The following is a 57,090-nucleotide window of genomic DNA, read 5'->3' as shown; positions in this document are numbered from 1 at the left end:
ACAGCCGGGTGGTCTGCTCTTCGCTCAAGAACGGGGCCGGCGCTTCTTCAACCAGCTTCTGGTTGCGGCGCTGCAGCGAGCAGTCGCGGGTGGAGACGACAACCACGTTGCCGTGGATATCGGCCAAGCACTGGGTCTCCACGTGGCGCGGTGCATCCAGGAAGCGTTCGATGAAGCATTCGCCGCGGCCGAAAGCCGCGACAGCTTCACGCACTGCCGAGTCGTACATCTCGCCGATTTCTTCGCGGTTGCGGACCACCTTGATGCCGCGCCCGCCGCCACCGTAGGCAGCCTTGATGGCCAGTGGAAGTCCGTGCTCGTCGGCGAAGGCGTATACCTCGTCGGCCGAGGCCACCGGATCCTTGGTGCCGGGAACCAGCGGAGCGCCCACCTTTTCAGCAATGTGGCGGGCCTTGACCTTGTCGCCGAGCTGGTCGATGGACTCTGGCGATGGGCCAATCCAGGTCAAGCCCGCGTCAATAACAGCCTGGGCGAACTCGGCGTTCTCCGAGAGGAAGCCGTAGCCCGGGTGGATCGCGTCGGCGCCGGAGCGTTCAGCTGCGTCCAGGATCTTCTCAATGCGAAGGTACGATTCAGCGGCGGTGGTACCGCCCAGCGCGTAGGCTTCATCAGCCAGACGCACATGCAGGGCATCGCGATCCGAGTCGGCATAGACCGCAACGGACTCGATTCCTTCATCGCGTGCGGCACGGATAATACGCACTGCAATCTCGCCGCGGTTGGCGATAAGCACCTTCGTCAATGGATTCATCATGAACCTTGTCTTTTAAAAATAGGGTTTCTCAGCTATGAGCCTATCGTTTTTGTGGGAACTATATGTAGTTATCGCCTAGAACGAGGGTGTTAGGGTGAATTTTTTGGAGGAATCCTACAAAGGACCTTGGCGCTGGCTCAACGTGGAACCTGCCCCGCGAGGCCTGCGGACCCTGTCGCCGGCGAGGCCTGAAAGGGGCGCGGCTCTCCGCTGGTGCGCTGGCAGCGCTGGCATCTGCCCTAGTCTTCGCGCACCCGGCGAACTAGGCTATCGCCAAGATGGAAAACAAGGAGGCAGTCGTGGGAAATCAAGGCAAGGCGCTCTGTGCGCTGCTGGCTGCTGGAACGCTCGCCCTGGCCGGTTGCTCCAGTGGGAGCGGCATCCCGGCGCTTGACCGCGATCCGGCTGGAACCGACCAGTGGCCGGGGGATAGGAGCCAGTTGGAGAACCTTGGCATGCAATCCGTGCGTTTTCTGGTCACGCACGGCAACGCCGACTACTTCGCCACCGCATCGGCAGATGCGCAAACGGCTTGCCTGTTCAAATTCGCCCAAGGAGAGGCTTCGGCAGCTGGCGGATGCGGCGGGGCCGGGGACGCGGATGCCATCGTCGAAGTGAGCGCCCCTGGAACGAGGATGATGCTGGTCCGGGCCGGAGCCGACTTCCCGGACTTGGAAGAGGCGGGCTGGACCAGGATCCACGAGAACATTCTAGTGTTCTAGCTGGCCGGGAGCCAAGGGATTCCTGAAGGGCCGCTTGACGCCTGCAGGATTGGGCTATCCAAGGTTGGCGCCCATGGTGTACACCACAGGTCCCTCTGCTATCGCGGTGCGATGCAATACCTCGAAACCGTGCCGCTCGTATAGGCGGACGTTTCTCTCGTTGGATGTTTCCAGCGACACCTCGGGATAGTCCGACGCGGCAATATGGTTCAGGCACCGGCTGATGAGTGCCGAACCAAGACCCCGTCCAACGCTGGATCCAGCAACCCCAAGCGTGGCAAAGTCCCACGCGTTCTCAGGCCGCTGTGGCAGGTCGGCTCCGTAGGCGATCTCCAAGCGATCGCCCATCAGCTGCGAGATCTCTTCCTGCATGCCCAAGCCAGGCTCTGGACAACTTGGTGGCAGGAGCGCAGCGACACCGTCGAGGTCCTCGCTGACCAGGACGACTCCATGCTCCAGAGCGTGGGAAAGGTAGACGGCTTGAAGGCGTTCCAAGCGCTCCAGGTAGCGATCGGCTGGAATGCTCCACCGTGTCCAGGGGTAGAACGCAAACGCCTCGGCCAAAGTAGAGGACGCACTGGGAATATCCGCGCGGCGCGCGGAACGGATAGCTGAAGTCATATCCATATCCTAGCCAAGCCAGCCCGGCCTCCCGCCGTGCGCCGCCACGCCATGGTTCCGGCCTGGCATGAATCAGCCCCGGCAGCTACGCCTGCCGTTCGCGGTGCCGCCTGACGGCCGCGCGATTGGCGCAACGCACCGAGCAGAAACGCTGGCGCCCGTTGCGTGTCACGTCCACAACCACGTGGCCGCACGGTGCGGCCTCGCAGCGCCGCAGCCGGTGCATGCCCCTGGTGGTCAGGTGCAATGCCGTGCCCACGCAGAAGACCGAGCGCAGCACCTGGGGCATGCTCTGGCCGTCATCGCGATAGTGCAGGTGCCAACCCTCCCCATCGTGGTCCACCAGGCGCGGATAGGCCGAAGCGCGAGCCGCCTGCAAATTCAGCAGCAGCGCCCGCTCGGGATCGGACGGCGCGTCAACGATGTCCAGCCAGTCATCCACCACCGCGCGCGTTTGCGCATAGTCAGAGGCGAGCTGCGGAAAGGGCATGGTCATGCCGCTCTGCCGGGTGCGTTGTTCGATGCCGTCGCGGTCCGATGGCCAGTCATTGGCCAGCGACGCAGCGAGGAGCACTGCATATTCTCCGTAAGGGTTGAGTTGCATAAGAGCATTACATCATGCTGGAGCCATGACTATTGCACAGCACAGCCAAGCCGTTGATTCTCGGCAGGAAACCGTTGTCCATGAGCACTGCTGGGAGATCGGATCCAGCCATCGGACTTCCGCCGGGATTGTTGAATACTTCCATTGCCGCCGTTGCCGGCGCCACATCATGCTCCAGCGCGGGTTCGGGCACGAACAGATGCTGCTGAGCAGGGAACTGCAGGCATGAAAATGGTGCCTTCCGCTGTGGGGCGGAAGGCACCATTTGCCGGACGGAACCGGATTATTTCCAGAGATCCACGATGCTGATCCCGGCTTGGGCCAGCAGGCCGCGCAGCACGAAGACATCCAATCCGACGACGTTCTGGAAGTTGCCTTCGATGGACTCGATGAAGGCTGCAGCCAGCCCGTCAATGGTGAACGCCCCGGCGCAGGGCAGCGGTTCCCCGCTGGCGACGTAGGCCTCGATCTCGGCATCATCCACGGTGGAGAAATGCACCACGGTGGAAGATACCTGGCCGCGAGCCTGTTCCGGATTGGCGGGATCAATCAGCCAATGGCCTGAGTGCAGGATTCCGGTAGAACCGCTCAGCTGCAGCCATCGTTCGCGGGCTACCTCTTTGGTGTGCGGCTTGCCGTAGGCCACGCCATCAAGTTCGAAGACCGAATCGCAGCCCAGCACCACGGTGCCTGCCGGATGATCTGCCTGGGCCACGTTCTCGGCCTTGGCACGAGCCAGCAGCAATGCGGTCTGCGCTGGACTCTGCTCGCCGTTGCGGGCCACGGCAGCTGCCAGCACCGCATCTTCATCCACCTCGGAAACCTGGGTGGTGAATTTGATGCCCGCATCGGCCAGGACCTTCTTGCGTCCCCACGAAGCCGAAGCCAGCAGCAACCGGGGTCCTGTCTTCATCTGTTCGCTCATACGGCGGCGTTCTCCTTGGCCTGGTCCTGGCTGGAATTATCAGCGGAAGTGCTTTCCCCGGAATCCAGCATATCGTTGAGTTTCGATCCTTCGACATCAACATCCGGCAGGATCTTGTCAAGCCATTTAGGCAGGTACCAGGCCTTGTCGCCCAGCAGGTGCATCACTGCCGGAATGAAGGTCATGCGGATGATGAACGCATCGAAGAGCACACCGAAAGCCAGCGCGAAACCGAGCGGGCGGATCATTGCCAGGTGCGAGAACACGAAGCCGGCGAAGACCGAGATCATGATCAGCGCAGCGGCGGTGACGACCGGTGCTGCCATCGAGAAGCCGGAACGGACCGCGTCCTTGGCCGGCTCGCCGTGAGCGTAGCGTTCACGCATCGCCGAGACCAGGAAGACCTGGTAGTCCATGGCCAGCCCGAACAGGATGCCGGTGAGCAGGATCGGCAGGAAGCTGAGCAGCGGACCGGGAACGTTGACATCGAAGAGACCGGAGAACCAGCCGAACTGGTAAACCATGACGCTGGCGCCGAAGGCCGCGGCCAGCGAGAGCAGGAAGCCGCCGGTGGCCAGCAATGGAACCACGACCGAACGGAAGACCAGCAGCAGCAGGATCAGCGACAGGCCAACCACGATGCTCAGGTACGGTACCAGGGCGGCGGTGACCTTTTCGGAGACGTCAATCTGCGCGGCAACCTGGCCGGTCACGGCAATGTCAGCACCCGTGGCCTCGGAGAACTCCGAGTAGTCCGCACGTAGCTGGTGCACCAGCGCTTCGGTGGCTTCCGAGGAAGGGCCATCGGTAGGGATCACCTGAATGGCTGCCAAGGTACGGTCTTCGGTCATGGTGACTGGAATTGCGGCCACCACGCCGTTGTATTCGCGCAGTTTCTCGGCCACATCGAGGCTAGTTTCCTCAGCTTCGCGCTCGCTGAGCCCGGCAGGCAGATCAGCTAAGACCAGCAGCGGGCCGTTGTAGCCGGAACCGAACTTGTCGCTGGTTTGCTCGTAGGCCTGGAAGGCCTGCGAATCGGCAGGTTCTGCACTGCCATCAGGCAAAGCGGTTCGCATCTGCGTGGCCGGCAGGGCGATGGCACCCAGGACGACTATCACCAGCAGGGTCACCGGAACAGCGATCTTGGTGACCATGCGCACCCAGCGAATGGAGAATGATTCCTTGATCTGGGGATTCTCGGCATCCGCAGCTGCCTTCTTGCGGGCCCGCTTGGAAACCAGTTTGGTGCCGGCCAGGGACAGCAGTGCTGGCAGCAAAGTGATGTTCAGCAGCACCGAGCAGAACACGGTGAACGCTGCCGACAGGCCCAAGACGGTCAGGAACGGAAGTCCTGGAACAGCCAGTGCGGCCAGTGCGATGATCACGGTCAGACCAGCGAAGACTACAGCGTTGCCGCTGGTTCCGACGGCGCGTGCAATCGACTCTCCGACCTCCATGCCGGACAGCAGCTGCGAACGGTGGCGGTGGATGATGAACAGCGCATAGTCGATGCCCACCGCAAGGCCCAGCATGAGAGCCAGGGCAGGGGTAATCGAGGCCATGTCAATCAGCGAGGAGAACGCCATCGTGGTGCCCACGCCAGCGCCCACACCGAGGATCGCCAGCAACAGCGGCAGGCCGGCGGCGACCAAGGTGCCGAGCATGGCAATCAGGACAATGGCAGCGATGACCACACCAATGATTTCCGAGGCTCCGAAGACCTGGGACATGTCCTGCATGATCTCCTTGGAGAACAGCACCTCCACGCCGTTAGCCTGTGGACCTGCAGCGATAGCCTTGATCTGCTCGCGGTCATCGGGAGTCAAAGCGTCGGTCTGGACCTTGAAGGTCACCTGCGAAACTGCAGTACTGCCGTCTTCGGAAACGAAACGCATATCGGAGCTTGCGCCCACCTGGCGCGAAGCGAATTCCAGTTCAGCGCGGCCGGATTCCAGATCCTTCAGGCCTTGCTCTATGTCCTTCTCGCCCTGCTCAAGCTCGGCGGTCTTTTCCTTGATAGTTTTTTCGCCGTCTTCAAGCTGGTTCTTGGCTTCTGCCAGCTCGGCCTTGCCTGCAAGGAACTGGGCCTTCTTGGCATCGAATTCACGTTGCCCGGCCTCCAGCTTGGCCCTGCCGGCATCGAGCTCGGCCTGGCCTTCGCTCAGCTTCACCTTGTTGCTGGCGATCTCAGTTTTCGCTGCATCCAGCTGCGCCTTGGCGTCGTCCAGCTGGGTTTTGGCGGCGCTAAGCTGGCTGCGGTTCGCGTCCAGTTCCTGATGGCCGGCCTTGGCCTGGGCCTGTCCAGCGTCGAGTTCCTTGCGGGCAGCGTCAAGCTGCTGCAAGCCGGCTTCGGCCTTGGCGATCTGCTCCAGTGCCTCGGTGGCCTGCTGCTTGCCGGCGGTCGCTTGGGCGATAGCTTTCTCGGCTTCGGGTTTCGCGGCTTTCGCCGCAACCAAGGCGCCTTCGCTGTCCGCTAGTTGCTTAGTGTACGCATCAATGTCGTCTTGGTTTCCGGCCGCCTCTGCCTCCGCCAAGAGCTGCTTGGTACTCTCGATCTGGGCCGGTAGTTCCTCGATGCCCTTTTCAGCCTCGGCCAGTCCTGCCTGTGCGGCGGCCAGGCCATCTTCAGCTGACTTCAGACCCGTGGTGGCTTCTTCCTTGCCGGCCGACAGAGTTGCGTCGAATTCTTCGCGGGAAGAGTCGCCCAGCAGCTGGTCCATGCCAGCCTGGTACTCCTTCTCGCCCGCGGCGAGCTTGGCGTCAGCGGCATCGAGCTTCTGCTCGCCAGCGTCGAACTTTGCGCGGCCAGCGTTGTATTCGGCCGTTCCGTCCTTGTACTGGGCTAATCCGGCGTTGTACTTCGCTTCGCCAGCTTCCAGCTGGGCACGACCCGAAGTCAGCTCGCGCTGGCCGGCTTCCAGCTGCGCGCGGCTATCGGCGAGCTGCTTTTCGGCGGCGGCAATTTGCGGCTCGGCAGCCTGGATTTCCTTCTGGCCGTCAAAGTACTGTGCCCAGCCATCGGTGAGTTCCTCGCGGCCTTCCTTGAGCTGCACCTTGCCATCGGCAATCTGCACCTTGGCATCGTCAAGCTTTTCCTGGCCGTCAACGAGTTCCTGCTGCGCTTTCTCCAGCTCTGGCTGCGCCTTATCGAGCTGTTCCTGCAGTTCGAAGGGGCTCATGGCTTCGACTACCTGGGACTGCATGGCCAGCTGTTCCAGGGACTCGGCGACGGCCTGCTTCTGGGTTTCGTTCAGCGGCCGGTTCGAGCTTTCACGGAACACAATCGAGCCAGAGCCGCCGGCGAGATCCGGGAGCTCTTCCTTCATCCGGTCGAGGGTGCGCTGGGTTTCAGTTCCGGGCAGGGTGAAGGTATTCGATAGCTGGCCCATGAACAAGCTGGCGCACAGGCCGATGAAGATGAAGGCCGCCAGCCACATTGAAATGACGCGGTAGCGGTGCAGGTGTGCCCATCGAGCGAGGCGGTAGAGGAGGGAAGCCATGAGCTTAGATGTCCTTCAAGGTGCTAGTGCTGGTCAGCGGCAAGGCGGTAAAACCCTGGTCAAGGGTTTTCATGGCCTGGGTAATCAAGGAATGGAAGACGGAGATGAGCTCGGGGGAAATATCCAGACCGTGAGTTTCGGTAGCTGGCAGACGCTCGATCCACTCATCAAATGCTGCTTGGCCTGCGCCGAGCAGAGCATGGGTAAAGACTCTGATGGAAAAACTGTCGGCCTGCGGATAACGGCGGGCGACTTTTTCGATGACTTCCGTGGTGGCTGTCCGCCATTCGTTCATCGTGGCGGGGAAGCCGCAGTTGGCTTCTTCCGTTCGCAAGAATGCACCAAACTGGGCCACTTGCCCGAGCATCTGCGACACGTCATCAGACTTGAGCGATTCGATGATCGCTTCGACCAGAGGCATGGAGTCGGTCAGGTCGCTAATGGAATCCACCATGGTTCCCAGAACCTGGTGCAGGGGATAGGAGAAGACCGCATCTACTGATGGAAAATAGTTGAAGAGTGTACGGCGCGAAACACCGGCCGCTTCAGCGATCTGCGTAGCGGTAAGCGCCGTGGCAGAGCCTTTGCGAAGCAGGTCCGCGACGGCTTCAACGATGGCTTGTTTCGTTGCTCGTTTGTTTAGTTCGCGGCGGGTGCCGGTACTCGGGGAAGTCACATAACTTACACTACGTGCAAAGTTGCACCCTGTGCAAAGTGAATCCGTGTGACCTTTAACCGGAAATCGGCGCACGAGCAATAGTGCTCGTGCGCCGATTTCCTTCAGCAATGCCTACTTGGTTGCAGCTGCCTCAGCATCTGCCGCTGAGATGCTTTCATCAGCGAAGGGGTTGCCATTGCGTGGTGCGTTGTACATGTCAATGTCCAAGATGCCCTCGCGCTTGGCGACAATGGTTGGAATCAGTGCTTGGCCGGCGACATTTACCGCGGTGCGGCCCATATCAATGATCGGGTCAACGGCCATCAGCAGGCCAACGCCTGCCAGCGGCAGGCCCAGGGTGGAAAGGGTCAGCGTCAGCATGACGATGGCGCCGGTAGTGCCTGCGGTTGCTGCCGAGCCCAATACGGAAACCAGCGCAATCAAGAAGTAATCGGTGAGGGACAGCTCAATACCGAAGAACTGGGCAACGAAGATTGCTGCGATCGCCGGATAGATGGCAGCGCAGCCGTCCATCTTGGTAGTCGCGCCCAGCGGCACTGCGAAGGAAGCGTAGCCCGAAGGCACCCCGAGGTTGCGTTCGGTCACGCGCTGGGTCAATGGCAGGGTGCCAATCGAAGAGCGTGAAACGAAGGCCAGCTGCACTGCAGGCCATACACCCGAGAAGTACTGCTTGATTGACAGGCCATGTGCGCGGACCAGTACCGGGTAGAGCGCGAATAGCACCAGTGCCAAGCCGACGTAGATTGCAACGGTGAACTTGCCCAGTGCGCCAATAGTGTCCCAGCCATAGGTGGCAACAGCGTTGCCGATCAGGCCAACCGTGCCGATCGGCGCGATGCGGATGATCCACCAGAGGACCTTCTGGATGATCGCCAGGATAGAGGCCGAGAACGCGAGGAATGGTTCGGCCGCCTTGCCAACCTTGAGGGCAGCGACGCCCACGGCGATGGCAATGACCAGTATCTGCAGGACGTTGAAGCTGATCGAGGTGGAAGCGGTTGCTTCATCAACCAGCTTGGTGCTCGCGCCCAGACCCAGGAAGTTGGCTGGGACCAGGCCAGTGAGGAAGCCGAGCCAGTCGCCGGTCTTGCCATCGTATTCATCTGGCATGCCCTGGCCGGTATTCGCTCCGGGGCGGAAAACGGTGCCAAGAACCATGCCGATGATTACCGAGATCAAGGCAGTGATGGCAAACCAGAGCAGGGTCTGCCACGCAAGGCGTGCCGCATTGGTGACCTTGGCCAAATTGGCAATTGAGGCGACAACCGCAAAGAAGATCAGTGGGATCACTGCAGTGCGCAACAACGCAACGTAGCTGGAACCAATGATCGACAGGGCTTCACCCAGCCCGTTGGGTTCCTCGGCGGTGCTGCCGGTGTACTTGGCTAGGAGACCCAGTAGAAGACCAACAATCAGCGCCGCAATGATCTGCGGGCCGAAATTGGTCATCCAGCGTGGAAGCTTAGATGAAGGCGCGGTAGTAGACATGCGTTCAAGATTAGGGCGCTTTTCTTCGCCGGCGGCAGTTTATGTTACGCAACATGACGGTATTTCGCCGTTTGTGCTTTATTGCACTGAAAAGCGGTGTCTAGGGTCACTGGACCGGCGAAATGGCGCATGATTTGTGCGAAGACTTCGGTGCGGGGACACAGATCTTCACATGGGAATTTTTGGCTCCGTGCCATTGTTGCTGGACTAATCGCCGTGACTGTGCTTGAAGAAGCATTGCTCACTTCACGCAGTTTGCTTTCGTATCCTGGACGCGAGCATGCCGCGCAGGGCGACCAGCAAGCAAGTGGCAGTTCCTCCCAGTGCCGCCCCGCCGGCAACGGCAAGGACGACACCGGGACCGCCAGCGCCGATAAACCCCAAGAGGTGAATTCCGAGTCCCAGGACCAGCAGGGTTGCTGCAGCGGCGGCGCAACTGGCGATGCTGAACCAGTGCAGTGAGCTGACTTGGTAGAAGGTTCGGCGCCGAAGCTTCGATATGAGGATCCAAAAACAAATGAGGACAATCTGCAGGCAAGCAAGCCCGGCCGTCACTGCGCACCGGTACGGGGTCGCCAGATGGGCCACTTCGGGATGAATGTAGATGGTCTCCTCGATGAACATCGGCAAAATCAGCACTTGGCCAAGGAGCGCCCCGAGGAAGATTGCGATGAGTGCGATTCGGGCGGGTAAAATAGCGAGACTGGTCATCTAATGATTGTCGGCTATTATCTATCGTTAATCAATAGCTTGTTATCGTTTTTCCCTGGAATATGAAGCTGGGCTCTTCAGTGCTGCTTCCGTGATCTTGACCTGTCGGAACCATATGGAAAGGTAGAAGCCAGCAAGGCGTGGGGAATCCGTGGTTGCTGCATGGGCCGGAACTGAAAGAAGGAAATAATGCGGGTTTATATCACTAGTGTGTGCGTGGATGATCAGGCGAAAGCTAAAGCGTTCTATACCGAGGTGCTGGGCTTCAAGGTCAAGCACGATATACCTGTGGGCGAATACAGCTGGCTGACCCTTGTTGCAGCGGACCAGGAGCAAGGTCCTGAAGTGCTTCTGGAGCCTTCAGCACACCCTGCCGTTGGGCCGTACCGTTCAGCACTGAAAGCAGACGGCATCCCGGCAACGTCCTTTGCCGTTGATGATGTCCAGGTGGAATTCGAGCGTCTTAGCTCACTGGGCGTGAAGTTCACGCAAGAACCGACGGATGCCGGACCCGTCGTGGTTGCGACCTTTGATGACACGTGTGGCAATCTGATCCAGATTTCCAGCTACAAGGGATAAAACGAATGGCGGTCCTGCCAATAAGCAGGACCGCCAAGCCGATTTCCTGGAGGCTACTTCACTAGGGCGCGCTTCAAGGTATCCAGGCCAACTGAACCGAGCTTCAATGCCGCGGTATGGAATTCCTTGAGCGAGAAGTCCTCGCCCTCGGCGGCCGCGAGATCGTCGCGGATCTGCTCCCAGAGCCGTTGGCCGATCTTGTAGGACGGAGCCTGGCCTGGCCATCCCAAATAGCGGTTGTACTCGAAGTCCAGCTGACCCGTGGACATGTCCAGATTCTTCTCCAGGAACTCATAGCCGTTTTCGGCGTTCCAGGTGCCGGTGCCCCACTGTGCAGGAACTTCCAAGCCCAGGTGAACTCCTATATCAAAGACCACTCGCGCGGCTCGAATGCGTTGCGCATCGAGCATGCCCATGTAATCGCCCGGGTCATCGAGGTAGCCCAGTTGGTGCATGAGGCGTTCGGAGTACAGCGCCCAGCCTTCGCCCTGGCCGGAAACCCAGCACATCAATCTGCGCCAGCTGTTGAGCGTGGAAGCCTGCATTTGGGCTGTGCCGATCTGCAGGTGATGGCCGGGAACGCCCTCGTGATAGACGGTGGTGAGCTCGGCCCACGTGGTGAATTCATCTTCTCCAGGCGGAACCGACCACCACATCCGTCCCGGGCGGCTGAAGTCTTCTGATGGGCCGGTGTAGTACACGCCGCCATCCTGGGTCGGAGCGATCATGCATTCGATGCGGTCCATTGGCGCCGGGATGTCAAAGTGCTTGCCCGACAAGTCCGCCATGGCCTGGTCAGCCTTGCCCTGCATCCACTCCCGCAAGGCGTCGGTGCCTGAGAGCTTGCGCGCCGGATCCTCGTTGAGGATCTTCTTGGCTTCCTCGATCGTGGAGCCCGGCTTGATCTGCTGGGCGACGCGCCGCTGCTCGGCGATGATGGCATCGAGTTCGCCGACGCCCCAGGCATAGGTCTCTTCCAAATCCACTGCGGCGCCCAGGAAACGGCGGGACATCAGCGAGTAGTACTCTCGGCCCACCGCGTCTTCGGCCGGTGCCTGCGCCAGGAGTTCATCTTGCAAGTACGCGGTGAGTTTGCGGTAGGCCTTCTTCGCGGCTTCGGCTCCGGCTTCCAGCTGTGCTTGCAAAGCGGTATCCACTGCGGTGCCGGAGGTGGCCAACTGGTCGAAGAATCCGCCATCCTTGGCGTAATCGGTGGTTTGCGTGATCACTATGGACACTTGGCGCTGCGCCGCAACCAGATCATTTGAAGCGGAATCACGCAAAGATGCGATGTAGCCGTCAATCGCAGCCGGAATGTTGGACATTCGCTGGGCGATGAAAGCGTAGTCCTCGGAGGACTCCTGCGGCATCAAATCGATGATTGAGCGGATTTCCTGTGCCGCGCTGGCGATATTATTCAGCTCGGTGCGCCCGGTGAACAGGATTTCCAGTTCGAGGCTCAATCGCTCGGTCATCGCGTCAAGCGAGACTTCGTCAATTGCGTCGACCGCAGTGGCGTTGGCCAATGCGCCCAAAGTCTCCCGCAGCAAGCTGATCTGCTGGGTGGTGCCAGCAGGGGAGTAGTCGCCATAGGTGGTCTCGTAGCCTGGCAAGCCAAGGGAAACTCCCCATTCCGGGGTCAGTTCAAGGGACTTGGCGAAGAAGGCTTCGGCGATCTGGTCGATTGCCGAAGGCTCGCGGTGCGGTGCAGAGGATGTCATGTAACTAACAGTAGTTGATATGAAAGATTTGTTGAAGACTTTTGCGCAGGTTCGTTCTGAACTGCTTCCGCGGTCGTCTAGCAGGTGCTTCCAGGCGCGGGTTATGCCGCTGGACCTGCCGAAAAGGAATCAAAGGGCATCTGCGGTCGCATAGGCGGTTCCCGCTGATGAAGATGAAGCACGCGAATTGTATTGCGTTGATGAATCGCCCAGTCAGTGCCCATGGGGAGAACTCTCCATGGCGGAGGTTTTGTCAGTTCGTTAGAATTGGAGGGCATTGAGTCTGGCTATGGGGAATAAGGCCTGATTCTGGCGCACACTCGTACCAGCAAACCAAGGACTGACCTCTAGATGGCCAAAGCCGCTTCGACCGGATGGACTGGACTGCTCAAAAGCACCGGGTTCAAGGTGACTGCGATCCCAGTCGTGGCGGCCCTTGCCGTCACCGGCGCCATTATCTATCCGGGCTTTGAAACAGCTGACGTGGAACTAAACGACGGTGGTGTCTGGGTAGTCAATCAGTCCGAAGGCAAGATCGGGCATGTCAACTACCAGTCGCGCACCATCGACGGTGGCGTTGCCACCCCGCTGGCCAACTATGACCTGGTGCAGCATGAAGAAAGCGTGCTGGTACGCAACCTGGAACAGGCCTCGCTGACCACTATTGACCCCGCGATGGTGCAATTTGCTGGCGATAACAACCTGCCAGCCAACTCATCCTTCTCCTTCGGTGCGTCCGTTGTCGCCGTCACCGACGCGGAACACGGAACTGTCCAGGCCAGCAACCTCGAACAGATTGCCGATTTCAAGGGCGAAGGCGCCGAACCGCTGATCGAGTCCAAGGGCGAAGTCGCCGCCGTGGTTGGCGCCGACGACACCATCTGGGCCGCAGACCTCGGCGCAGGAACCCTTTCCAGCTTCACCCTGGACGACGATGGGAAAGCCGAACTCGCCCAGGAATTCGAAATTCCGGAACTGGCCGAAATGAAGGAGCCGCAGCTTTCGTCCGTCGGCAAGATCGGCGTGGTCTTCGATGAAGCCACCGGCGAACTGGTCACCTCGGAGGGCAACTCCGCAATTCTCGAGAATCCTGCCAACGCCCGGATCCAGTCTCCGGGCCCGGCAGCCGAGAACATTGCTGTGGCCCTGGACCAGTCGCTGGCAACGGTGAGCCTGTCCGGCAAGGACACCAACTATGAGCAGTTGGAAACCGCTGGCACCCCTATCCAGCCGGTGCGCGTGGGAACGTGCACCTACGCGGCCTGGCAGACCAGCGGCGAGTATCTGCGCTTCTGCGATGACCCGGCACATAACCAGAGCACCGCAATTCCGGAAATGCCAGAAGGCGCTGAACTGGCGTTCCGCGTCAACCGGGACGTGGTCGTGCTCAACGACGTGCATTCGGGGCAAGTCTGGTTGGCCAATGAAGGCATGGAAATCGTCAGCAACTGGAGTGATCTGGAACCGCCTGCTGGCAAGGGCGAAGCCAAGGAAGAAGAAACCAAGGAAATCACCGACGCCATCGAGCTGCCCAACCGCACCGAGGAAAACAAGAAGCCGATCGCCGAGGACGACAGCTATTCGGTACGCCCCGGCCGCACCACCTTGCTGCCGGTGCTCTATAACGACGTGGATCCGGACGGCGATTTGCTGACCGCGAACCTGGAAGGCGCTGCGCCCTCGGTAGGTGCCGTGCAGCCGGTCCATGACGGCACCGGATTCCAGATTGTGGTCCCCGAAGATGCCAGGGGCGGCGCGAGTTTTTCCTACACCACCAAAGACGGCCGCGGGGGACAGGACACCGCGACCGTCAAGCTGAACGTGGTGGACGATGAAACCAACGAGGCTCCGGAACAAAAGCGCACCACCGTGCTGCGCGTGCAGCAGGGCGAGTCAGTCAGCCACAACGTGCTCGCTGACTGGACCGACGCGGAAGGCGATGACCTCCGCTTGCTCGGTGGAACCTCCGATGGCGATGACGTGATCCGCGTCCAACCCGATGGCACCTTGACCTTCCAGGATGACGGAAAGAAGCTGGGGCAAAAGGAATTGGCCATCCAGGTTTCCGACGGGCAGGAGGGCACCAAGGGCCGGGTACTGATCGAGGTCTTGGCCGACGCCACCGTGAAACCGGTGACCGCGACCGATCATGTGGTGGCCAATATCAATGAATCCGCCAGTTTCTCCCCGCTGGACAATGACACTGATCCCAGCGGAGACGGACTGCGGCTGGCCGGGGTGGATGATGTTCCCGGGTTGGAAATCAAAACCAACGCACAGACCGGAACCGTGACCGCGCGCGCCGAACGCGCCGGAACCTACTACGTTGAATACATGGCCACCAACGGCCCGGCCAGCGCCCCGGGCCTGGCCCGCATCGATATCAAGAAGCCGGAAGAAAATGCCGAGGATCCGATCGCGGTACGCGATGTCGCCTTGCTGCCTGCCGGCCAGGATGTACTGGTCAACGTGCTGGGCAACGACACCGACCCGGCCGGTGGCGTACTGGTGGTAACCGGCGTGCAGACCGCCAGCGACAAGCCGTTCTCCACCTCCGTAGAACGCAATACCTTTGTCCGCATCACCGACGTGCGCGGCCTCACCGACCCGACCACCATTAGCTACACCGTGTCCAATGGCTCTCGTGAAGCGACCGGTTCCATCCGCGTGATTCCGATTCCGGCACCACCACGCATGGATCCGCCGCAGGCCAACCCGGACACCGTCACCGTCCGCGAGAACGACGTGGCCACCGTCAAGGTTCTGGAAAACGACATCCACCCGAACGGCGGAGAGCTGCTCTTGCGTCCCGAGCTGGAAGAAGCTGATGATCTGGGAGAAGGGTCCCTGATCTCGGTTGCCGACGAAACGATTCGATTCCGCGCCGGCGACTTTGGCGGCAAGGCCAAGCAGGTTTCCGCGGTCTACACCGTGGCAGGACCTGATGGCCAGGAAACCAGCGCCAGCGTCACCTTCAACGTCCTGCCCGAGGCAGAAGCCAATGACCTGGAAAAGAACACCCCGCCGAACCCGGAACCAGTCACCGGGCGGGTCTTCGCCGGCTCCAGCACCAACGTGCTGATCCCGATTGACGCTATCGACCCCGATGGCGACTCGGTCTCCCTCGTGCAATTCGGCGATTCCCCGCGCATGGGCACCGCGAAGATCCGCGGGGCCTCCATCGACTACACGGCCAACCCCGATGCCTCGGGCACCGATGAATTCAGCTACGTGGTGGAAGACCGTTTGGGTGCCCGCGCCACCGGCACGATCAAGATCGGCGTGGCACCGCTTGCCGAATCGAATAATTCCCCGGTTGCCGTCAACGACTTCTTGACCGTGCGCCCCAACCGCCCGGTGGCGGTGGACGTGATGGACAACGACACCGACCCGGATGGCGACCCGATCGCCTTGATGAGCGAAGTCTCCACCGAAGCCAGCACGGAGGTGGAAGTCATTGACGGCCGCGTCACCCTGACCTCGCCCCCGGAAGACGGCAACGTTTCGGTGCGCTACATGATTTCCGACGGCCGCGGCGGTACCGCGGCGGGCACGCTGAGCATCAAGTCCGATCCAGAGGCCCAGCTGCTGGCGCCCATTGCCCGCGATGACCGGGTTTCCTTGGAAGAAGTCATCGGCGATGAACAAGTGACCGTAGATATCTTGCGCAATGACGAGGACCCGGATGGCAGCTCCAGCGAATTGGAGATCAGCTTGCCGGATAACCCGTCTACTGCCCAAGTCACCGAAGATGGCCTGGTCGTCACCGCCACCGAGGACGCGCAGATCATTGCCTACACCCTGACCGACCCCGACGAACTGGCTTCTACTGCCTTCGTCCATGTGCCAGGCACCGCCGGAGCACGGCCAATCCTGCGCAGCGGGCTGAATCTGCAGGTCGAGGCGGGACAGGTCCTGCCACTGAACCTGGATGACCTGGTCCTCGTCCGCGAGGGACGCACCCCGCGCTTGACCACCGAAGAGTCGGTGGCCTCGATGCCGCAAAACGACGGCGAGCTGGTCAAGTCCGCCACCGAGCTTTCCTTCCGTGCACCGGTCGATTTCGACGGCTCGGCTACCGTCAGCTTCGAAGTCACCGACGGCACCGGCCCCGACGATGAAATGGGCCTGAAGTCCAAGCTGACCCTGCCAATCAATGTCACCCCGGCTCCGCGCCAGAACGATTCCGAGGAACGCCAGAACCAGAACGAGGAAGGCCAACCGGAGGAGGAAGAGCCAGAGGAAGAGGAAGAAGAGCAGCCGCAGGAAGAGAACTTCGCTCCGACCCTGCAGGCCAATGCCTTGGCCGTGGGCCAGGGCGAGGAGCCAGCCTTCCTGGACCTGCGCATGGCCGCCAACGATGCCAATGAAGACGACGTTCCGAAGTTGAAGTTCGCCATCTCTTCGGTGGATATCCAAGGTGTCCAGGCCGAACTGGTCGAAGAGCATAACCTGAAGGTCAGCGCCGGAGCTTCGACCCCGAAGGGCACCACCGGTACCGTCACCGTCACGGTCAGCGACGGTGTGAACCCGCCGGTTCCGGCCGCCATGAACATCACCGTGACCGGCTCGGTCCGCGAGCTGCCGGTAGCTGTGGCCGATAACGTGGCCGATGCGGCCCAGGGCAAGACCGAAGTGGTCGATGTGCTGGCCAACGACCACAACCCGTACGCGGATGAAGGCCCGCTGCGCCTGATCAACGCCCGCGCCCTGGAAGACACCGGGGAAGTGGAAACGAGCGGCGACAAGGTATCCATCACCCCGAAGGACAACTTCGTGGGCACCATGCGGGTGGAATACACCATTGGCGATGTCACCGAAGACGTGGCACGCAACGTCATCGGTACCGTGACGCTGAACGTCAAGGGCGCCCCGGAAGCCCCGGGCCTGCCACGCGTCCAGTCCACCGGGGATGAGAAGGCTGTGCTGCAGTGGGATCCACCGGCCAACAACGGCTCGCAGATCACCCACTACACCGTGACCGGCGGCGGGCACACCCAGCGGTGCGCCACCACCACCTGCACCATCACCCCGCTGGCCAACGACACCGTATACAACTTCACGGTGACCGCCGCCAACGAGATCGGCCAGTCCCCGGCCTCGGCGCCGTCAGCCGATGCCCGACCGGACGTGGAACCCGAACAGCCTGCCGCCCCGACCGGCACCGACGGCGACCAGCAGGCGGCCTTCAAGTGGACTGCCCCCGCCAGCCGGGGTTCGGCCATCCAGAGCTACACCTTGGAGATCTCCCCGGCACCGGCCAACGGCGTCACCCAGGTCACCGGCATTACCGGCACTTCCTATACCTGGAAGGGCCTGAAGAACGGCACCGATTACCAGGTCCGCGTGCGTGCGGTGAACAAGGCGTCGAAGCCATCGGCCTTCAGCGCCTACTCGGCAGCCGTGACCCCGGCTGGCAAGCCGTTCAAGCCGTCCGCCCCCACCGCGGCCCGCAAGGAATCCGCGGTGGATGGCGGCGTGGTCAACGTCGCCTGGAACGCACCGGGCACCAATGGCGCACCGATCACCGGCTATGCCCTGCGCGTCTACAAGTCCGGAACCCTGGAGAAGACCATTGGCTCCATTGCGGCCAACCAGACCAGCCAGTCGGTCACCGGCCTGAGCACCTCGGGTTCCTACACCTTCACCATCGCGGCAACCAACCGCAAGGGCAGCTCGGAACAGAGCTCGAATTCGGTGGCGGTGACCCCGTACGGGCGTCCAAAGGCCGTGTCCAGCGTGAGCGCCAAGGCCACCGGCGCCAATCGCATGGTGCAACTGGGCTTCCAGGCTCCTGCGGCCAACGGCTCGAAGATCACCGGATACCAGTACTCCGCCGATGGCGGAGGGTGGCAGTCCTTCGGCGGCCCCGGCTCGGTGATCGACACCGGTTCCAACGGCACCGCGCATACCTGGCGCGTGCGTGCCTTGAATGCTGCCGGCCCGGGAGACCCCAGCCCGGCCAGCAACCAGACCAGCGCCTACGGTCCGCTGCGCGATAACGCGAAGATTTCCTCGTCGCATGGCGATAACTGGATTTCCTTCAGCTGGAATACAGCCGCCGGCGAATCCAACGGACGCAAGGTCACCCAGACGGTAGCCATTGGCGGGTCTAACACGGCTAACGACGGTACGGAGAAGGTCAGCAACCTGGGCTACTCCACCAGCCGCACCCTTAAGATCGTGGCAACGGATACCGAAGGCCAGAGCAAGTCCTGGTCCAAAACGGATCAGACCAATCCTAAGCCGGCCCGTTCGGTGAAGCTGTCCGAAGGACCGTTGTACAACGGCTACGCGAACTCCACCTGCCCGCCGAACTGCTACAAGTACCACGTGGAGCTCTACGACTTCGACCCGGGCACCCACACCTACCTGGCGCAGTGCTACCACTCCAAGGGAATGTTCTCGGATAATTACGTGACCTTCAACGTCGACGGCAATGGCCGGGCCTCCAAGGACTTGCCATGCGTGATCGAATCGGGATATGCCCAGCCGTACTTCGCGAAAATCGACGGCACGGAATCCGACCGGGTTAATTTCAGATAAGCGCGGCATCGGCCGAGCATCAAGACGTACAGAAAGAACAAACACTGCCATGACCATGAGCATCGAGCAGGCCAACTGGTTCTGCGATACCTTCGCCAAATTGGTGTCCAATGTCGGACTGTCCGTGCTGGGCAAGGACCAGGCCATCAAGCTGGTGCTAACTGCCATGCTCACCGAAGGGCACGTGCTGCTCGAAGACGCACCGGGCACCGGCAAGACCATGCTGGCCCGCTCGCTGGCCGCCACGGTGCGGGGCAGCAACTCTCGCATCCAATTCACCCCGGACCTGTTGCCCTCGGACGTCACCGGCATCACCATCTACGACCAGCGCAGCGGGCAGTTCGACTTCCACCATGGACCGATCTTCGCCAACCTCGTGCTGGCCGATGAGATCAACCGCGCGTCTCCAAAGACCCAGTCGGCGTTGCTGGAAGTCATGGAAGAAGGGCGGGTCACCGTCGATGGCACCACCTACCCGCAGGCTCGCCCGTTCATGGTGATTGCCACCCAGAACCCGATCGAGCAGGCCGGTACCTACCGGCTGCCCGAAGCCCAGCTGGACCGTTTCCTGATCAAGACCTCCATCGGGTATCCGGACCGGGAAGCCACCGTGGCGCTGCTTTCGGGCAGCACCCAGCGTGACCGCTCGACCGCGCTGAGCGCCATCATCACTACCGAAGCAGTGGTGGAAATGGCCGAGCTGGCAACCACCGTGCATGTGGACACCGCCGTGCTGGAGTACGTCGCGGCGCTGTGCGAAGCGACCCGCGAAGTTCCGGAAACCCGTTTGGGAGTTTCGGTCCGCGGAGCCCTGGCGATGGTGCGCGCGGCCAAGGTGTGGGCTGCCAGCCAGGGACGGAAGTACGTGCTGCCGGATGACATCAAGGAATTGGCGCCCTATATCTTCACCCATCGCCTGGTGCTGGACCCGGAAGCGGAATTCACCGGCACCACCTCCGCCCAGGTCATCACCTCGGTGCTGCGCAAGGTCCCGGCCCCAACCCGCCGTGGCAATGAAGACTCCGCTCCGGCCGCCGGCAAGGACCAGGACGAGCATTAATGAGCAGACGAGCTAAGCGTTCTGCACGGAGCACCAGGCTGAATCGCAGGGCCGAAATGTCGCTGACCATGGCCAGCGAAGCAATGCAGGTGCTGCGCGAATACCTGCGCCCTGCAACAGCGCGGGTCAAGGAATTCAGCACCCGTTTCCTCGCACCGGTCACCACGGTCATTTCGCCGCTGGGCTTCGTGCTGCTGGGTACAGCGATTCTCCTGTGGATCCTGGGCGCCAGTTTCGGCTGGCAGGAGGCCCTGCTCGGCGCCTTCATGGCCACCTTGCTGCTGCTGGCTTCCGTGGGATTCATCCTGGGCCGCAATGATTTCAGCGTGGACCTGGACCTGCACCGCACCCGTGTCGCTGTGGGGGACCGCGCCGTTGGCGCCCTGCAGGTGGCCAACCAGGCCTCGCGCAGCGCAGCGCCGGTGATGATGGAACTTCCGGTAGGCCATGGTGCCGCCCAGTTCCGGATCCCGCGCCTGGAGCCGCAAGGAACGCACGAAGACCTGTTCACCATCCCGACCCAGCGCCGCCAGGTGCTGGAGGTGGGGCCGGTCCGCTCGGTCCGCCAGGACCCCTTCGCCATTCTGCGCCGGCAGGTGAAATGGACCGACCGCTACGAGCTGTTCATCCATCCGCGCACCACCGCGCTCGATGGCTCCTCTGCTGGTTTCATCCGCGACCTCGAAGGCATGCCCACTTCGGATCTCTCGAACTCCGATGTGTCCTTCCACGCCCTGCGCGAATACCAGGCAGGAGACGACCGCCGCCATATCCACTGGAAGTCAACGGCGCGTACCGGTGAATTGATGGTCCGACAGTTCGAAGAGACCCGGCGTTCGCACCTGGCACTGAGCCTGAGCACCAATCTGGACGAATACTGCGAGGCGCACGCAGAGGAAGATTTCGAACTGGCTATTTCGGTCGCTGCCTCCATCGGGCAGCAGGCAGTGGCGGAACAGCGCAAGCTGGCCATCGTGACCCAGCAAGGTCCGGTGCGCACCGACAGCGGCCGCATGATGATGGACTCGCTGACCCGCATCGAAGCAGCCGCTGGCCAGCGCGAGAACCTGGTGCAGGTGGTTCGCCACACCGCCGATACCGTGCCCGGAGCGTCGGTGCTTTTCTTCCTCACCGGCACCAGAACCAGCGCCAAGTCGCTGCGCGAAGCCTGGATGCATGTGCCTGCCGGAGTGCGCGCCATCGCTATCAGGTGCGAGACCGGCATGGAGCCGACGCGCTCGAACATTGGCGAGCTGACGGTACTGAGCCTGGGCAAGCTGGAAGAACTCGGCTTGATGCTGCGAAAGGCCGTGGCATGAAACAGTCTTTGCCCCTCTGGCGCTTCGGCGTTGACGCGATCTGTCTGGGATTGGCCCTGGTCCTTGGTGCCCTGGGTCTCCTGGACGCCTACGGCGCGAGCTTGAACTTCATCCTGGCTGCCGTGGGCGGAATTGTTGCCGGTCTTGCTTTGGCCTGGGCCAATGTGCACTTCAAGCTGGGCACGTGGCGGACCATGGCCCTGTTCGCACTGCTGTACCTCGTGCTGGGCACGCCGTTGGCGACTCCACGCGAGGCTGCCTTCGGAATCTTGCCCACCGGGCAATCCCTGCGCACCTTGCTGACCGGCCTGGTCTTCAGCTGGAAAGACATGCTCACCGTGGCGCCACCGGTAGGCTCCTACGGCGGCGTACTGATCGTGGCCTTCCTTTCCGCGCTGCTCACCGCACTGCTGGCCGGATTGGCGGCCTGGCATTTGCGCTCGCCGTATTGGACCTTGCTGCCGTTGCTGGCGATGTTCGTGCTGGGTATTGTTTTCGGCACCCGCGACGTGCCGATGCCGATCGCCCGTGGCGTCGCCTTGATTGCGGTATTGGTCGGTTGGCTTGCCTGGCGGCGCTTCATGGACACGCGCATTTCCGGCGGATTCAGCTCGGTGAACCACGAGCAGCTTGACTCCCATGGCGGCCAGCAGATGTTGCTGCGCCGCATCATCGCCGGAGCCCTGGTGCTGGCCGGAGCCGGCGTAGCGACCGCCGCGGCCACTCCGCTGCTGGCCCCCGAAACCCCGCGCCAGGTGTTGCGCGATGCGTTGGAACCACCGGTGGATCTCTACGATTATCCAAGCCCGCTGACGAGTTTCCGCAAATATGTGAAGACAATGGCTGACGACACCCTGCTGACCGTCAAGGGCTTGCCAAAGGACGAGCGCATCCGCTTGGCCGCATTGGATTCCTACAACGGCATGGTCATCAACGTGGATCCTTCCGCTGGTGGCAGTTTTGCCCCCGTGGGTGATGCCAGCGATATTCGTTCTGCCCAGACGCTGGAAGGCCGCGAAGCGGCTGAACTTGAAATCTCGATCCAGGACTATGAAGGGGTGTGGGTTCCTTCCGGAGGCAAGCTCATGGGCTTGGATCTGGCCGGCGGTCGTGAAGATGAACTGGCCCGTTCCCTGTTCTACAGCGATACCTCTGAAAGCGCGCTGAGCTCCATTGGCCTGGAGAAGGGCGATGCCTACACGGCTAAGGTGCTCTTCCCCGCCAAGCCGAGCGATGACCAGCTCAATGAACTGGATTTGGCGCAGTTCCGCATGCCAGAGCTGGCCAATGTGCCAGCCACGGCGGGAGCCAAGGCCGCCGAATTCACCGGTACGGCACGCGGCGACCTGCAGCGCGTGCGGAGCATTGAAGCCATGCTTTCCGGAACCGGATTCTTCTCCAACGGCACCGAGGGCCAGGTTCCCTCGCTCTCCGGGCACGGAGCGGGACGTATCACCAGCCTGCTCGATGCCGAGCAGATGATCGGCGATGACGAGCAGTATGCTGTCGCGATGGCGCTGATGGCCCGCGAGCAAGGGATCCCTGCGCGCGTAGTCATGGGTTTCTACCCGGAGGAATACGCGCCGGGGAAGGCCGTTGAAATCAAGGGGTCCGATGTTCATGCCTGGGTGGAGATCGCTTTCGAGGAAATAGGCTGGGTTGCTTTCAACCCGACGCCGAATGAAGACGAGCAGCCCACTCCTCCGGAACAGGAACCCAAGGCTGTGCCGCAGCCGCAGGTGCTGCAACCGCCACCACCGGCGCAGGAAGAAGCGGATTTGCCTCCGCAAACTGCACCGGAGCCGCAGGAAGTCGAAGAGGAACCGAAAACCTTCTGGGAACGCTGGGGCCAGGTCATCATTGTCGCCGGCATTTCGCTGGGTTCGGTGCTGCTTGTGCTCTCGCCGCTGCTGCTGGTTGCCTTGCTGAAGCTGCGCCGCAGGCAGAAGCGTTCTCAAACCGGCAGCGCCGGTGACCGCGTGAGCGGTGGCTGGCAGGAATTGCTCAGCCATGCCACTGACCACCGAATCGCGACTGCCAGCGGTGCGACCCGGCGGGAAAGTGCCGGCGTGCTGGCCGACGGTTTCCCGGCGCTGTCCAGCCCGGTGCAGTCGCTGGCGCAGCGTGCGGATGCGGCGAACTTCGCGCATGAAGAACCGACCGAAGAGCAAGTGCGGAAGTACTGGGAGGATGTCATTGCGCAGACCCAGAAGATGCAAGAGCCGCTGGGCTTCTTCGGCAAGATGCGGGTGAAATACTCTCCACGCTCTCTGATACACGAGTTGGCGGCTAAAACGGTCACCACGGCACGAACATTGCAACGGAAAAACAGGAGCAAGCCATGGCGGTAAAAATGGACCTGGTAGATGCCCGAACTGCGCAGCGGCTGCTTTCGTGGCTCGTCGACTTCCTGCCAGTACTGGTCCTCTCGGCTATTTTCCTGCCGATGATCGGATCCAGGATGGTGAACTCGCTGGATGCGCCGCAGATCATGGGCGAGATCGCCGGAACGTACATCCTGTACGGCGTCCTGGCTCTGGCCTACACGGTGTTCTTGTGGTGGTGGGAAGCTGCTGCAGGCAAGAGTCTTGGCAATGTGCTCCTCGGGTTACGCACCGCTACTGTGTCAGGCGAGTGCCCGGGCTGGGGTAAAACCATTATTCGCCGTTTGCTGATAGCCGTCGCGGGTATCGTTCCGATCCTGGGACCGGTGCTGATGGTGATCTCCAACCAATTCGACGCGAACGGCAAGAAGCAGGGATGGCACGATAAGGCGGCCGGGACGCTGGTACTGGATATCAAGGCTGGACGGGATCCGCTGACTACCGGTGGTACCGGGGGACCGGGGTCTTTCGCGCCTGGGCAGCAGTATGCTCCGGGCCGTCGCTTCGTGGGCGAACCAGAAGAAGAGCCCGGCAAGTCCTCGGGAGTCATCGATTCGGTGCCAGGCGCCGTGCGCGCCAATGCGCCTGAGGCGCAGAAAGCAGCTCGTCCCCGTCCTGCCTCGCAGCCTAAGCCGGAGGCGAAGATCGTTGAAGTCCCTTCGTCCAAGTCCGGTGGTGACCCGGATGCAGATCTCGGTCACACGCAGATTCGTTCGCAATCGCCTGATGCCTTGCATCTGCTCTTTGACGATAGCCGGTGCCTTGACCTTGCTGGCAGCATCTTGATCGGACGCAACCCTTCCTACGCAGAGGGCGATGCAGGTGTTCACCTGGCCGCGGTGGATGATCCGGAACGCACCGTCTCCAAAACGCATCTGCTGATCGAGCCGGGAGTAGGCAGTGTCTGGGTTACGGACCGGGATTCGGGCAACGGCTCATCCATTGTCGATGAAGATGGAAACGTGCGCGAACTTGTCCCGGGCAAGCCGGAACAGGCAATGATTGGCCATACGGTGTACTTCGGTGACCGCTACTTCCAGGTGGAACGTCCATGACAGATACTAGCCCGGCAGCCAGCCTCAGATTCAGCCACGGCCAGGCAACTGACCGTGGACTGCGCCGCGCCCTGAACGAGGACAGCTTGCTGGCCTCGGAACGGTTGCTGGCCATTGCCGATGGCATGGGCGGGCATGAGGCAGGTGAAATAGCTAGCGCCCTGTGCCTCAAGATCCTGGGTGCAGGATTCCAAGACGCCGGCACCAATCTCGATCCGGAAACCCTGGACGCGCTGCTGCTTGAAGCTGACCGCAGCATTGTGGAGGCAGGCTCCGGCCGAGCCGGAACCACACTCACTGGGGCCGTGCTGATTGATGCAAGGACCTCCAGCGGGCAGGAAGAACAACCCGAACTGCTGGTGTTCAATGTGGGCGACTCGCGCACCTACCTGTGGGCCCAAGGATTGCTGCAACAGGTCAGCATCGATCACTCCGAAGTGCAGGAGCTGATGGATATCGGCCAGCTGGACGCCGCGCAAGCGGCCACCCATCCGCGCCGGCACGTCATCACCCGCGCATTGGGGATCAACGCCAACAGCCAACCCGATTACTGGCTGGTGCCACTAGCAGGGCACGAACGCATTCTGGTCTGCTCAGATGGGCTGAGCAGCGAAGTCGGCGACGCCGCAATCCAGGAGATCCTCACGCGTTTCCCGGATCCGCAGCAGGCGTCCGAGGAACTGGTCCAAGCGGCCATCGACGCCGGAGGACGCGATAATATCAGCGTGATCGTCGCCGACGTGCAGTATGGGCACCCCGATGATGTTGGCATTACAATCCCACGCATATCGACCACGAGCCACCAAGAGGAGAAATCATGAACGGCCTGAGTTACATTCCCGGAGACTGGTACGCCCTGGTGAATAACCAGCACATCGTCCTGCTTCCTGCCAGCGCCAGCGCCGAACAGGTCAACGTTTTGTGGTCCAACCTCGTTGGGAAGACGACGGTGGAAGCACTGCTCTCAGAGCTGTTGCCGCTTTACCAGATGAACATTGCCGAGCTGCCGAACTTCGCTTTGGTTTCCCGGGACAGGGCACCGCATCTGGTCTTGCGGGGAGCCCCAGAATTTACCGCACGGACAGCTGCCGGTGACGAGCTGGTCAGCGGTGCCGGCATTGCGACCTGGACCGAACGCAAACTTGGCGAGTCGAAGTCATGGACTTTGAGCACCGGTTCGGCGAATCCTGAAGCTGCGTTCGCGCTGCCAATTAGCGAAGGCATTGTTCGAGTATCAAGCCTTGAGTGGGGCACCGAAGGGGACGCCGCTGCTGGTGCGCCCGCCGGTGCCGCATCCAAATCACCTGCCACCCCTTCTGCTCCGGCCAAAGCAGCTCCAAGCGTGATGGCGCCTGCCGCCGCTGCGGCCAAGCCTGCTGCGGCTCCGGCAAAGGCGCCAGCGCCAACTGCGGCTAAGCCTGCTGCTGCGCCCGCGCAGGCAAAGGCCCCCGCAGCAACGGCGGCTAAGCCTGCGGCGGCCCCCGCTGTTGCCAAGCCGGCGGCTGCTCCGGCAAAAGCTCCAGCGGCAGCGAAAGAGCCAGCGCCAGCTGCGGCTAAGCCTGCGGCGGCCCCCGCTGTTGCCAAGCCGGCGGCTGCTCCGGCAAAAGCTCCAGCGGCAGCGAAAGAACCAGTGCCAGCTGCGGCTAAGCCTGCGGCGGCGCCCGCGCAGGCAAAGACCCCCGCAGCAACCGCGGCCAAGCCTGCGGCGGTGCCCGCGCAGGCAAAGGCCCCAGCGGCAGCGAAAGAACCAGTGCCAGCTGCGGCTAAGCCTGCGGCGGCGCCCGCGCAGGCAAAGACCCCCGCAGCAACCGCGGCCAAGCCTGCGGCGGTGCCCGCGCAGGCAAAGGCCCCAGCGGCAGCGAAAGAACCAGCGCCAACTGCCGCCAAGCCGGCATCCGACCCGGGCGCCGCCGCGCCGTCCAAAGAAGCAGGAGATCCCAAGGGCCCCGCAGCTGTGTTGGCACGAGCAGCCAAGGCAGCCGACGCGGCCAAGGTATCTGCACAGGGTGCCGGGGATGAGCAGACAGATGGCACGGCAACGAGTTATGCGCTGCCGCCGACCGAAGTCTCGGAAGAAACTCAGGATCCAGCACAATACGAGCAGGAAGCCTACTCGGAGGAACTATCGCTGGGCGGACAGCTGCTGGGCGCCAGAGGTGCAGCAGAGACCGTCTACGATACCGGCCAGGGCGATGATCTGGACACGATTATCAAACCGCGCCCGGGAAGTCCTGCCTCTTCGGCGCGGCCGGTTGAACCAGCCGACGACGAGCACACGATCATCCGCGGCTCCAGTGTTCCGAAATCCAGCGCCGCTTCAGGTTTGGACGCCAAGGACGGCACCGAAAATTCGGTGTCGCTGAATGAATTCATCTTGGCCCGCTCTTGCTCCAAGCGGCATCCCAACCCTCCAACTGCCTCGACCTGCCGGGAATGCGGCGAGCGCCTCACCGGCCAAGCGCAGCAAGTTCGCAAACCGGCCATGGGGCGCATGATTGTCAGCGATCACGGTGGCGCCCGCGAATACGCCCATGAACTGAACCGCTCGGTGATCCTGGGGCGCCAGCCAAGCGCAGCAGCCATCAAATCCGACACCGAACCCCGCCTGCTGAAGGTGGAAAGCCCAAGCGGTGACATCTCCCGCTCGCACCTGCATGTGCGAGTGGAAGGATGGCATGTGCAGCTGGTTGACCTGGGTGCGACTAATGGCACCGTGCTCCTGCGCGAAGGGCAGCGGCCCCGGCGCCTGTCCCGGCACCAGGAGATCATGCTGATCAACGGCGATGTTGCTGATCTGGGCGATGGCGTGAGCATACGCTTCGAGGATCTGCCGTGAGCCTGCGGCGCGCGCCAGCTCCGGCACCGCAGATCCCGGGATTCACCTACGTCAAGCCGCTGGGCACGGGCGGATTTTCCGATGTCTACCTGTACGAGCAGCACCGGCCCAACCGCAAGGTGGCGGTGAAGGTGCTGCTGGCGGATGTCAGCGATGAGGAAGCCCGCCAGCGATTCGAGGCGGAAGCCAACTTGATGGCCCAGCTGTCCACCCATCCGTATATTGTCACGATCTACCAAGCGGAGATCACCGAAGACGGACGTTCCTATTTGGCCATGGAGTATTGTTCCCGGCCTTCTTTGGACGTCCGATACCGTCGTGGCGTCCTGAGCATTGATGAAACGCTGTCCCTGGCGATCCAGTTGTGTTCAGCGGTGCATACTGCGCATCTTGCTGGCATTGTGCATCGCGATATCAAGCCGGGAAACGTGCTGACCACCGACTACAACAGGCCGGCGCTGACCGACTTCGGCATCTCGGGAACTATCGGTTCACACACCGCTGGGCTTTCGGTGCCATGGTCCGCACCGGAAGCCTTCGGCGATGGCATGCCTCCGGGTGTGCGCATGGATGTGTACTCGCTCGGTGCCACGATCTATACGATCTTGGCCGGGCATTCGCCATTCGTCCGTCCTGGACAGGATAATTCGCAGGCAGTACTCATTGAGCGGATTTGCAATACGCCGTTGGTGCCGTTGGAACGGCTTGATGTTCCTGAATCATTGAGCCAGGCGCTGGCGGTAGCCATGGCGAAGAACCCGGCGTCGCGATTCGGCTCGGCTGCCGAACTGGCCCGCTCGATGCAACGAATCCAGATCGAGCTGGGCTTCTCGGTCACGCCCTTTGAAGTACTTGAAGAACCTGCAGAAGCGGTTGACGAAGATCACGGCGAGAGCACTCGCGTTCGCAATGTTACTTCGATTAGCGATGCGCAGCGTCCGCTGCCTACCCCACCGATGATTTCCTCCGTTCCCGGGCAACGGCTGCGGCAGGCAGGACCGTCAGTTCCAATACCGCGGCTGGAAATGCCGAAGGATTCCATTTCGGCTCCGGGCCAGCAGAGCGCAGCTCGAGGCGAATCAGGAACGCCGGTGGACGCGCCGGCAGAACCGAAGCCGCGCCAGGGCCTGCCGAAGGTCTTCATCGCAGTGGGCCTTGTGCTATTTCTCCTGGTTGGCGGCGCTGTCATTGCCAACATGTACTTGCCGGACCAAAATGCTGCACAGCGTTCTGGCCCGCCTATTACAGCGACGGACGGGCCCAAGGATGCATTGGTTGGCGGCACTGTGCCGAAGGTGGATAATTTTGCGTACTCCACGGTCGGAGAAACTGTAACTTTCCGTTGGTCCAACCCAGAACCGAATAAGGCAGACCATTACCGGTGGGCTCCAATTACCGCCACGGAAACGGGAGAATACAAGCAGACGATGTCCCCAAGCGCCACTACCGAGATCGGGAAAGGCGGACAAACCTGTATCGAGGTCAAGCTCGTGCGCGATGATGGACGTATCTCGGATGGAGCACGGTTCTGCACCGCCGCAGGTTCAGGAAAGTAGGCAAGAGAGATGAGTGAAGTAACTATCGAGTACTGCGGACAGTATTATCCTGTCCAAGACGCCAAGCCCTTCACCATCGGCCGAGAAGGCGATCTGGCCATCGACGACAATCCCTACTTGCACCGGCACTTCTTGACGATTACCAAGCAAAGCGGGCTGTGGTGGCTTAATAACGTCGGTAGCCGGCTGACCGCGACGATTGCTGACCGTACCGGCGGACTGCAGGCCTGGCTCTCGCCGGAATCGAGCCTGCCCCTGGTGCTGAACCGGGTGGGCGTGGTTTTCACCGCCGGTCCCACCACCTACGAGCTATCGATTCATGTTGCGCAGCCGGCATTCCGGCAGGCCTACATGGACTACGACGCTTCGGGCGAGACCACCATTGGCCCGGTGCTGCTGACCAGTGCCCAGCGGGCCTTGGTCGTTGTCCTGGCTGAGCCGATGCTGCGCCGTGAAGGCACTGGCTTGAGTTCAATTCCCACAAGTGCCGTTGCCGCCGCCCGGCTGGGGTGGGGAATTACGAAGTTCAATCGCAAACTCGATAACGTCTGCGACAAATTGGACAAGGCCGGCGTGGCCGGACTGCGCGGGGGGCCTGGAAAATTGGCCACCAACCGCAGGGCGCGACTGGTGGAACACGCTGTGAGTTCGCATCTGGTGACTCGTGCAGACCTAGCCATCTTGGACTTCGAAGTTCCCGACGAAGACTAGGTTGCCAGCGGCGCTGCACAGAGCAATGGCCCGGAAAATTCCGCTAGGGAACGTTCCGGGCCATCGCTTTCAGCAGGCCTTAGCGCCGGCCAATAGTCCAGCCCAAACGCGGGGCCAGCGCCCGGCGCCTGCGGATCCGGGCTACACGCTTTTTGGGCTCTGCGGCTTCTGGTGCAGGAGCCGGAGTATTGCCCATGGCAGCGAGCAGCGCGGTAACTACCGCCACTTCCTCGTCACTGGGGTTTCCCTTGGTGACGCGGATCTGCGGGGCAACAGGCAACGCAGCGTTCTGTTCCATGGGAGTGCTCCTTATTGGTTTTAGCTGGTACTAGGCGGGCAGGCACTGCTGCTTACAGCGGGATGTTGCCATGCTTCTTCGGAGGCAGGCTAACGTGCTTCTCGCGCAGCGCGCGCAGGCCGCGAACCAGCTGGAAGCGGGTCTCGCTCGGGGCGATGACCGCATCCACGTAACCCAGCTCCGCCGCCTGGTAGGGGTTGAGCAGTTCGGCCTCGTAGTCGTCGATAATCTGCTTGCGGCGGGCCTCGACGTCTCCGCCTTCGGCTTCCACTGCGGCCAGATCGCGGCGGTAGAGGATGTTCACTGCGCCCTGGGCACCCATCACGCCGATTTGCGCGGTAGGCCAAGCCAGGTTCAGGTCCGCGCCCAGCTTCTTCGAACCCATCACGATGTACGCTCCGCCGTAGGCCTTGCGGGTGATCACGGTCAGCTTCGGCACCGTGGCCTCGGCGTAGGCGTAGAGCAGCTTCGCACCGCGGCGGATGATGCCCTGGAATTCCTGGTCCTTGCCCGGCAGGAAGCCTGGCACGTCCACGAAGGTGAGGATCGGGATGTTGAAGGCGTCGCAGTTGCGCACGAAGCGGGCAGCTTTTTCCGAGGCGGCGATATCCAAGGTGCCAGCGAACTGCATTGGCTGGTTGGCGACGATGCCCACGGTGCGCCCTTCGATGCGGGCGTAGCCAATCATCACGTTCGGTGCGTACAGCGACTGCATTTCAAAGAAATGCTCGTCGTCGACAACCGACTCGATGACCGTGCGCATGTCATAAGGCTGGTTGGCGGAGTCCGGGATGAGCGTATCGAGCTCCAGGTCCTCGGCAGTGATATCCAGCTCTTCATCGAATTCGGCAATCAGCGGATCCGAGAGGTTGGACGACGGGAGGAAGTCCAGCAGTTCCTTGCAGAACTCCACGGCGTCTTCTTCATCGGACGCAAGATAGGTGGCGGTACCGGTATTGGCGTTGTGCTGGCGGGCGCCGCCCAGGGTTTCCATGTCGATTTCCTCGCCGGTAACCGTCTTGATGACGTCCGGACCGGTGATGAACATGTGGCTGGTCTTGTCGACCATGATCACGTAGTCGGTCAGTGCAGGGGAGTACGCTGCACCACCGGCCGATGGGCCCATGATCAGCGAGATCTGCGGGACAACGCCCGAGGCATGGACATTGTTGCGGAAGATATCGGCGAACATGGCCAGGGAAGCGACGCCTTCTTGGATGCGGGCACCACCGCCATCCAGGATGCCGACAACTGGGCAACCGTTGCGCAGCGCAAATTCCTGGACCTTGACGATTTTCTCGCCATTGACCTGGGACAGGGAGCCGCCGTAGACGGTGAAGTCCTGGGAGTAGACAGCCACCAGGCGGCCATCGACGGTGCCGTAGCCGGAGACCAGGCCATCGCCTAATGGCTTCTTCTTCTCCATGCCGAAGGCGGTGGAGCGGTGGACTGCGAGGGCGTCGAACTCAACGAAGGAATCCTCGTCCATGAGCATTTCAATGCGTTCGCGGGCAGTGTGCTTGCCGCGGGAGTGCTGCTTTTCAATCGCTGCTTCGCCACTTGGCGCTTTAGAGAGCTTCTGGCGGCGGCGGAACTCAGCAAGCTTTCCGGCGGTGGTGGACAGGTCGATTGACTCGGCTGCCTCGGTTCTGCCCTGCGTCATGCCTTCGACTCCCTCGAGTTGTCTTCAATGTGTAGGAATGGCACAAGAAAAATGCCAACTAAGCCAGTCTAGCTGGGCAAACAGCTCATTTGTTTGTAGGAATCTTACAAAATGGTCCGATATCTGGTGCGTGGCACGCCAGAATAAGTTACTGAACAGTAGCTTAGTGGGGGATCATCGCGTAATCTATATCACATGACTAGTGAATCGCGCACTCTTATCGCACCTGTTCCCGGGAACCTGGAAAACCGCACCATCCTGATGAGCGGCGGTAGCCGCGGCATCGGCCTGGCTATCGCCCTGGCCGCAGCCAAGCAGGGGGCCAACGTGGTCCTGCTGTCCAAGACCGATACGCCGCATCCGGCACTGGAAGGGACCATCCATACCGCCGTTGCGCAGATCGAAGAAGCAGGTGGCAAGGGCCTGGCCGTAGTTGGCGATGTCCGCGTGGACGCCGATGTGCAGCGCGCGGTGGAAGAGGCCGTGGCAAAGTTCGGCGGCATCGACATCGTGGTCAACAACGCCTCGGCCATCAACCTGGCCAAGACCGATCAGCTTGATATGAAGCGCTACGACCTGATGCAGGACATCAACGTCCGCGGCACCTTCCTGCTCTCCAAGTCCGCGCTCCCGTACCTGCGCGCCTCCGAGCATGCCCATGTACTCACCCTCTCCCCGCCATTGAACCTGGAACCGAAGTGGGCTGGACGGCATTTGGCCTACACCATGGCCAAATACGGCATGTCGCTGACCACCCTTGGCCTGGCCGAAGAGCTGAAGGACGATGGCGTCGGCGTGAACTCGCTCTGGCCCGAAACCCTGATCGATACCGCAGCCATCCGGAACCTGCCGGGCGGACAGGAAATGGTTCAGGGAGCGCGCGATGCTTCGGTCGTGGCAGATGCCGCCATGGCCATTCTTGCCAGCCCGCCGGCCGGAGTCAGCGGAAACTTCTTCACGGATGGACAGGTGCTGACGCTGGCTGGGGAGACGGACCTGGAGAAGTACACCTTGAACCCCGAAGTCCCGCTGGTTGAAGACATCTTCCTCTAGGCAGATGACGAGGCAGGACTAAGCGTAATCATCGGCCGGTGCCATAGGGTTGGAGGTATGGAAAACCCGCATGGCACCGACCGCGCAGTTCTCGATTCCCGGCTCTTCACCGAGCTCACCGCCCAGCTGGAATTGGGGCTGGTTAATATCAAGCCAACCTCCGGTTCAACCAATACCGAGTTGGCGCAACTGGCTGGCAATGGGGATGCCGGCCACCTCAGCGTGTACTTCACGGAGCACCAGCAGGCAGGCAAAGGGCGTTTGGGCCGTGAATGGGTAACTCCGGCAGGATCCTCCCTGACCGTCAGTGTCTTGGCGGTGCCGGGTCCCAGCTTCCCTGCTGAATCCCTGTCTTGGTACACCATGCTTGCGGCCTTGGCCTGGAGCCGAGCCGCCGAGAATATCGGCGGCGTTCCCTTGGGCATCAAATGGCCCAACGATTTGTTGGCCGGAGAGCAGAAAGTCTGCGGCATACTGGCGCAAATGGTTCCAACTGGCAACGGCTACGGGGTAGTGGTTGGCACCGGAATCAACGTGAACCAGAACCGGGACGAGCTTCCGGTGCCCACCGCGACGTCCCTGCGTTTGGCTGGCGCCCAGAACTTGGACCGCACCGAACTGCTGGCTGAGTACCTGAAGCAATTCGCAGCACTGGATCAGGGTTTCCGCCGGGTCGGCGGCTTTGCGCAGATGCCGTTGCCGGGAAGTAATGGAAAATCTTTGCGCCAGCTCGTCAGCGACAAGCTGGCCACACTGGGACATGAAGTGCGTGTGGAATTCCCCGATGGATCCACGCTGGTTGGCCACGCGGTCGAGTTGGGCGCAGACGGCTCGTTGGTCCTGGAATATGGAACCGGGCAGCGAAAGCACGTGATGGCAGGGGACGTGCACCACGTACGGCGCGCCGACGGAAAGTATGCCTAACCAGACTTGGGTCTTGGCCCGGGACTATTATTGGAGATGATGACCGAAACACGGAGTCGAGAACAGGAGGGGCGAGGAACAACACGATGAAGTTGCCGCTGCATGAAAGGGAACGAGTGATTATCAAAACTCGTGAACATTCGCGAGTGCTGCGCCAGCCCGTGGGAGCCTTCCTCGTATTGACTGCCGTGTGCACCTTCTCGTTGGGCTATCTCTCCCGGGACGATCTCTCGGACTGGCTAGCTGGCAACGCGAATGTGTGGATGGTCGTTTCGGTGGTTCTCTGGGCCGCACTGGTGCTGATCTGGAGCGTGATTCCCTGGGCCCGGTGGCTACGCAGCCAAATCGTCTTGACCACCGAGCGGATCATGTTCCGGCCCACATACAACGATGGCAAGCTGCAATCTGTAGGATTATTTACAGTTCGCGACCTCGTCGCGCACAGCAAGGCGAAGAACACCATGACGCGTGCGGGAACCTTGGATATCGTGCTGAACCAGGGATACGTGAGACTCTCACATGTCCCCTCGGTACCGTATTTCCGTTCCCTGGCAATGGAGGCGATGGCGAACCTGCGCAGCAACCAGAATGCGGCGCACACCGAAACGACGAACAGTGAGGGCATGGGGGCATGAGCACCGAGCACACCAACACACCCCGAGCAGACTCTCCGCAGTCCGCCGCCGAGGCTGTCCGCGGCGCCCGCCAGCACCCCCCTGTGGCCACACCGGCCGAGTCGGATCCAATTTTCGAACTTGCGCAGGCCATGGAAGGCCCCTTGCGCATTCCGGCCCACACCCCCGACGCTGTCCGCGACACCGTCGCTTCGCTGGAAAGGCGGCTCATCGGCGGCCAACGCGAATTCCGTCGCCGCGAGGTCGCTTCCGAGGCCGGTGTTTCCCTGCACTCCGCGCGCAAGCTCTGGCGCGCCATCGGCTTCCCTGAACTCAGCGATGATGAAGTGTTCTTCACCCAGGCCGACAAGGAAGCCCTGGGCACCATGGTGGGGATGGTCCGCGAAGGCAAGCTGACCGAAGAAACCGCCATTTCCCTGATGCGTTCGGTTGGCCAGATGACTGACCGCATGGTGGTGTGGCAGATCGAAGCACTGGTTGAGGACATGATCGCCAACCAGAACATGTCGGATCGCCAGGCGCGCCGCCAGCTTTTCGGCCTGCTGCCCGAAATCATTCCAGCGATTGAAGACCTGCTGCTCTACTCATGGCGCCGCCAGCTGAACTCTGCCGTGCACCGCATGGCATTGCGGGTGGAAACCGGAGTGGCTGCCTACAACCAAGACCGTGGCGACGAAGATGGCGGCACCCCGCTGCCGCTGGCCCGTGCGGTGGGCTTTGCCGACCTGGTCTCCTACACTTCGCTGTCGCGCCGCATGAACGAGCGCACCCTGGCCCAGCTGGTGCAGCGCTTCGAAGCCAAATGCGCCGAAGTCATTTCCGTGGGCGGTGGCCGCCTGGTCAAGACCATTGGCGATGAAGTGCTCTACGTGGCCGAAACCCCGCAGGCCGGCGCCGAGATTGCGCTGTCCCTGTCGCGCGAGCTGGCCAAGGACGAGCTCTTCCCGCAAACCCGCGGCGCGGTGGTCTGGGGCCGGCTGCTCTCACGCCTGGGCGATATCTATGGTCCTACGGTGAACATGGCGGCTCGGCTGACCTCGCTGGCGGAACCGGGCACCGTGCTGACCGACGCGATTACCGCAAACACCCTGCGCAATGACGCACGCTTTGTGCTCACCGCCCAGGAAATCACCGCGGTGCGCGGCTTTGGAGACATTCAACCCTATGAGCTCTCCGCAGGCGAGGGAGCAGGACTGGTGATCGACTAATGGCTAAAGAACCAGCACCGCTACCGTTCATCCTCGCCGCGGCAGGGCTGACGGACGTGGGCCGGAAACGAACGCAAAACCAGGACCGCATCCTGATGCACGACATCGTGTATGCGGTAGCCGACGGCATGGGCGGTCACGAAGCTGGCGAGGTGGCCAGCCAGCTTGCGGTGGAAACGATGCAGGAAATCTGCACCTTCGCCAATAAGACGTCGGTTCGGAAACTGCCATCCGTGCCGGATGTCCAGCGCCAGGTGCAACTGGCTGATGACCGCATTCGCGAAGCGCTTGAATCACGTGGCGGCACTACCTTGTGCGCATTGGTGCAGATCAAGACCCCGGGCAAAGGCCGGGACAATGTGACCGCTCCACTGGCCGCGGTGCCGCCCTGGACCTCAAGTTTCGCGATGACGCAGAACACTGATGTCATCTCCAAGATCACTCCGCAAATGCTGGAGAACCACCGCGCCAGTTTGGCTCCAGCTACCGAGCCGATCCCGGTAGTCGCCGATGAAATCCCGAGCCTGTTGCTGGTCAACGTGGGGGACTCGCGCGGATACCGGCTGCGTGATGGCGCCCTGCAGCAGCTGACCCGTGACCACTCGGCCGTGCAGGAAATGGTGGATGCCGGGCAGATCACCGAGTTGGAAGCCCGCAATCATCCGCACCGGAATCTGATTACCCGTGCGCTTGGCGCCGGCGCCGAAAGCCAGCCGGATCTCACCGTCTTGCAGCCGCGCATCGGCGACCGCTACATGCTGTGCAGCGACGGGCTCTCGGGCGAACTGACCGAAGACATCTTGCAGACCTTGCTGGTGAACTACAAGGACCGCACCGAAGCGGCCCGGATTCTCACCGGGGCCGCACTGGAAGCTGGCGGCCGGGACAACATCGCGGTGATTGTCCTTGATGTGCTGGCAGCCGAGTCCGCGCAAATTGACGCACCTGGGAACTAGGGCTCCAAGCCAGCTAAACTGTCCGCCGGTGGGGCACAATTGAATACGTGAGTGAAAAAGACGTAACACCAGTTGAGGCCTCCAACGTTCCGCCAGAAGCTGACAAGTCCCGCTATGAACAGCTGGTCGAGCAGATCCGTGCCCACCGCGAGGCGTACTACCAAAACGATGCTCCTCTGGTCTCCGACGCGCAATACGATGCGTTGTTCCATGAGCTCCAGCTGCTCGAGGCAACCTATCCCATCCTGGCTGGACAGGATTCGCCCACGCAGGAAGTCGGCGGCGAAGTTTCCGCCGCCTTCGCATCGGTCACCCACGCAAGCCGCATGTACTCGCTGGAAGACGTTTTCTCACTTGATGAACTCGAAGCGTGGCTCGAACGTGCCCAGGTCAATGCCGAACGCCTGCACCCGCAAACCCCGGTCAAGTGGCTGTGCGAAGTCAAAATCGATGGCCTGGCACTGAACCTGACCTACCGCCAGGGCAAGCTGGTGCGTGCAGCTACCCGCGGCGACGGCACCACCGGTGAAGACGTTACCCACAATGCGCTGACCATCGGCGACATCCCGCAGGAGTTGTCCGGCACCGGCTGGCCCGAAGAATTCGAAGTCCGCGGCGAAGTTTTCATTGCCACCGATGACTTCAACAAGTTCAACGAAGCGTTGATTGCCCAGGGCAAGGCGCCCCTGGCCAACCCGCGCAACGCGGCCGCCGGGTCCTTGCGCCAGAAGGACCCGGAACAGACTGCCAAGCGTCCGCTGCGCATGTTCGTGCACGGTCTGGGCCGCAGCCGCGATTTCAACCTTGCTGAACAGTCCCAGGCTTACGAGCTGATGCGCAACTGGGGTCTTCCGGTTTCGCCCTACGGCCGCGTTGTCGGCAGCCGCCAGGAAGCCAAGGACTACATTGCCGAGCACGGCGAGAAGCGCCACGACTTGATCCATGACATCGATGGCATCGTCATCAAGGTCGATGACCTGGCCACCCAGGAACAGCTGGGCTACACCTCGCGTGTTCCACGCTGGGCTGTCGCCTACAAGTACCCGCCAGAAGAAGTGCACACCAAGCTGCTGGACATCCAGGTCCAGGTGGGGCGCACCGGCCGCGTGACGCCTTTCGGCGTGATGGAACCGGTCCTCGTCGCTGGCTCCACCGTTGCCCGCGCGACCCTGCACAACCAGGAAGTCGTCAAGGCGAAGAACGTCAAGATTGGCGACACCATTATCCTGCGCAAGGCGGGAGACGTCATTCCTGAAATTGTTGGCCCGGTGCTGCCACTGCGTGAGGGCAACGATGACCTGCGTGATTTCGTCATGCCTGTCGAATGCCCATCCTGCGGGCAGCCACTGGCGCCGGCCAAGGAAGGCGATGTGGACATTCGTTGCCTCAACGCTGAATCCTGCCCGGCCCAGCTCACCGAACGCGTGGCCTACCTCGGCGGACGCAGCGCCCTTGATATCGAGGCACTGGGCTACGAAGCAGCAGCGGCCCTGACCAGCGGTCCGGGCGAGGACCCTGCCACCCAGGGCGGCATCATTCTGCCTGCTGGCCCCGGCCCGCTGAAAAACGAAGCCGAACTGTTCAACCTCAAGGATATGCTCGACGAGCTTGGCGAGGTGAAGGTATGGCGGGAAAAGCGTTCCAAGGGGGAAGGCACCGGCATTTTCGAGCTCGTCCCGTACTTCTACTCCAAGGCCACCGCCAAGAAGCCGTCTGAGCCAACCAAGAGCACCATGAAGCTGCTCGATGAGCTGGAAAAGGCCAAGGGCAACCCGCTGTGGCGCGTGCTGGTGGCACTGTCCATCCGCCACGTTGGCCCGAACGCTTCGCGGGCCATTGCCACCCGCTACGGTTCCATGGATGCCCTGCTCGAGGTCCTTGACTCGGGCAACGCCGAGGCTGAACTGAGCGAAATCGATTCCGTCGGATCAATCATTGCCGAAGCGCTGGTGGACTGGTTCAAAGTGGATTGGCACCGTGAAATTGTCTCCTCCTGGCAGGCCGCTGGGGTGAAGATGGAAGACGAGCAAGATGCGAACATCACCAAGAACCTCGAAGGCTTGGCCATTGTGGTGACCGGTACCTTGGAACACTATTCCCGCGATACCGCCAAGGAAGCGATCATTGTCCGTGGCGGCAAGGCCACCGGCAGCGTTTCGAAGAAGACGGACTTCCTGGTGGCCGGCGAAGCCGCAGGGTCAAAGCTGGACAAAGCCCAGTCCCTGGGTGTTCCGGTACTGGACGAAACCGGATTCGGCGTCCTGCTTGAACAGGGCCCAGACGCAGCGCGCGAGGTAGCCCTCGCCGCACCAACGGAAGGCTAGAAATGGACCGCGCAGTGACTCATGATCCGCTGGTAATGGTTGCCCGCCGGGCCGCCGCCGCCGGCGCCGAAGTACTCAGCCGCCGCGATGAATCGCAGTTCAACCTCACCGACAAGTCGGCGGCCGGGGACTGGGTGACCGACTTCGACCGTGCCGCCGAGGAAGCAATTCGCGCGGCCATCCTGACCTCCCGGCCCAACGACGAATTGACCGGCGAGGAATATCCAAGTGCCAAGCCTGCGAACCCGAGCGGCTTGCGCTGGAGCATTGATCCGCTGGACGGCACCACGAACTTCGTGCGCAACATCGCCTATTACTGCTCCTCGGTGGGCGTCTGCCAACGCAATGAGGATGGCAGCGAGACCTGGGTAGCCGCGGCCATCGTCGCCCCTGCATTGCAGGTGGAATACTTCGCCGGAAAGGGATTGGGTGCATGGAAGCTTGATCTGCGATCCGGGAAGCTCACACAGCTCACCGGGCCGGCCGAATCCGAGACCAGGATCCTGGCAACTGGCTTCGGCTATGATTCCCAGCGCCGCCAGTTCCAAGCCCAAGTGCTCGGGCAGATGCTCCAGGACTACGTCAATGTGCGCCGACTCGGCTCGGCCGCGCTGGACCTGTGCCTGGTGGCCGAGGGGTCTTTGGACGCCTACGCCGAATATGGCACCCAGGAGTATGACTGGGCTGCCGGCGCGCTGATTGCAGAGGAAGCCGGATGCCAGGTAGGCAGGCCCAGCAGCAACCCGGGCTGGCAGTACGCCGGATTGGTGGATCCAGCCAAGCTCGCGGAGCCTAGCGCCTAGGGAAGCAAAGCTGCTATCCACTGATGCGCGTAATGGATGGCGATGCCCACAGCTACACCGCCGCACACCTGTGTGGCGGTGTGCTGGTAGCTGCGGATCCGGGCCCAGGAAAGCACCGCAAGGAAGAACACCACTAGCGGCATCAGCTCGGCCTGCTGTTCCGCCACCTGCAAAACAACGTAGGTGCCCACAGCCAGGTGCACCGAGACCTTCCACCACAAATTGATCACGGCAACAAGCGCCAATCCAAGCAGGATGCTGAGCACTTCGAGGAAGATCCCGGAACCGGCATCCATGACCCGCAGCACGAGCAGGCCGCACAGGATCAATCCTGCGGTATAGGCATAGATCCCATGCCGCTGACGCCTGACGGTCACGTGCATATCGGTGACCTTGCCGCGCAGTTTCGCCCCGGCCAGGATCAGCCACGGAATAATCGTGGTGAACAGGGCGGCAACAATCGACTCGGTCCAGCGCACGGAGGAATCCCGCCATGGGGTTGCCAGCAGCAACACGGTGGCCAGGATAATGGGAGAGAGCACGTGCGAAACCACTAAGGCGATTTTTCGCACCGCAAGAGGTGAGCTGGCTGTCGAGGTCTGCTGCATCGGGGTCATTGGCCTTGATAGGGGTAGCGGTTTACTGCCGTCGTGGCGGCTAATCCACTGTACACGTGGAGCCGTCAATAATTCCCCTTGCAGGCCGACGGCAATGAGCCCTCGGATCCAACTTCCAGTCCCGCACTGCGCCTGGTGCCGCGCGCGCCGGAAGAGGTCGAATACGCGGAGCCTGGAAACCAAGTTTTCCAACCGGGTAGTCAACGACTGCGTGAACCTGGACTTCTGCAGGGGCATTGGCTGGCTTCGGCAGCGGGTCCAAGGCCGCAACCGCATCGTCCTTTGCTAGCCAAGCAAGTATAGGCTCAACTGGACGACAAGGATACAAGCCACTGGGATGGGGGCCGGCATGCTCAGGATCTCGACGCTCATCATGAGAGCCAGCATGATTTCGGCTGTGCTCATTGCCGTGGCCACTGCTGGAATCCTGTTCGCCGTAGCTAACCCGAAAAGCGTGGCAGATAGGTATTGCGAAGCTGAGGGCCCGCAGCTGACCTATGCAGAGGGCGCGCAGGAAACGACAGTCATTGTGGCCGCCTCCGCCCCTGCCTGCCAGCTGGACTTGCCGGCGGGAACCGTGTATTCCGTCGTCTTGGGGCGGAGCGAAGCCATATCGGATCAAGGCCCGGATCTGAAGATCCCGGTTAACGCCGACGGTTCGTTCAGCCACGTGCTTCCGGTGGATGCCAGTGAATTGCCCAGCCCGATGGCCGTCATAGTCCAGGCACAGCCGCAGTACGGAGAATGCGGGGAATCCTACTCCTGCGCGGTGCGCCAATGGGCTGTGGTCATCGAGCCACAGGACCGCTAGCGAGCAGGATTAGCCTTGCGCGTTGACCAGGTAGTCGTTGCGGATCCGGATGAGCTTGGGCAAGTACCAGCCAAGCACGAGCCGCTCGGCTAGCCAGCCCAAGGGACCCAATGGAGCGCTGAAGCGGATCTTGTCCACCATCAACGTCCCTTGGTCCGATTCGTAGAATTCATGGACGTGGTGGAAGGACTTGAAAGGTCCTCGCTCCTGCTGGTCGGTGAACGTGTGCGGGGCATCCAAGTCGGAAATCCTCGAGGTCATCCGGAAGGGGATGCCGAAATGCTTGGCACGCCAGGTGACCTGCTCGCCCAATCCGATAGTGCCGCTGGTAACCCCCGCCACGGCCTTTTCCTGCGAATCGGCCATTGAACCGGCGTGAGCGTCGATGCTGAGCGATTTCTCGAAAAGCTCGGCACGTGAAGCACCGCAAAGCGTAACGCATTCAAAGTAGACAGCCATGGTTTCAGTATGCCATTGACTGGGCGGTTTAGCTGACCACGAGGTCTACTACGGTCAGTTCCTCAGCCGCGTCATCGTAGTATTCACGCAGTTTCAGCCCCTTGGCTGCCGCTTCATCAACTACTACCACGGCATCCTGGTGCAGCTGCAGGACGGATGCCGGGCAAGAAGCTGACAGCGGCCCTTCTACGGCAGCGGCAATGGCTTGGGCCTTGCCCGCGCCTACAGCCACCAGGACCAAGCGGCCGGCGTCAAGAATTGTGCCTAGTCCCTGGGTGACGCAGTGGGTGGGAACGTGCTCGATGCCGTCGAAGAACCGGGCGTTGTCTTCACGGGTATTGGCCGCAAGGCGCTTGATGCGGGTGCGGCTTCGCAGCGCGCTGCCTGGTTCGTTGAAGCCCAGATGCCCATTGGATCCGATACCCAGAATCTGTACGTGGATGCCACCGGCCTGGGCGATGGCGTCATCGTACGCCCGGGCCGCCGTCTCGATGGCTTCCACGGATGCGGCCATGCCCTGCGGTACATGCAGGCAGCGGGAAGGCAAGCCGATGACATTGCAGACCTCGTTGATCAGCGTCTGGCGGTAGGACTGCTCGTGGGTGTCCGGGATCCCGATGTACTCATCCAAGGCGAATCCCTGGGTATCGGTGAAGTCGGCACGGCCTTCCTGGACCGCACGGGAAAGTTCACGGTACAGGCCCAACGGAGACGAACCTGTGGCAAGCCCCAAATTCGAGGGGGATCCAGCGCTGTGGTGGGCCAGGCCGGCCAACACGTTGTCGGCAGCGATGCGTGCAACTTCTTCAGGGGATGAACCAATGAGCACTCGCATGGTGGGCACTCTCCGATCTTGGCAGTGATGATTAGTGGAATACAGGTATGGAGAAACCGGGCGGTCCCGCTAGGTGATCCCCAGTTCATGGAATAGCACGTTGACCGCGCAACCTCGGAGCACCAGATGCTCTGGATCTTCGCTCAGCGAAAGCCGGAAGTTCTCGGCGCGTGCAGTATGCGAGCGCAGGGCCAGCGCTTCGCGTAGCGCTTGCGCGAGAGGCTGATCCACGACTTCCGGGGTCCCGGTGAAAATGACATCGCGAATGTCGAGTACCGAAAGAAGCGGGGCAATTGCGCCAGCAAGATACGCGGCGATCCGCTGATCCAGCTGCTCCTTTGGTTCCCCTTCGGCCAGGGACTTCCAGATTGCAGGAACGGAAGCATAGGCTTCCAGGCAGCCGATTTGCCCGCAGCTGCATAAGGCAGTGTCCTGCGCACGCTGGCGGACATGGCCCAGCTCGCCGGCGGCGAAATCCGAGCCGCGCACCAGGGTGTTGTGGGTGATCACGCCGCAGCCCACACCGCGTCCCAGGCGCAGCAAGATCATGTGGTCGCTGCCTTGGCCGAAAGTGTGCTCGGAAAGGATGGCGCAGTCGGCGTCATTGAGGACATGAGCGGCCAGGCCGGTAGCCTGCTCGACCGCAGATCGCAGGTCGTAGTCGCGCCAACCGAACTTTTCGGCTGCGACGACAATTCCCCGATCGGTCACTACGCCGGGCGAGCCAATGCCCACGCCCAGAACCGGTGCGTCGCATTCGGCTAGGGCGGTGTCGAGCAGCTCCAGGAGCTGGACCGTCGCGGCCTCACCGGTTGCTTCACGTGCCTGGGCAGAAAAACTCTTGAGGATGGCGCCATCCAGATCCATGATGGCCGCCCGGAACGGGACAACGCCGGATAAGTCCACGCCGATGATCCTGAGCCCCGGGCGATTCAAATCGACGAGGGTGGAGGGCTTGCCGGGGCGTTTTTGCTCTTGCTGCCCGGTCTCAATGACGTGCGAGCGGTTGATCAATTCCGCGACCAGTTCCGAGACGGTGACACGTGTCAGGCCGGTAGCGCGTGCCAGATCGGCACGGCTCGAAGCGCCTTGGTCCGAAAGTGTTTGCAGAACCAGAGAGAGGTTGTGCTCCCTTCCATGGGACGGCAAAATAGCGCTGCCGTGCGACAGCACATTCCAGTCCTTGCGTGGGGAAGTCACAGGGTTAGTTAACTCCATTAACAAACTTGCGGGCAAGTTTTTCTCCCAGTTATTCGCAAGGCACTATTTCCAACCGCGAATCACTGCAGATCAGAGAAGAATTGCTCAGCAAAAATTTCAGCCAGAGCATCATTTGCCTTGGGCTCGGTGACGTGCAGAACCCGTTATCTTTTTGATAGTCCCTAAAAAGAGGATCATAGGGACTGTCGGCCGACCAATCTCGGCATGGTGTCTTGCCCCTGTCTAACCAATGATCCGGGGGGTGTTGCCACCGAGATTGGGATGGCAGCGTGGTGATTGCTAATTAGGGGCGCGGCGCCAGGACACTGGACGCCTGTCATAACGTGGATGTAAGACTTCGCTACCGACGGTTGGTCGACCTTGAACAAGAACTAGTTCAAAGGAGCACTAGTCATGATCACCGCGGATATCGATATTTTCCTCGGCCTGGACGTAGGGAAAACCGACCACTGGGCCTGCGCCGTCACCAAGGACGGCACCAAAATATGGAACAAGACCCTGCCCAACGACGAAGCCAAACTCACCGCCGTGTATCAGAAGCTTTTAGCTCAAGGACATGTCTTGGTGATCGTTGATCAGCCAGCCACCATCGGCGCGCTGGCCGTCGCCGTCGCCCAGCACCTCGGTATTCCGGTGGCCTACCTGCCCGGACTCTCGATGCGGCGCATCGCAGACATGTATCCCGGGACGGCCAAGACAGACGAAAAAGACGCCTTCATCATCGCTGATGCGGCGCGCACCATGCCCCACACGCTGCGCAGCATCCAGGTCTCTGACGAAGACGAAGCCACCCTGGGCATGCTCACCGGATTCGACTTGGATCTGGCCCGTCAGATCACCCAGACCAGCAACCGGATCCGCGGGTTGTTCACCCAAATCCACCCGCCACTAGAGCGGATCCTCGGCCCGTGGCTAGAGCACGACGCGGTGCTGGAGGTCCTCTCTGCTTGGCCCACCCCCGCGCAGCTGAAGCATGCCGGCAAAGCGCGGATCGACGCGAAGCTGAAGAAATACGGTGCCCGCCGGCACACTGCTTGGGCCGGAGCCATCTTGGATGCGTTGGATGAGCAAACCGTGGTCGTGGTCGGCACCGACGCCGCAGGCTTAGTCATCCCGCATCTGGCCCGCCAGCTGATCTCGTTGCACGCCCAGCGCGTGGACGTGGCTACGCACTTGGAAGCCCTGGTGGAGGCTCACCCTCTTTACCCGGTCCTGACTTCCATGCCAGGGGTCGCCGTCAGGACCGCCGCGATCATCATCGCCGAGACCTCCGGCAAAACCTTCGCCAGCGCCGCATCACTGTCCTCTTACGCTGGCCTGGCGCCAACCACGCGCCAGTCTGGCACGTCGATCAAGTCCGAACGCGTCAGCCATTCAGGCAACAAACGCTTGAAGCGAGCACTGTTCCTTTCGGCGTTTGCTTCCATCCGTTTTGATCCGACCAGCCGGGAATACTATGACCGTAAACGGGCTCAGGGGAAGCGCCATAACCAAGCGTTGATCGCTTTGGCCCACCGACGGCTCACGGTCCTGTTTGCCATGATTCGGGATGGCGCACTTTATGACGTTCCGGAGCTGAAAATAGCTTGACACAGAACATAGGGGCACCCCCCCGAGCTCGTGGCACACTTGGAGCATCATGACTGACGCGCAAACTTTTTCAACCAGCATTGGCGACTTGTCGATTGAACTGGCTGCTCCCGAGCACTACCAGCGTGTGGGGGAGCTGACCGCAGAGTCCTATTTTGCCGCTGGGCATTTCGATAGCCCGGATAACGAGTACCTGGACTTCGTGCGCAAGGTGGCCGAGCGTGCAGCCCAGACCGAAATCTACGTGGTGCGCCGGGAAGAAGAGATCATCGGTTCCATGACCTTGATCCGGGCGGGCAGCGACTATGCGGACATTGCCAGAGCGGACGAGCTGGAAATCCGCATGCTCAGCGTTGATCCGGCCGCGCAGCGCAGGGGTGTTGGCCGGAGCATGGTGCAGGCCGCCATCGAGCGCGCCCGGCTCATTCCCGGAATCAATGCCGTCTCCCTGACTACCGGCAGCAGCTGGGATTCTGCCCGGGGACTGTATGAATCCCTCGGATTCGTCCACTATCCCGAACGCGACTGGTTTGTGCCGAACACCGATATCGAATTGGTTGTCTACGCCTATAGCCTGCAGCCAAGATGGATTCAGCCTGGATCCAGGTGAACCGCCCATGACTTCGGCGGACACACGTTGTGGTCTGTCCGAGCGCGTGAATAGAATGGCGCCATGAGTGCTATTCGCCGAAGTGTTGCCGCCCTGTCCGTTGCGTCCGTGGCCATGGCCGCACTAAGCGCCTGCAGTGCTGGCGCGCCAGACCCGGCGCCTTCGGCCGATGCACTGGTATCCGCCATGAATAGCGGCGATTTCGGCTCAGTGCAATTCGCTGGGACCAGCCCAGAAGATGCAGCGAAAGCCCAGGAAACTGCCTTTGGCACCATGGGCGAAATCAAGCACACGAGCACTGTTCGTTCGGTGGCCGAAGACGAAGAAGAGCAAGATGGGGTCAAGACTGCTACCGCGAGCATCACCACGGTATGGGATATCGACAAGTCGGACAAGGATCTGAGCTACGACACCCAGGCTGTGTGGGAATTCGACAAGGAATCCGATTCCTGGAAACTGCGCTTTGACCCGTCAATTCTTGCCCCTGAGTTCGAAACCGGCGACTACCTCAAAGCGGCGTTCGATCCTGCAGCACGAGGCAGCATCACCGATGCAGAAGGCGAAAGCATTGTCTCCAACCGGCCGGTGATTCGTGTTGGCATGGACAAGACCCACACCGGAAAAGAAAACTGGGAAAGCTCGGCGAAGAAACTGGCCAAGCTCGTGGACATCGACGAACAGGCCTATGCGCAACGAGTGATGGCCGCTGGCGACAAAGCCTGGGTGGAAGCTATTGTCCTGCGCGATGACGCAACGCGAGAAGTCACCGACGAGGAAATCAGGGGCATTCCGGGTGCCGGCTTCCACAACGACGAGCTGCCCTTGGCACCCACTCGATCCTTCGCCCGCCCGCTGCTAGGCAGCGTTGGCAAGGCCACCGCCGAGAATATCGAGAAGTCTGACGGCAAGGTCAAGGCCGGTGACCAGGTAGGCCAATCAGGATTGCAAGCCGCCTACAATGACACCCTCGCGGGAACTGCAGGAGTCTCGGTATCGCAGTACAACGCTGAAGATGAAGCGGTAGCGGAACTGATCACCACAGCCCCGGTAGCAGGCAAGGACCTGAAGACCACTTTGGACACCGGACTGCAGGAAACCGCGGATGAACTGTTGGCCGAAGCCGAATCGAACTCTGCCATCGTGGTCATTCGGCCCTCTGACGGCAGCGTCCTCGCGGCCTCCTCGGGCCCGGTTTCTTCCGGGCTGAACACCTCCTTGCAAGCTTCCTATGCACCGGGTTCTTCCTTCAAGGTCGTGAGCGCCTTGGCGATGCTGCGTGACGGAGCGACACCGGGTACCGAGGTCAAGTGCCCGGCAACCACGGTGGTGGATGGCAAGAGCTTCAAGAACTATGACGGCTATCCTGCTGCCGCCGTAGGCACCATCCCGCTATCCGAAGCAATCGCGCAGTCCTGCAACACGGTCTTTGTGAATCAGGGAACGGAAATTGGCGGCAATAACCTGGCTGAAGCCGCGGCTGCTCTCGGCTTGCTGGCAGAGGACGGAACCGGTGCCGGCGCAGTGTTCGGTTCGGTGCCCGAAGATTCTGAAGGCACCACCCAGGCCGCGAACATGATTGGCCAGGGCGTGGTGGAAGCATCGCCACTGGGCATGGCCACCGTGATGGCATCGATCCAGGCGAAGTCCACGGTGCAGCCCAAGCTGATCCTGGCGCCAGAACCCCAGGCACCTGCCAAGCCGGCTTCCACGCTGAGCGAAGAGGAAGCAGGGCAGCTGTCCACCATGATGGCCGAGGTCGTGGACCACGGAACCCTGGAGGACCTGAAGGCAGTAGGCAGCGGAAAGATCATCGGCAAGAGCGGCACCGCCGAATACGACGGCGAAAAGAACGCGCATGCCTGGGCCATCGCCGCCCAAGGCGATCTGGCGGTTGCCGCGTTCGTCGAGGATGGAGACGGCGGAGCCCAGACGGCGGGACCGCTGGTGAAGTCCATGCTGGAGGAAGCGGCCAAATAGTAGCGCGGGGTGCTGCTCAGCCCCGCTGGGCGAAGTATTCGCCGGCGAGCAGGCTCAGCTGCACCTGGTCGTGGAATACGCCATTGTGGAAGTACACCTCGCGTTGGCGCCCCTCCTGGGTATACCCGGCTTTCTCATAAGCCCGGATGGCCCGCTGGTTGAAGGCGGCAACGCACAGGCTAATCCGGTGCAGTCCCAACTCGCGGAAACCATAGCCGGACATCAACGCGGTGGCACGGGTGCCGAAACCCTGGCCGACGAAGTCCGGGCCGATCATCACCGCCATTTCAGCGGCGCGATGGGGCAACTGGCCGCCATGCAGCGTGATGTGCCCGATGAAGGTTCCGCTGCCGCGCTCGAAGATGCTGAAGCCGGCATCGCCGGAGGAGGGCTTGTTCTCGCTGAACTGTGCGAACATTTCCACGAGCGGAGTCCCGGGACGCGGTTTGATGGTTCGTTGCTGGAGCACCGCCCAGGCCAGATCGTTCCACCACCCGGCCATGACCGAGAAGTCCTCGTGCTCGGACTCGCGCAGTTCAATGGCGGCATCCCGCAGCAGGTTCTGCCCGTACTGCTGCGCCTGCTGAACTTCATCCCATGGCTCATGTGTGTGCATGAAACCATCGTAGGAGCTATCGGCTGGCCAAAGAACCGTTGCGCCAACACTTGTGCCTAATACCAGCAATTGACAGACTAAGCTCATGGGAATCGTCTACAACACCACCATGTCTCCAACCAAGACCGAGTTGGTGGCAGCCTGGCTGGCCAAGCAGGAGTTCTACACCGGCCAGGGCGCGCCGAAACTTGAAAGTGTTGGCGGATTCCGCCTGGAAGACCCGCAGGGTGAAGTCGGTATCGAGCTGAGCTTCTACGCTGACCACAGCGATACCTCTGACGTGATTTACCACGTTCCGCTGACCTATCGGGATGCCCCGGTTGACGGTGCGGAACGCTACCTACTGGGAACGAGCGAGCACGCGATTCTGGGCACCCGCTTTGTCTATGACGCCGCCGGCGACCCCATTTTCATCGCCCAGGCACGTGAACTGCTGGCCGGAAATGCCACGCCGCAGCACCGGTCCGAGTCCTTTACCGCGGATCCGCGGATCCTGGTCCGCGGCGAGAGTCGGGGCAAAGACGCGGTGATCATCCGCAAACCGGTAGCCGGCGATCCCGCCGAAGCCGGTGTTATCGGGATCTGGGAGAACGCCCTCGGCCAGGACCTGAGCGGTTTGGTATTGCGCACAGCATAACTAATGCCCCGCATATAGGCATTGGGGCAGGCGCGTAAGGGATAGACTTGTCTATGAAACCCAACCGCCATTCTAGGGAGATACATGTCTGCCATCAGCCGTGAGGACGTTGTGCATCTGGCACACCTTGCCCACATCGAGATGAGCGACGCAGAGCTGGACAAAATGACCGGTGAACTCGACGCTATCGTCGGTGCCATCGCGTCCGTCAGCGAAGTCGCCGCCTCCGACGTCCCAGCCACCAGCCACCCGATCCCGCTGACCAACGTGTTGCGCGAAGATACGGTGGGGCAGACGCTGAGCATTGAAGAAGTTCTGCTCAACGCGCCTGATTCGGACTCGGACCGCTTCAAGGTCCCGGCTATTCTGGATGGTGAATAATCCAAGTGAATGAACTGATTAAGCTTTCCGCCACCGAGCTGGCCGCCAAGCTGCGCGCCGGCGAAGCCACCTCCGTTCAAGCAGTCCAGGCCCACCTGGACCGCATCGCCGAGGTTGACGGCGCACTGAATGCCTTCCTGCACGTGAACGCCGAAGAAGCGCTCGCCGTCGCAGCCGAAGTTGACGCCATCCGTGCCGCCGGCGGCGCGCAGGCCGAAGCCCTGCACCCGCTGGCCGGCGTGCCCATCGCGATCAAAGACCTGATCGTCACCAAGGGCCAGCCGACCACCGCGGCATCGAAGATGCTCGAAGGCTGGATGAGCCCCTACGACGCGACCGTGATCGAGAAGATCCGCGCTGCCAAGCTGCCGATGCTGGGCAAGACCAACCTGGATGAATTCGCCATGGGTTCCTCCACCGAGCACTCCGCCTACGGCGTGACCCGCAACCCGTGGAACCTGAACCGCATTCCGGGCGGGTCCGGCGGCGGCTCGGCCGCAGCGGTGGCCTCCTTCGAAGCTCCGCTGGCACTGGGCACCGACACCGGCGGCTCGATCCGCCAGCCAGGCGCCGTCACCGGTACCGTCGGCGTGAAGCCGACCTACGGTGCCGTCTCGCGCTACGGCGCGATCGCCATGGCCTCCTCGCTGGACCAGATCGGCCCGGTCTCCCGTACCGTGCTGGACTCGGCCTACCTGCAGGAACTGATCGGCGGGCACGATCCCAAGGATTCCACCTCGCTGCCCAACCCGCTCGAAGGCCTGGTTGCCGCCGCTGAATCCGGCGCCACCGGGGATGTCAAGGGCCTGCGCATTGGCGTCATCAAGGAACTGACCGGCGAAGGCTACCAGGAGGGTGTGCAGGCACGCTTCAACGAGTCGCTGGAACTGCTCAAGGCCGCCGGTGCAGAAATCGTCGAGGTTTCCTGCCCGAACTTCAAGTACGCGCTGGGCGCCTACTACCTGATCATGCCTTCGGAAGTTTCCTCCAACCTGGCCAAGTTCGACGGGGTGCGCTACGGCCACCGCGTGCTTCCGGAAGAGGGCCCGATGACCATCGAGCGCGTCATGGGCTCCACCCGTGCCGCCGGCTTCGGCGACGAGGTCAAGCGCCGCATCATCCTGGGCACCTACGCCCTGTCCGCCGGCTATTACGACGCCTACTACGGCTCGGCGCAGAAGGTCCGCACGCTGATCCAGCGCGACTTCGAGGCCGCTTTCGAGCAGGCCGACGTGCTGGTTTCCCCCACCGCGCCGACCGTCGCCTTCGAGCTGGGCGCGAACGACAACGACCCGCTGGCCATGTACCTCAACGACGTGGCCACCATCCCGGCCAACCTCGCTGGCGTTCCGGGCATCACCGTCCCGGGCGGCCTGTCCGAGAACCTGCCGGTAGGCATCCAGTTCCTGGCCCCGGCCTACGAGGATGCCCGCTTGTACCGTGCCGGCGCAGCACTGGAAACCCTGCTCGAGAAGCAGTGGGGCCACTCGCTGATCTCGCAGGCACCAGCCATTGACACCGCTTCGATCGCGCAGGAGGCCTAGGCACCATGAGCAACTACACCGATGAACTGGTCGACTTCGATACGGCACTGGATCGCTACGACCCGGTCCTGGGCTTCGAGGTCCACGTCGAGCTTAACACCAAGACCAAGATGTTCTCCGACGCGCCGAACGCTTTTGGCGATGCCCCGAACACCAACGTCACCCCGGTAGACCTGGGCCTGCCCGGCGTGCTGCCGGTGGTCAACAAGACCGCCGTGGAGTACTCCATCCTGATCGGCCTGGCACTGAACTGCCAGATCGCGCAGAAGTGCGGCTTCGCCCGCAAGAACTACTTCTACCCGGATACCCCGAAGAACTTCCAGACCTCCCAGTACGATGATCCAATTGCCTTCGACGGCTACCTGGACATCGAGCTGGAAGACGGCGAAGTCTTCCGCGTCGAGATCGAACGCGCCCACATGGAAGAAGATGCCGGCAAGCTGACCCACATGGGTGGCGCTGCCGGACGCATCCAGGGTGCGGACTACTCGCTGGTTGACTACAACCGTGCTGGTGTTCCGCTGGTGGAGATCGTGACCAAGCCAATTACGGGTGCCGGCAAGCGCGCTCCCGAGCTGGCCAAAGCCTACGTGGCCGCCGTGCGCGAAATCGTGAAGAACCTGGGCGTTTCGGATGCCAAGATGGAACGCGGCAACGTGCGTTGCGATGCCAACGTCTCGCTGATGCCCAAGGGCGCCCAGAAGTTCGGCACCCGTACCGAAACCAAGAACGTGAACTCCCTGCGCGCGGTGGAGCACGCCGTGCACTTCGAGATCGAGCGCCACGCAGCGGTGCTGGATTCCGGGGCGAAGATCGTCCAGGAAACCCGCCACTGGCATGAGGACACCCGTTCGACCACCTCGGGCCGCCCGAAGTCGGATGCCGATGACTACCGCTACTTCCCGGAGCCGGATCTGGTGCCTATCGTCACCACTGCCGAATGGGTCGAAGAGCTGCGCGGCCGCCTGCCGGAACCGCCAGCCGAGCGCCGCAAGCGCCTGAAGGCCGAGTGGGGCTACGCGGACAAGGAATTCCGCGACGTGGTCAACGCCGGTGTGCTCGACGAGATCGAGCAAACCATTGCCGCTGGCGCCAGCGCCGCTGTGGCCCGCAAGTGGTGGATGGGCGAGATCGCCCGCCTGGCCAAGGCCGCGGACAAGGACATCGCCGATCTGGGCGTGAGCGCTGCGACCATCGTTGAGCTGAACTCGCTGATCGAGGCGAAGAAGATCAACGACAAGATCGCCCGCCAGGTGCTGGAATTCGCCATCGCCGGCGAAGGCACCCCAAGCGAAATCGTCGAGAAGCGCAGCTTGGCTGTGGTGAATGACGATGATGCCTTGGGCAAGGCCGTGGATGATGCCATGGCTGCCATGCCTGATGTGGTCGAGAAGATCAAGGGCGGCAAGATGCAGGCCATCGGTGCGCTGATGGGCCCTGTCATGAAGGCTACCCGCGGACAGGCCGACGCCGGCCGCGTGCGCGAAATCGTGATGGAGAAGCTGGGACTCTAGTCCCCGGACTCCAAACCTGGCGCCAGTCTCGGACTTCCAATCGTGAAGTCCGAGGCTGGCGTTTTTTAGCGAGCATTACGCGCAAGCGGTCTTGATGGCATAAGTTTTTGTGATTCGTTTTTATATTCAGTTATCATCTGAACATGATCAATGCATCTCGTGGAGCAAGAATTTTCAGCACGGTGGCCGCGGTTGGGCTACTGCTCACTGGGTGCAGCGAACCGGAGCCGGACCTGGAATCCTCAACGCCAACGGCAGTTCCTTCGCCGAGCAAGGAAGAGCCTGGGATCGAATCCCTGCGAGATGCGGATCTTGGAAACGCAATCTGGATGGATCCGATGGCGCTCGATGGCAAACCCTCGAAGATCCGTCTTGAGAATTCGAAAGCCAGCGATGAATTCAACAGCTATGAGCTGGGCAAGATCGTCTACGCGGATCTGGACGGCGACGGCGAAGACGATGCCGTCGCATCGTTCATCAGCACGTCCGGCAATGCCTATTGGGAGCACTTCGTCGCCTGGGTTGCGACGGAGGAGGGGCCAGTCCAGGTTCCCGGCGAGATCGCTTATTCGCATAATTGCGGATCCACCGTTGCGAGCGTGGTGCCAGCCACGCAGGGCGTCAAGGTCACTGAGTACCTGCGCAGCGATTTCCAGAATACTGCCTGCGCGGAAAATGGCCCGCTGGAACAGGTTCGAACGGTAGGCGTAAAACAGTATTCCGGCGATGACCAGTACTACCTCGTGCGCACGGACGGTCTTGGAGGCGACGGTGGATACTGCCACCCGGAGGCAAATGGCGACACCATTTCCGTGTCGATCCCCGTCTATTCTGCCCCGAACGCCAAGAGCGAGATGCCTCTGGACGATCAAGAAATGATGGGCTACCTGGCCGGACCGGAAGCCATGGAGGAAGTCACCGACGACGGGCAGTGGATGCTGGGCACGGTGCTGATCAGGGATGGGCAAGCGGAGTCGGGCATGCAGACGCGCTGCGCGTGGATGCCGACGATGAAAAACCCGCTGCATACCGACGGGGACGCGGTGCTGGGTGAAAACGGCCAGCCGGCTGGATAGGGCGAAGTGGAACCTGCCTGTAATCGCACCTTCCGGCTTCCGTCATCGAGGCATACTGGATAGATGAATAGCGAATGGTTCGATAAGCCCGGTGGTGAACCTGTCCATCTTGTCGAGCATGATCCGTCGTGGGCCGACCAGGCCGCTGAATGGATGCTGCGCATCCAGGACGCCATTGGTCCTGCCGCGGCATCCGCAGAGCATATCGGGTCGACAGCAGTTCCGGGCCTCATCGCCAAATCAGTTCTCGACCTCCAAATAGCTGTTCCGGATATTTCAGAAGAGTCCGCGTACCGCAGCGGCCTCGAAGCGCTGGGGCTTGTGCTGCGGCAACGGGAGACCGGCCATCTCTTCTTTCGTCCGCCCGCGGGAGAGCCCCGAACAGTGCATATTCACGTGTGCCAACTCGGTTCGGTCTGGGAACGCGAGCATCTGGTGTTCCGCGATCGACTGAGGGAAGACGCCAATATTGCTACCGCATATGCCGAGCTGAAACAGGACTTGGCCACGAGGGTCGGGGATGACAGGATCGCTTATGCGCGAGGCAAGGCGCAATTCATCAAGGACGTTGTCGACGGAAAGCCGCTGCATGGCCGGTCGGCGTGATCCCCAATCGCGACGAAAAATGCTTGCGCAGCAGATCATCAGAAGCAAAGCCAACCTGACGGGCAACGGCGCCAACCGACAGGTCGCTTTGTTCCAGTAGGCGTTGGGCCTCGCTGACTCGAAGATCATTGAGCCATGCAATAGGTGTTGTCCCGACCGCGTCTGAGAACCACCGGTGAAAAGTCCGTGGTGACATTGCGCAGACCGCTGCTAGTTCTTGGACGTTCCAATGCCGTTGAAGATCTTGGCTGACTGCCAGATGCAGTTGTTCAACTGACGGCGATGAATTCCCAGGGATGCTGGTATCCGCGTATTGCGCTTGGGTTCCCGGTCTGAAAACAGGGGTGACCATGGCCTTCGCGATAGTTTCTGCAGCGCTGGTTCCCCAGTCCAGACGTACTAGATGGAGTAATAGATCAACTCCTGCGGTGACTCCAGCCGAAGTCCATACTTTGTCCTCGCCACAATACAAATCCCTCGACTTGACGTTGACCTCTGGATAACGCCTTGCAAGTTCATTGGCAAAACGCCAGTGGGTCGTCGCGCTTCGCCCATCGAGCAGTCCTGCAGCGGCGAGTGTGAATGCGCCGGTACACAATGAGGCGACAAGGACCCCGGAGGAAGCAGCTCGTGCAACTGCTGCCACTTCCTGCGGGTGAGGTTCTCCGAGCGGATTCTCGCTTCCTGGAACCACCATCATGTCGAGTTCCTCCACCGAAGCAAGCGGATGTGTGCGCCGTATTGAGCGAACCGGGTCAAGAGCGGTGACCGTGGTTGCTGCGAGGATTCGAACTGCGGGCCGGGGGAGACCACGGTCGGTTCGGTCGACGTACACCTCACGTGCAACTTCGATATCAAATGCTCGACGGCCCGGCCCAACTAGAATCCCCACAATGGTCATGGCGCAATCTTATCGAACCATGTCATTTATGCCACTGGTTGGGTAGCTCTATCCCTGATGAAGTAGAAGCATGATGACAAGTACAAAGACCGCATTGATCGTGGTTGACATGCAGCAGGGTTTCTACGACACCTCATGGGGCCCGACAACCAACTACCCGCAATGCGAGAACAACGTTGATCGGCTTCTCTCGGAGTGGTCCCAAAAGAACATGCCGATAGTGATCGTCAGGCACGATAGCCGAAATTCGGACTCGCCCTTGTTCGTGGAAAGTCCCGGCAATAATCTTCACGAATCGGTGCAAGCGGTCACCCCTGATCTGTTCGTAACCAAGTCAGTGAACTCATCATTTTATGGCTCCCCGGATTTGGACCAGTGGCTGAGGTCCAATCAGATCAAAAAGATCGTGGTTTGCGGAATCCAAACCAACTTGTGTGTAGAAACCACCGCCCGGATGGGCGGAAATCTGGGATTTGACGTCATTGTGCCTCTCGATGCCACACGAACTTTTGATCTGGCAGGACCTGACGGCACGGTAATACCGGCAGCCACTCTGATGCAGGTTACGGCGACCAATCTTCACGGAGACGGCTTTGCGCTGGTGGTTTCGACGCAAGAGATTCTGGATTCATTGAAAGCGGCCTGACATGGAAGCAGATATTCGGCCGGGTGCTGTCGCCACCGGATTCATGTTTACGCTGACTGGATCCGGCATGTCTTCTATAGGCTGGCCCCATGAATATCTCGTTCACAGCAATGGCACCGGAAGACAGCCGTGCCATCGCCGCTTTTCTATCAAGCAACAGCTTCCCATTCCATGTCCGTCGGAACTGGACAGAGCCGGAGCTGAGACGACTAGTCGATAGCGGAAGATATTGGAACAGCGAGCGCCAAGGATTCTGGATTATTGGCGAGGGAGAATGCTTGGGAATGGCAGTACTCGAAGATCTGGAAGACGACACTCCCATGCTTGACCTGCGCTTGGCGGAAAAGCACCGGGGATCAGGCCTGGGTACCCTCGTACTGAGGGAATTGACCGCCAAGGTGTTCACTGATTTCCCCGGCACCTTGCGCTTCGAAGGCCAAACCAGGGAAGACAACATCGCGATGCGCAAGACTTTTCTTCGCGCCGGTTTCCTCAAGGAGGCGCATTACCGGATGGCGTGGCCCACCGGCGACGGGCGCCATCTCGCCTCGGTTGCCTACGCGATCCTGCGCCAGGATTGGGAATCCGGGACCGCTACCCGCTTCGATTGGGAAGATCTGGACCTGTGAGCGGCGCGCGGTCCTGCGGCATTTGATTTGGCGCCTCTGGCAACTGCGCACTGATCCTGCTAGGGTTTCACACCAAATCAACTACCGCTGAGCGGTAGAAGGCTTCTAGGAGGGTAGCCATGGCTGCATGGCCCAGAATCGCGGCGCTGGCCATGCTGCTGGCCGCCATGGTGGCATTGATGGCATTCCAGTGGCTTCCAGCTCTCATGTTCTTGCCTGCTGCAGGAGCCGTGCTCGTTTGGGACGGCTTTGCGCGCGGACGCTCTTCAGGCCCCGGGAAAGGCCATGGGTAGGCTAGCTGTGACCTGCCGGATGCCTTTCACGACGCGTCCTTGGCCAAGTGATCCCGGGTGATTTCCAGATGCCCCAAGTGCTGGCAGAGCTCTTCGAGCACATGCAGCAGCACGCCCTGGCAGGTGGCCATCCAGTATTCACCCTCCCTGCCTGGCGGGGCCGCAACGGGAGCATCATGCATGGCAGTGAGCGCCAGGTCGTTGGCGAACGCCTTCCTGGCATCATGCGCCAACTGCAGGGCAGCCTCCTTGTCCATCACCGCGGTGAACTCGGCGGCCCGATCGCGGGGGACTTCGATGCCGAGATTGACAGTGGAGGACCAGCGGCGCATCATCCCGCAGCAATGCAGCACCAGCTGCACCGGCGAATTGCTGCCGCGAACGGGCAGGACGCTATTGGCCTGTTCCTGCGGAATGCTGGTCAAGGTTTCGGTAAGCTGGTCGAATTTCTCCAGCAGGAGCGTGGCGAGG

The 57,090-nt window shown here is 61.4% G+C and carries 50 protein-coding genes (2 of these 50 cut by a window edge); 32 read left to right on the top strand and 18 right to left on the bottom strand.

The annotated features are described in order from the left end of the window. On the bottom strand, positions 1-772 hold the start of the coding sequence (locus ACP3TE_RS03150; RefSeq protein ID WP_426736190.1) for an acetyl/propionyl/methylcrotonyl-CoA carboxylase subunit alpha. It extends 1,010 nt beyond the left edge of the window; only the first 772 of its 1,782 coding nucleotides appear in the window; it begins with the start codon at positions 770-772; the stop codon falls past the left edge of the window. A gap of 302 nt (positions 773-1,074) precedes the next feature. Between ACP3TE_RS03150 and ACP3TE_RS03145 the strand changes: the two genes are divergently transcribed. After that, positions 1,075-1,497 carry a hypothetical protein gene (locus ACP3TE_RS03145; RefSeq protein ID WP_426735260.1) on the top strand — a complete coding sequence of 141 codons (423 nt, stop codon included), beginning with the start codon at positions 1,075-1,077 and terminating at the stop codon, positions 1,495-1,497. A 54-nt stretch (positions 1,498-1,551) separates the two neighbouring features. On the opposite strand, the gene ACP3TE_RS03140 is transcribed toward ACP3TE_RS03145, so the two are convergent. Together ACP3TE_RS03140 and ACP3TE_RS03135 are read right to left on the bottom strand one after the other, a co-directional pair. Further along, the gene (locus ACP3TE_RS03140) at positions 1,552-2,118 is read right to left on the bottom strand and encodes a GNAT family N-acetyltransferase (protein ID WP_400290185.1); all 567 of its coding nucleotides are present in this window, start codon (positions 2,116-2,118) and stop codon (positions 1,552-1,554) included. 85 nt (positions 2,119-2,203) lie between these two features. Continuing rightward, positions 2,204-2,722, bottom strand: coding sequence for a CGNR zinc finger domain-containing protein (locus ACP3TE_RS03135; RefSeq protein WP_332498375.1), 519 nt, complete (start codon positions 2,720-2,722; stop codon positions 2,204-2,206). Between the two features lie 25 nt (positions 2,723-2,747). Here ACP3TE_RS03135 and ACP3TE_RS03130 point away from each other — a divergent pair, with 25 nt between their 5' ends. Then, the gene (locus tag ACP3TE_RS03130) at positions 2,748-2,951 is read left to right on the top strand and encodes a hypothetical protein (protein ID WP_332487832.1); all 204 of its coding nucleotides are present in this window, start codon (positions 2,748-2,750) and stop codon (positions 2,949-2,951) included. A 54-nt stretch (positions 2,952-3,005) separates the two neighbouring features. Here the strand turns inward: ACP3TE_RS03130 and ACP3TE_RS03125 are convergent, their stop codons facing one another. The 5 genes from ACP3TE_RS03125 to ACP3TE_RS03105 all read right to left on the bottom strand — a co-directional run bounded on the left by ACP3TE_RS03125 (position 3,006) and on the right by ACP3TE_RS03105 (position 10,025). Then, on the bottom strand, positions 3,006-3,647 hold the full coding sequence (locus ACP3TE_RS03125; RefSeq protein WP_332594793.1) for a nucleoside triphosphate pyrophosphatase: 642 nt from the start codon (positions 3,645-3,647) through the stop codon (positions 3,006-3,008). After that, complete coding sequence (locus ACP3TE_RS03120) at positions 3,644-7,147, bottom strand: MMPL family transporter (protein WP_426735257.1); 3,504 nt, start codon at positions 7,145-7,147, stop codon at positions 3,644-3,646. Before ACP3TE_RS03120 ends, ACP3TE_RS03125 begins: the two co-directional genes overlap by 4 nt. Positions 7,148-7,151: 4 nt before the next feature. Further along, positions 7,152-7,934, bottom strand: a complete 783-nt coding sequence (locus ACP3TE_RS03115; RefSeq protein WP_105661747.1) for a TetR family transcriptional regulator — start codon at positions 7,932-7,934, stop codon at positions 7,152-7,154. Positions 7,935-7,937: 3 nt separating this feature from the next. Continuing rightward, positions 7,938-9,314, bottom strand: coding sequence for a dicarboxylate/amino acid:cation symporter (locus tag ACP3TE_RS03110; RefSeq protein ID WP_426735255.1), 1,377 nt, complete (start codon positions 9,312-9,314; stop codon positions 7,938-7,940). A 246-nt stretch (positions 9,315-9,560) separates the two neighbouring features. After that, complete coding sequence (locus ACP3TE_RS03105; protein ID WP_426735253.1) at positions 9,561-10,025, bottom strand: DUF2975 domain-containing protein; 465 nt, start codon at positions 10,023-10,025, stop codon at positions 9,561-9,563. A 189-nt stretch (positions 10,026-10,214) separates the two neighbouring features. On the opposite strand from ACP3TE_RS03105, the gene ACP3TE_RS03100 reads away from it, so the two are divergent. Then, a complete protein-coding gene (locus tag ACP3TE_RS03100; RefSeq protein ID WP_105657125.1) occupies positions 10,215-10,604 on the top strand; it encodes a VOC family protein in 390 nt (129 codons plus the stop codon). 53 nt (positions 10,605-10,657) lie between these two features. Here ACP3TE_RS03100 and ACP3TE_RS03095 read toward each other — a convergent pair whose 3' ends face one another. Then, positions 10,658-12,325 (bottom strand): DUF885 domain-containing protein, encoded by a 1,668-nt coding sequence (locus ACP3TE_RS03095; RefSeq protein WP_332498383.1) that lies wholly within the window; start codon positions 12,323-12,325, stop codon positions 10,658-10,660. Between the two features lie 351 nt (positions 12,326-12,676). On the opposite strand from ACP3TE_RS03095, the gene ACP3TE_RS03090 reads away from it, so the two are divergent. The 9 genes from ACP3TE_RS03090 to ACP3TE_RS03050 are packed head-to-tail and all read left to right on the top strand — an operon-like array spanning position 12,677 to position 29,792. Then, positions 12,677-18,871 (top strand): Ig-like domain-containing protein, encoded by a 6,195-nt coding sequence (locus ACP3TE_RS03090; protein ID WP_426735250.1) that lies wholly within the window; start codon positions 12,677-12,679, stop codon positions 18,869-18,871. A gap of 49 nt (positions 18,872-18,920) precedes the next feature. Next, complete coding sequence (locus ACP3TE_RS03085; protein ID WP_426735248.1) at positions 18,921-19,931, top strand: AAA family ATPase; 1,011 nt, start codon at positions 18,921-18,923, stop codon at positions 19,929-19,931. Beyond that, on the top strand, positions 19,931-21,250 hold the full coding sequence (locus tag ACP3TE_RS03080; protein ID WP_426735246.1) for a DUF58 domain-containing protein: 1,320 nt from the start codon (positions 19,931-19,933) through the stop codon (positions 21,248-21,250). Before ACP3TE_RS03085 ends, ACP3TE_RS03080 begins: the two co-directional genes overlap by 1 nt. Beyond that, a complete protein-coding gene (locus tag ACP3TE_RS03075; RefSeq protein WP_332594788.1) occupies positions 21,247-23,601 on the top strand; it encodes a transglutaminase domain-containing protein in 2,355 nt (784 codons plus the stop codon). The genes ACP3TE_RS03080 and ACP3TE_RS03075 overlap by 4 nt, the downstream gene beginning before the upstream one ends. Then, a complete protein-coding gene (locus ACP3TE_RS03070; RefSeq protein WP_426735245.1) occupies positions 23,592-24,689 on the top strand; it encodes an RDD family protein in 1,098 nt (365 codons plus the stop codon). Before ACP3TE_RS03075 ends, ACP3TE_RS03070 begins: the two co-directional genes overlap by 10 nt. Beyond that, positions 24,686-25,510, top strand: a complete 825-nt coding sequence (locus ACP3TE_RS03065; protein ID WP_105657132.1) for a PP2C family protein-serine/threonine phosphatase — start codon at positions 24,686-24,688, stop codon at positions 25,508-25,510. Before ACP3TE_RS03070 ends, ACP3TE_RS03065 begins: the two co-directional genes overlap by 4 nt. Then, positions 25,507-27,525 (top strand): FHA domain-containing protein, encoded by a 2,019-nt coding sequence (locus ACP3TE_RS03060; protein ID WP_426735243.1) that lies wholly within the window; start codon positions 25,507-25,509, stop codon positions 27,523-27,525. The genes ACP3TE_RS03065 and ACP3TE_RS03060 overlap by 4 nt, the downstream gene beginning before the upstream one ends. Further along, complete coding sequence (locus tag ACP3TE_RS03055; RefSeq protein ID WP_105657134.1) at positions 27,522-29,081, top strand: serine/threonine-protein kinase; 1,560 nt, start codon at positions 27,522-27,524, stop codon at positions 29,079-29,081. The genes ACP3TE_RS03060 and ACP3TE_RS03055 overlap by 4 nt, the downstream gene beginning before the upstream one ends. Before the next feature lie 9 nt (positions 29,082-29,090). Beyond that, positions 29,091-29,792 (top strand): hypothetical protein, encoded by a 702-nt coding sequence (locus ACP3TE_RS03050; protein ID WP_105657135.1) that lies wholly within the window; start codon positions 29,091-29,093, stop codon positions 29,790-29,792. A gap of 79 nt (positions 29,793-29,871) precedes the next feature. Here the strand turns inward: ACP3TE_RS03050 and ACP3TE_RS03045 are convergent, their stop codons facing one another. Together ACP3TE_RS03045 and ACP3TE_RS03040 are read right to left on the bottom strand one after the other, a co-directional pair. Then, positions 29,872-30,090 (bottom strand): acyl-CoA carboxylase subunit epsilon, encoded by a 219-nt coding sequence (locus tag ACP3TE_RS03045; RefSeq protein ID WP_105657136.1) that lies wholly within the window; start codon positions 30,088-30,090, stop codon positions 29,872-29,874. A 52-nt stretch (positions 30,091-30,142) separates the two neighbouring features. Beyond that, the gene (locus tag ACP3TE_RS03040; RefSeq protein ID WP_105657137.1) at positions 30,143-31,753 is read right to left on the bottom strand and encodes an acyl-CoA carboxylase subunit beta; all 1,611 of its coding nucleotides are present in this window, start codon (positions 31,751-31,753) and stop codon (positions 30,143-30,145) included. A 195-nt stretch (positions 31,754-31,948) separates the two neighbouring features. Here ACP3TE_RS03040 and ACP3TE_RS03035 point away from each other — a divergent pair, with 195 nt between their 5' ends. The 7 genes from ACP3TE_RS03035 (at position 31,949) to ACP3TE_RS03005 (ending at position 39,656) form a co-directional block, all read left to right on the top strand. Then, positions 31,949-32,806, top strand: coding sequence for an NAD(P)-dependent oxidoreductase (locus tag ACP3TE_RS03035; RefSeq protein WP_332498393.1), 858 nt, complete (start codon positions 31,949-31,951; stop codon positions 32,804-32,806). 57 nt (positions 32,807-32,863) lie between these two features. Further along, positions 32,864-33,730, top strand: coding sequence for a biotin--[acetyl-CoA-carboxylase] ligase (locus ACP3TE_RS03030; RefSeq protein ID WP_426735239.1), 867 nt, complete (start codon positions 32,864-32,866; stop codon positions 33,728-33,730). Positions 33,731-33,816: 86 nt separating this feature from the next. Then, the gene (locus ACP3TE_RS03025; protein ID WP_133833027.1) at positions 33,817-34,365 is read left to right on the top strand and encodes a hypothetical protein; all 549 of its coding nucleotides are present in this window, start codon (positions 33,817-33,819) and stop codon (positions 34,363-34,365) included. Further along, entirely contained in the window at positions 34,362-35,573 is a 1,212-nt protein-coding gene (locus ACP3TE_RS03020; RefSeq protein WP_105657141.1) for an adenylate/guanylate cyclase domain-containing protein, read from the top strand. The genes ACP3TE_RS03025 and ACP3TE_RS03020 overlap by 4 nt, the downstream gene beginning before the upstream one ends. Continuing rightward, positions 35,573-36,529, top strand: coding sequence for a PP2C family protein-serine/threonine phosphatase (locus tag ACP3TE_RS03015; RefSeq protein WP_426735236.1), 957 nt, complete (start codon positions 35,573-35,575; stop codon positions 36,527-36,529). The genes ACP3TE_RS03020 and ACP3TE_RS03015 overlap by 1 nt, the downstream gene beginning before the upstream one ends. 47 nt (positions 36,530-36,576) lie before the next feature. Further along, positions 36,577-38,853 carry an NAD-dependent DNA ligase LigA gene (gene ligA, locus ACP3TE_RS03010; protein ID WP_426735234.1) on the top strand — a complete coding sequence of 759 codons (2,277 nt, stop codon included), beginning with the start codon at positions 36,577-36,579 and terminating at the stop codon, positions 38,851-38,853. Positions 38,854-38,855: 2 nt separating this feature from the next. Beyond that, the gene (locus ACP3TE_RS03005) at positions 38,856-39,656 is read left to right on the top strand and encodes an inositol monophosphatase family protein (protein WP_426735232.1); all 801 of its coding nucleotides are present in this window, start codon (positions 38,856-38,858) and stop codon (positions 39,654-39,656) included. Here ACP3TE_RS03005 and ACP3TE_RS03000 read toward each other — a convergent pair. Continuing rightward, positions 39,653-40,198, bottom strand: a complete 546-nt coding sequence (locus ACP3TE_RS03000; protein WP_426735230.1) for a hypothetical protein — start codon at positions 40,196-40,198, stop codon at positions 39,653-39,655. The genes ACP3TE_RS03005 and ACP3TE_RS03000 overlap by 4 nt on opposite strands. 448 nt (positions 40,199-40,646) lie before the next feature. On the opposite strand from ACP3TE_RS03000, the gene ACP3TE_RS02995 reads away from it, so the two are divergent. Beyond that, positions 40,647-41,084 (top strand): hypothetical protein, encoded by a 438-nt coding sequence (locus ACP3TE_RS02995; protein ID WP_426735228.1) that lies wholly within the window; start codon positions 40,647-40,649, stop codon positions 41,082-41,084. Positions 41,085-41,093: 9 nt separating this feature from the next. Here ACP3TE_RS02995 and ACP3TE_RS02990 read toward each other — a convergent pair whose 3' ends face one another. From ACP3TE_RS02990 to ACP3TE_RS02980, 3 genes are all read right to left on the bottom strand, one after another. Continuing rightward, positions 41,094-41,543, bottom strand: a complete 450-nt coding sequence (locus tag ACP3TE_RS02990; RefSeq protein ID WP_426735226.1) for an SRPBCC family protein — start codon at positions 41,541-41,543, stop codon at positions 41,094-41,096. Between the two features lie 28 nt (positions 41,544-41,571). Next, entirely contained in the window at positions 41,572-42,378 is an 807-nt protein-coding gene (locus ACP3TE_RS02985) for a glucosamine-6-phosphate deaminase (RefSeq protein ID WP_426736188.1), read from the bottom strand. A gap of 69 nt (positions 42,379-42,447) precedes the next feature. Further along, complete coding sequence (locus tag ACP3TE_RS02980; protein WP_426735224.1) at positions 42,448-43,578, bottom strand: ROK family transcriptional regulator; 1,131 nt, start codon at positions 43,576-43,578, stop codon at positions 42,448-42,450. Positions 43,579-43,992: 414 nt separating this feature from the next. Between ACP3TE_RS02980 and ACP3TE_RS02975 the strand changes: the two genes are divergently transcribed. The 3 genes from ACP3TE_RS02975 to ACP3TE_RS02965 all read left to right on the top strand — a co-directional run bounded on the left by ACP3TE_RS02975 (position 43,993) and on the right by ACP3TE_RS02965 (position 47,776). After that, positions 43,993-45,189, top strand: coding sequence for an IS110 family transposase (locus tag ACP3TE_RS02975; protein ID WP_426733378.1), 1,197 nt, complete (start codon positions 43,993-43,995; stop codon positions 45,187-45,189). Between the two features lie 49 nt (positions 45,190-45,238). Next, positions 45,239-45,799, top strand: a complete 561-nt coding sequence (locus tag ACP3TE_RS02970; RefSeq protein ID WP_332594779.1) for a GNAT family N-acetyltransferase — start codon at positions 45,239-45,241, stop codon at positions 45,797-45,799. A gap of 63 nt (positions 45,800-45,862) precedes the next feature. Continuing rightward, a complete protein-coding gene (locus ACP3TE_RS02965; protein ID WP_426735222.1) occupies positions 45,863-47,776 on the top strand; it encodes a penicillin-binding transpeptidase domain-containing protein in 1,914 nt (637 codons plus the stop codon). Between the two features lie 16 nt (positions 47,777-47,792). Here the strand turns inward: ACP3TE_RS02965 and ACP3TE_RS02960 are convergent, their stop codons facing one another. Further along, positions 47,793-48,392: a GNAT family N-acetyltransferase gene (locus ACP3TE_RS02960; RefSeq protein ID WP_426735220.1), complete on the bottom strand. Its 600-nt coding sequence runs from the start codon at positions 48,390-48,392 to the stop codon at positions 47,793-47,795. An 85-nt stretch (positions 48,393-48,477) separates the two neighbouring features. On the opposite strand from ACP3TE_RS02960, the gene ACP3TE_RS02955 reads away from it, so the two are divergent. The 6 genes from ACP3TE_RS02955 (at position 48,478) to ACP3TE_RS02930 (ending at position 54,150) form a co-directional block, all read left to right on the top strand. Then, positions 48,478-49,029 (top strand): maltokinase N-terminal cap-like domain-containing protein, encoded by a 552-nt coding sequence (locus ACP3TE_RS02955; RefSeq protein WP_133833017.1) that lies wholly within the window; start codon positions 48,478-48,480, stop codon positions 49,027-49,029. A gap of 84 nt (positions 49,030-49,113) precedes the next feature. Then, positions 49,114-49,410: an Asp-tRNA(Asn)/Glu-tRNA(Gln) amidotransferase subunit GatC gene (gatC, locus tag ACP3TE_RS02950; RefSeq protein ID WP_038989805.1), complete on the top strand. Its 297-nt coding sequence runs from the start codon at positions 49,114-49,116 to the stop codon at positions 49,408-49,410. A 5-nt stretch (positions 49,411-49,415) separates the two neighbouring features. Continuing rightward, positions 49,416-50,954 carry an Asp-tRNA(Asn)/Glu-tRNA(Gln) amidotransferase subunit GatA gene (gatA, locus tag ACP3TE_RS02945; RefSeq protein ID WP_426735217.1) on the top strand — a complete coding sequence of 513 codons (1,539 nt, stop codon included), beginning with the start codon at positions 49,416-49,418 and terminating at the stop codon, positions 50,952-50,954. 5 nt (positions 50,955-50,959) lie between these two features. Beyond that, positions 50,960-52,468, top strand: coding sequence for an Asp-tRNA(Asn)/Glu-tRNA(Gln) amidotransferase subunit GatB (gatB, locus tag ACP3TE_RS02940; RefSeq protein ID WP_332594776.1), 1,509 nt, complete (start codon positions 50,960-50,962; stop codon positions 52,466-52,468). 143 nt (positions 52,469-52,611) lie between these two features. Beyond that, positions 52,612-53,544 carry a hypothetical protein gene (locus tag ACP3TE_RS02935; RefSeq protein WP_426735215.1) on the top strand — a complete coding sequence of 311 codons (933 nt, stop codon included), beginning with the start codon at positions 52,612-52,614 and terminating at the stop codon, positions 53,542-53,544. Between the two features lie 63 nt (positions 53,545-53,607). Beyond that, complete coding sequence (locus tag ACP3TE_RS02930; protein ID WP_426735213.1) at positions 53,608-54,150, top strand: GrpB family protein; 543 nt, start codon at positions 53,608-53,610, stop codon at positions 54,148-54,150. On the opposite strand, the gene ACP3TE_RS02925 is transcribed toward ACP3TE_RS02930, so the two are convergent. Next, positions 54,104-55,051, bottom strand: coding sequence for a GlxA family transcriptional regulator (locus ACP3TE_RS02925; RefSeq protein ID WP_426735211.1), 948 nt, complete (start codon positions 55,049-55,051; stop codon positions 54,104-54,106). The genes ACP3TE_RS02930 and ACP3TE_RS02925 overlap by 47 nt on opposite strands. Before the next feature lie 70 nt (positions 55,052-55,121). On the opposite strand from ACP3TE_RS02925, the gene ACP3TE_RS02920 reads away from it, so the two are divergent. The 3 genes from ACP3TE_RS02920 to ACP3TE_RS02910 all read left to right on the top strand — a co-directional run bounded on the left by ACP3TE_RS02920 (position 55,122) and on the right by ACP3TE_RS02910 (position 56,619). Beyond that, positions 55,122-55,697 (top strand): cysteine hydrolase family protein, encoded by a 576-nt coding sequence (locus ACP3TE_RS02920; RefSeq protein ID WP_426735209.1) that lies wholly within the window; start codon positions 55,122-55,124, stop codon positions 55,695-55,697. A gap of 89 nt (positions 55,698-55,786) precedes the next feature. Beyond that, complete coding sequence (locus ACP3TE_RS02915) at positions 55,787-56,326, top strand: GNAT family N-acetyltransferase (protein WP_402696440.1); 540 nt, start codon at positions 55,787-55,789, stop codon at positions 56,324-56,326. 119 nt (positions 56,327-56,445) lie between these two features. After that, the gene (locus ACP3TE_RS02910) at positions 56,446-56,619 is read left to right on the top strand and encodes a hypothetical protein (protein ID WP_426735207.1); all 174 of its coding nucleotides are present in this window, start codon (positions 56,446-56,448) and stop codon (positions 56,617-56,619) included. A 26-nt stretch (positions 56,620-56,645) separates the two neighbouring features. Here the strand turns inward: ACP3TE_RS02910 and ACP3TE_RS02905 are convergent, their stop codons facing one another. Further along, positions 56,646-57,090 carry the 3' portion of a DUF664 domain-containing protein gene (locus ACP3TE_RS02905; RefSeq protein WP_426735205.1) on the bottom strand. It continues 29 nt past the right edge of the window, so only the last 445 of its 474 coding nucleotides appear in the window; its start codon lies off the right edge, out of view; the stop codon is at positions 56,646-56,648.

Origin of the sequence: Glutamicibacter sp. 2E12, assembly GCF_050030965.1 — a bacterium.
In the GTDB taxonomy this organism is placed as follows: domain Bacteria; phylum Actinomycetota; class Actinomycetes; order Actinomycetales; family Micrococcaceae; genus Glutamicibacter.
The sequence above is the reverse complement of the archived record's forward strand: the minus strand, read 5'-3'. Positions and strand labels throughout refer to the sequence as shown.

What these genes read in the sequence shown, in the direction of transcription:
- ACP3TE_RS03140 (WP_400290185.1), bottom strand. Translation starts at nt 2,118, where the DNA reads ATGACTTCAGCTATCCGTTCCGCGCGCCGCGCGGATATTCCCAGTGCG.
- ACP3TE_RS03135 (WP_332498375.1), bottom strand. Translation starts at nt 2,722, where the DNA reads ATGCAACTCAACCCTTACGGAGAATATGCAGTGCTCCTCGCTGCGTCG.
- ACP3TE_RS03130 (WP_332487832.1), top strand. Translation starts at nt 2,748, where the DNA reads ATGACTATTGCACAGCACAGCCAAGCCGTTGATTCTCGGCAGGAAACC.
- ACP3TE_RS03125 (WP_332594793.1), bottom strand. Translation starts at nt 3,647, where the DNA reads ATGAGCGAACAGATGAAGACAGGACCCCGGTTGCTGCTGGCTTCGGCT.
- ACP3TE_RS03120 (WP_426735257.1), bottom strand. Translation starts at nt 7,147, where the DNA reads ATGGCTTCCCTCCTCTACCGCCTCGCTCGATGGGCACACCTGCACCGC.
- ACP3TE_RS03110 (WP_426735255.1), bottom strand. Translation starts at nt 9,314, where the DNA reads ATGTCTACTACCGCGCCTTCATCTAAGCTTCCACGCTGGATGACCAAT.
- ACP3TE_RS03105 (WP_426735253.1), bottom strand. Translation starts at nt 10,025, where the DNA reads ATGACCAGTCTCGCTATTTTACCCGCCCGAATCGCACTCATCGCAATC.
- ACP3TE_RS03100 (WP_105657125.1), top strand. Translation starts at nt 10,215, where the DNA reads ATGCGGGTTTATATCACTAGTGTGTGCGTGGATGATCAGGCGAAAGCT.
- ACP3TE_RS03095 (WP_332498383.1), bottom strand. Translation starts at nt 12,325, where the DNA reads ATGACATCCTCTGCACCGCACCGCGAGCCTTCGGCAATCGACCAGATC.
- ACP3TE_RS03090 (WP_426735250.1), top strand. Translation starts at nt 12,677, where the DNA reads ATGGCCAAAGCCGCTTCGACCGGATGGACTGGACTGCTCAAAAGCACC.
- ACP3TE_RS03085 (WP_426735248.1), top strand. Translation starts at nt 18,921, where the DNA reads ATGACCATGAGCATCGAGCAGGCCAACTGGTTCTGCGATACCTTCGCC.
- ACP3TE_RS03080 (WP_426735246.1), top strand. Translation starts at nt 19,931, where the DNA reads ATGAGCAGACGAGCTAAGCGTTCTGCACGGAGCACCAGGCTGAATCGC.
- ACP3TE_RS03075 (WP_332594788.1), top strand. Translation starts at nt 21,247, where the DNA reads ATGAAACAGTCTTTGCCCCTCTGGCGCTTCGGCGTTGACGCGATCTGT.
- ACP3TE_RS03070 (WP_426735245.1), top strand. Translation starts at nt 23,592, where the DNA reads ATGGCGGTAAAAATGGACCTGGTAGATGCCCGAACTGCGCAGCGGCTG.
- ACP3TE_RS03065 (WP_105657132.1), top strand. Translation starts at nt 24,686, where the DNA reads ATGACAGATACTAGCCCGGCAGCCAGCCTCAGATTCAGCCACGGCCAG.
- ACP3TE_RS03060 (WP_426735243.1), top strand. Translation starts at nt 25,507, where the DNA reads ATGAACGGCCTGAGTTACATTCCCGGAGACTGGTACGCCCTGGTGAAT.
- ACP3TE_RS03050 (WP_105657135.1), top strand. Translation starts at nt 29,091, where the DNA reads ATGAGTGAAGTAACTATCGAGTACTGCGGACAGTATTATCCTGTCCAA.
- ACP3TE_RS03045 (WP_105657136.1), bottom strand. Translation starts at nt 30,090, where the DNA reads ATGGAACAGAACGCTGCGTTGCCTGTTGCCCCGCAGATCCGCGTCACC.
- ACP3TE_RS03040 (WP_105657137.1), bottom strand. Translation starts at nt 31,753, where the DNA reads ATGACGCAGGGCAGAACCGAGGCAGCCGAGTCAATCGACCTGTCCACC.
- ACP3TE_RS03035 (WP_332498393.1), top strand. Translation starts at nt 31,949, where the DNA reads ATGACTAGTGAATCGCGCACTCTTATCGCACCTGTTCCCGGGAACCTG.
- ACP3TE_RS03030 (WP_426735239.1), top strand. Translation starts at nt 32,864, where the DNA reads ATGGAAAACCCGCATGGCACCGACCGCGCAGTTCTCGATTCCCGGCTC.
- ACP3TE_RS03025 (WP_133833027.1), top strand. Translation starts at nt 33,817, where the DNA reads ATGAAGTTGCCGCTGCATGAAAGGGAACGAGTGATTATCAAAACTCGT.
- ACP3TE_RS03020 (WP_105657141.1), top strand. Translation starts at nt 34,362, where the DNA reads ATGAGCACCGAGCACACCAACACACCCCGAGCAGACTCTCCGCAGTCC.
- ACP3TE_RS03015 (WP_426735236.1), top strand. Translation starts at nt 35,573, where the DNA reads ATGGCTAAAGAACCAGCACCGCTACCGTTCATCCTCGCCGCGGCAGGG.
- ACP3TE_RS03005 (WP_426735232.1), top strand. Translation starts at nt 38,856, where the DNA reads ATGGACCGCGCAGTGACTCATGATCCGCTGGTAATGGTTGCCCGCCGG.
- ACP3TE_RS02995 (WP_426735228.1), top strand. Translation starts at nt 40,647, where the DNA reads ATGAGAGCCAGCATGATTTCGGCTGTGCTCATTGCCGTGGCCACTGCT.
- ACP3TE_RS02990 (WP_426735226.1), bottom strand. Translation starts at nt 41,543, where the DNA reads ATGGCTGTCTACTTTGAATGCGTTACGCTTTGCGGTGCTTCACGTGCC.
- ACP3TE_RS02985 (WP_426736188.1), bottom strand. Translation starts at nt 42,378, where the DNA reads ATGCGAGTGCTCATTGGTTCATCCCCTGAAGAAGTTGCACGCATCGCT.
- ACP3TE_RS02975 (WP_426733378.1), top strand. Translation starts at nt 43,993, where the DNA reads ATGATCACCGCGGATATCGATATTTTCCTCGGCCTGGACGTAGGGAAA.
- ACP3TE_RS02970 (WP_332594779.1), top strand. Translation starts at nt 45,239, where the DNA reads ATGACTGACGCGCAAACTTTTTCAACCAGCATTGGCGACTTGTCGATT.
- ACP3TE_RS02965 (WP_426735222.1), top strand. Translation starts at nt 45,863, where the DNA reads ATGAGTGCTATTCGCCGAAGTGTTGCCGCCCTGTCCGTTGCGTCCGTG.
- ACP3TE_RS02960 (WP_426735220.1), bottom strand. Translation starts at nt 48,392, where the DNA reads ATGCACACACATGAGCCATGGGATGAAGTTCAGCAGGCGCAGCAGTAC.
- ACP3TE_RS02955 (WP_133833017.1), top strand. Translation starts at nt 48,478, where the DNA reads ATGGGAATCGTCTACAACACCACCATGTCTCCAACCAAGACCGAGTTG.
- gatC (WP_038989805.1), top strand. Translation starts at nt 49,114, where the DNA reads ATGTCTGCCATCAGCCGTGAGGACGTTGTGCATCTGGCACACCTTGCC.
- gatB (WP_332594776.1), top strand. Translation starts at nt 50,960, where the DNA reads ATGAGCAACTACACCGATGAACTGGTCGACTTCGATACGGCACTGGAT.
- ACP3TE_RS02935 (WP_426735215.1), top strand. Translation starts at nt 52,612, where the DNA reads ATGATCAATGCATCTCGTGGAGCAAGAATTTTCAGCACGGTGGCCGCG.
- ACP3TE_RS02930 (WP_426735213.1), top strand. Translation starts at nt 53,608, where the DNA reads ATGAATAGCGAATGGTTCGATAAGCCCGGTGGTGAACCTGTCCATCTT.
- ACP3TE_RS02925 (WP_426735211.1), bottom strand. Translation starts at nt 55,051, where the DNA reads ATGACCATTGTGGGGATTCTAGTTGGGCCGGGCCGTCGAGCATTTGAT.
- ACP3TE_RS02920 (WP_426735209.1), top strand. Translation starts at nt 55,122, where the DNA reads ATGATGACAAGTACAAAGACCGCATTGATCGTGGTTGACATGCAGCAG.
- ACP3TE_RS02915 (WP_402696440.1), top strand. Translation starts at nt 55,787, where the DNA reads ATGAATATCTCGTTCACAGCAATGGCACCGGAAGACAGCCGTGCCATC.
- ACP3TE_RS02910 (WP_426735207.1), top strand. Translation starts at nt 56,446, where the DNA reads ATGGCTGCATGGCCCAGAATCGCGGCGCTGGCCATGCTGCTGGCCGCC.